The organism is Oceanococcus atlanticus (assembly GCF_002088235.1).
In the GTDB taxonomy this organism is placed as follows: domain Bacteria; phylum Pseudomonadota; class Gammaproteobacteria; order Nevskiales; family Oceanococcaceae; genus Oceanococcus; species Oceanococcus atlanticus.
The window spans coordinates 692,059-749,729 of the sequence record NZ_AQQV01000002.1; the positions used below are offsets into that span (position 1 = coordinate 692,059).

Here is a 57,671-nt window from a genome sequence, read left to right on the forward strand (position 1 = left end):
AAGCGTTTCCACTACCTGTCCGAAGGCATGCCGGCCGCGCGCCTGTCCACCGCCTTTGATTCGGTCACCTTGTATGGCGAAGACCCGGATCCGCGCCCCGACATCTACGGCAAGGTCGGCAACTCCGGGGTCTCCATTGCCACCCTGGACGACATGAAGGACCTGTACGCAGGGTTCGACCTGTGCGCACCGACCACCTCGGTATCGATGACCATCAATGGGCCAGCGCCGACCATCCTGGCGTTTTTCCTCAACACCGCCATCGATCAGCAGGTCGAGGCTTTTGTCGAAGCCGAAGGGCGCCAGCCGCGGCCGGACGAATACGAAAACATCAAGGCGCAAACCCTGCGCAGCGTGCGCGGCACGGTGCAGGCCGACATCCTGAAGGAAGACCAGGGCCAGAACACCTGCATCTTCTCCACCGAGTTCGCCCTCAAATGCATGGGCGATATTCAGGAGTATTTCATCGCCAACGAGGTGCGCAACTTCTACTCGGTGTCGATTTCGGGCTACCACATCGCCGAAGCGGGCGCCAACCCGATCAGCCAGTTGGCCTTCACCCTGTCCAACGGCTTCACCTTCGTCGAGAGCTACCTGGCGCGGGGCATGGACATCAACGATTTTGCCCCCAATCTGTCCTTCTTCTTCTCCAACGGCATGGATCCGGAGTACTCGGTGATGGGCCGGGTTGCCCGGCGCATCTGGGCCGTGGCCATGCGCGAGAAGTACGGCGCCAACGCGCGCAGCCAAATGCTGAAGTACCACATTCAGACCTCTGGCCGTTCGCTGCACGCCCAGGAAATCGATTTCAACGATATCCGCACCACCCTGCAGGCCCTGATCGCGCTGTACGACAACTGCAATTCGCTGCACACCAACGCCTACGATGAAGCGATCACCACGCCGACCGAGGAATCGGTCCGTCGTGCGCTGGCCATCCAGTTGATCATCAACAAGGAATGGGGCGTTAACAAGAACGAAAACCCCAACCAGGGCGCCTTCATCTTTGACCAGCTGACCGAGCTGGTAGAGGAAGCCGTGCTGGCCGAATTCGAGCGCATCTCCGAGCGCGGCGGCGTGCTCGGGGCCATGGAAACCGGCTACCAGCGTGGCAAGATTCAGGAAGAGTCGATGCACTACGAACACCTCAAACACTCCGGCGAGTTGCCGGTGGTTGGGGTGAACACCTTCCGCAATCCCAAGGATGACGACGGCCCGCAGGACACCACGCTGGAGCTGGCGCGCTCCACCGACGACGAGAAGGATGCCCAGATCGAACGTTTGCGGCAGTTCCACGGCCGGCACGCCGATCAAGCTCCCGAGGCCTTGGCTCGACTGCAGCAGGTGTGCATCGAACGTGGCAACATCTTTGCCGAGCTGATGAACGCGGCGCGGGTCTGTTCCCTGGGGCAGATCACCAACGCCTTGTTTGAAGTCGGCGGCCAGTACCGGCGCAACATGTAAGGAGACCATCCGGTGCACGATACTGATGTCATCATCATCGGCGCCGGACACAACGGCCTGACCGCGGCAGCCTACCTGGCCGCCGCCGGTCGCCGGGTCACGGTACTGGAGCGTCGCGCTGTGGTCGGCGGCGCCTGTGTCAGCGAGGAGCTGGCGCCGGGCTACAAGGCCTCGACCTGCAGCTATCTGGTCAGCCTGCTGGCGCCCGACATCATCCGCGACCTGGATCTGGCCCGCTACGGCTATCGCATGATCCCACGCGATCCGGCCTCGTTCACCCCGCTGGATGACGGGCGCTACCTGATGCTCGGCCGTGACAGCGCAACCAACCAGCGTGAGATCAGCAAGTTCTCGCGGCGTGACGCCGAAGCCTACCCGCGCTACGAAGCCTTTCTGACCCGCGTGGCCGAAGCCCTGGAGCCGATCCTCGACAACCCGGTGCCGGCACTGTTGCCACTGCCACAAAGCTGGCGTCGCCAGCCCCTCGGCCGGCGTATCAGCGATTTGCTCGGTACGCTGCGCCTGCGCCGCGCGCTGGCCAAGCTGGGCGCGGATCAGCCCGCAGCCATGCGCCTGCTGCTGGACTCTGCCCAGCAGGTGCTGGATCGCTGGTTTGAGTCGGATGTGCTCAAAGCCACCCTGGCCACCGACGGTGTGATCGGCGCCATGGCTGCGCCGTCCACCCCCGGCACCGGCTACGTCCTGCTCCATCATGTGATGGGCCATGCCGGTGGCACCCGCGGCGTGTGGGGCTATGCCGCTGGCGGCATGGGTGCGATCAGCCAGGCGCTGGCCGCCAGTGCAGCACAGCGCGGGGTGGAGATTCACACCCAGACCAGCGTGGCACAGATCGAACACCAGGCGGGCCGGGTCACAGGCGTAAGGCTTGCCGACGGGCGCGTGCTTAAGGCCCCGATCGTGATGTCCAATGCCACGCCTCAAGTGACCTTCGGCCAACTGCTTACACCCAACGCCCTGCCGGATGGCTTCAATCAGGCCGTGGCCGCCATCGATTACAGCAGCGCCAGCGCCAAAATCAATCTGGCGGTGTCACGTCTGCCTGATTTCAGCGCCTGCCCCGGCAGCGACCAACCCGGCCCGCAACATCGCGGCACCATCCACATCGGCCCCAGCATGGACGCGCTGGAGCGAGCTTATGATGCGGCCAAATACGGCCAGTTCAGCCCGCATCCACTGATCGAGATGACCATCCCCAGCGCACTGGACGACAGTCTCGCCCCGGCCGGTCACCACATCGTTCAGTTATTTGTGCAGTACGCACCCTACAGCCTGCGTGATGCGGACTGGAGCAGCCAGCGCGACCGCTTTGCCGATACCTGCCTGGCCGAGATCGACCGCTACGCACCGGGTTTTTCGCAGCATGTGCTGCACCGCCAGGTGCTCACCCCGTTGGATCTTGAACGCGAATTCGCGCTGACCGGGGGCAATATTTTTCACGGCGCGATGACGCCCTCACAGCTGCTGAGCCTGCGCCCGGTGCCCGGCTGGGCCGATCACCGCAGCCCGCTTCAGGGCCTGTACCTGTGTGGCGCCGGCGCGCATCCCGGCGGGGGAGTCAGCGGCTTGCCCGGGCGCAATGCGGCGCGGGCGGTTATGCGCGACGCCTAGTCGCCCATCATCCCGGCAAAATCCAGCTGCACACGCAAACCACCTGACTGGCGGTTTTCGAAGTGCAGCTTGAGGTCATACAAGGTAGCGATGTCGGTCACGATAGATAACCCCAAGCCGCCGCCCGGCTCGTGCTCATCCAGTTGCACGCCACGTTCACGAACCTGTGTGAGGCGCGCCTCAGGAATCCCAGGGCCATCGTCTTCAATCACCAGTACCCAACCATCCGGCCCATGCGCGCTGCGTAGCTCAACGCGGTGGCGTGCCCATTTGGCGGCATTGTCGAGCAGGTTACCGACCAGCTCCTGTAAGTCACCGGCATCCATACGCCACACCGCTTCAGCATCAAGCGCAACCACAAAATTGAGGTCGCGTTCGCGGTACATGCCCTGGACTGCCGACAGCACCGGTTCAAGTGCAACCTGCAACGCGGTTTGGCGCGAAGCCACAGCACGCCCTGCCGCACTGGCCCGCGATAGATGATGTTCAACCAGCTCATCAACGCGCTTCAAGTCAGCACGCATGGCCACACGATCGGGTGGTTCACGTTCCAGATCCAGCCGCAGATTGGCCAATGGCGTTTTCAGCGCGTGGGCCAGATTGCCAGCAGACGCGCGTGCACGCTCAATCAGAGCCTGATGGTGGTCTAGCACCTCATTCATGGTCGCCGCGACCTCATACAGGTCCTTCGGCAATGCAGTGCCGAGCCTTTGCGTACGCCCCTGTCGTACGGCGTGCAGGTCCCGCGTAATACCACGCAGCGGTGCCAGCCCCCAACGGATCTGAAGAATAAAACCAACCACCAGCAAAAAACCGAGCACACTTAAAGCAGCCACTAGCAAACGCTGAAACTGCGCCGTCTCGCGCTGCACATCTTCCAACGGACCAGCGACCAACAGGCGTATCTCGCCATCCATGCCGGGCATTTTCATGCTCAATGCATGCCCACGCAGGGCTTCGTCTCGGGGGCCGTTCAATGTCACGCTGAAACGGCTGCTGGCACCAGTGGGCCGCGACCATGGCAATCGCGTGTCCCACAGCGAGCGCGATGTCGCCACCAGCTCATCAGCGTGGCCAATCTGCCAGTACCAGCCAGAGAACACTTTGCCGAAGCGCAATTCCTCGGGGCGCTGCTGAACCTCCAACTGCCCCTGTTCGTCGATCTCCACGCGCGCTGCAAGGGCGTCCACATAAGCACTCAGACGCAGATCGAAGTTACTCAGCACCGACTGCCGGAAAGCATCCGCCAGCGTCCAGCCTGCCAATGGCATCAACAACAGCATCATGAGCACAGCAACCAGCGTAAGCCGACTACTGACGCGCGCTCTCATGGAACCGCATCCCCTGATTGCACGCGAAAGCCGCGGCCGCGAACCGTCTCGATCAGCTCACTGCCCAGGCGTTTGCGGACCCGGCTGAGCAGCACGTCAATCACGTTGGAATCCGGATCGCGGTCGCGCTCATAAACGTGTTCCACCAGTTCGCTGCGCGACACCACCCGCCCACGCGCCAGAAACAGATAGGCAATAAGCTTGTACTCCTGCGCGGTCAGACTGACCGGAACACCGTGCATCAGCAATTGGCCGGAATGCGTATCCAAACTGGCCGCGCCCACTTCGATCACCGGGCTGGACTGCCCCTGACTGCGGCGAATCAAAGCCTGTATGCGCACGACCACTTCCATGGGTTCAAATGGTTTAGTGACATAGTCGTCGGCGCCGGCCGAAAACGCTGCTGCTTTGTCTGGCCAGCGACTGCGAGCCGTCAGAATCAGTACCGGAGTGTCCAGACCTACGTCGCGCCAGTCGCGCAACACACTCAGCCCGTCGCGCACCGGCAGCCCAAGATCAAGCACTATCGCGTCGTAGCGTTCGGTGCGGGCCAGGAAGTCCGCCTGCTCACCATCGTGAGCCAGATCCACGCCCAGAGTGGCATCACGCAGAAGCGCGGCCAGGCGCTCGGCCAGTGCCACATCGTCCTCGACCACCAACACCTTCATTCGCGATCCCGCGTATCGCTCAGGCCTCGTCCGCTCAGGGACATCAGCGCACCACTGCGGGCGTTGAATTCGAACTCGATCTTGTTGCCCTTGGGCGTCAGCATCTCCACTTCGTAGATCAGCATGTCATCGTCATCGTCGATCTCGACCTCGATGATACGACCCTCGTAGCGAGCCTCAATCCAGTCGAACAAGCTCCGCAGCGACACCAGTTCATTGCGCTCCACTGCACGACGCAAGTCTTCGTGATCCACATCATCGCCTCGCACAGCGCTGGCACCAAGGGCCAGAGCCGCCAGAACCGCTATCGTCAGTCCGCTACGCATAGGCGCCATTATGCGGCCTGCGTATATGAACGAATCATGAACGACCCGTTCACAGTTCTGGCAATCCACCTCTCCACAATGGCGGCGAACCTCAACAACACAGGAGTCTCCATGAGAATTTCAAACAATGTGATGGCCGCCGCCCTGATCACTGCCGGCATCCTTCCGACAACCAGCCAGGCCAGCCCCCAAGCGTTGCGCGACACCCTGAACGCGCTGAACCAATATGACGTAACCCACATTGAAGAGCTGGAAATCAACCGCCGTGGCCACATCGAGATCGAAGGTTTCGACAGCAACGGTGCTGAGCGCAAGCTGAGCTTTGACCGACAAGGCAGCGTCCTGCGTGATCACAGCGGCGATGCCGACGAAGACCGCGAGGAGAGCATCGACATCGCCACCGCTCAGCGTGTGGTCAACTGGCTGGAGCAGCAAGGACATCGCGATATCGATCAAATCTCCGCGGATGATGGACTGATTGAAATCGAGATGCGCGACGAAAACGGTCGCGAGGTCGAGATGGCACTCGACCCAGCCACGCTTGAGGTGGTCGAAATGGAGAGCAACGGCGATTTGCGAGAAGTTCTGCGCTGATCCGCCATGTCCGGGTTTGGCCGATGGATGCGTATCTGATCAGCAAGGGCATCTCGCCCGATTTCGTCAGACCAAGGAGATCATCATGTTCCCACGTATCAAATTCGCCGCCCTGAGCCTCGCTACCCTCATCGCCGCACCGGCCTTTGCCGGCCCGGTCAACATCAACACCGCTGACGCCACCACACTGGATCAGGAACTGCACGGGGTTGGCCCGGCCATCGCCCAGCGCATCGTCGAATTTCGCGATGACCACGGCGCATTCAAGTCCGCTGATCAGCTGACGCTGGTCAAAGGCATTGGCGACAAAACATTGAGTCGCAATGCAGAGTTCATTCTGCTCAAGTAACCCATGCGAAAAACTTACAGCGGGCTTCGGCCCGCTTTTTTTTGGCCAACCTGAAGGGCGTCTATACTGCGTCATACAGGTACAACAAGAACGCGGTATAAGCCGCGCCACGCTCAAAACCAGAACGAGGACCCACGATGTCTAGGACGCCCAACCCGATACTTGACGAGATTGCCCAGCAAGGCCTGCCGCGCCGCTTGTTCCTGCGTAACATGCTGTTTGCCGCTGGCAGCGTGCCGCTGGCCAGCTGGCTGACCGCATGCAACTCCAACGGTGGCCTGAACACGGGTGGCGGCCGTAACCCCAATTTCCGCAGCCCGTTCGAGAACATCGGCCCGCTACTGGAGCCGGATGAAAACGGCGTCCAACTGCCGGCCGGTTTCACCTCGCGCGTGGTGGCCGAACATGGCCAACCGCCGATCGCGTCGCAGCCGGACTTTCTGTGGCACTCCGACCCTGATGGCGGCGGCATGTTTCGTACCGATGATGGTGGCTGGATCTACCTGTCCAATTCGGAAGCCCGCGATGCCACCACCCTGTTCGGCTTCCTGCCCGACATACCAGTGCTATCGGAGCTGACCACTCGTGAAACGGTGGAAGCCCTGGGCAACGTGCTCGGCCCGGTTTCCGGGCTGCTGCCTCCTCTGGGCGAAATCCCCCTGGTGCTGCCGTTTTCCGGGGGCGTCAGTGCGCTGCGCTTTGACAAAGATGGCAATCTGGTTGACGCCTATCCGGTTCAGCGCAACACGACGACCAATTGCTCTGGCGGCGCGACCCCGTGGGGCACCTGGATCAACGGCGAAGAGATCGCCGACGGCTATATGTTCGAATGCAGCCCGCTACGCGACGGCGGCGAACCACGCCGACTCGATCGTTTCGGGCGTAAAGCCCATGAAATGGTTGCCATTGATGAGGCCGGACGCGCGATCTACCACACCGAGGACATCTCCGGATCCGACCGCTTTTACCGCACCGTATTCAGCGCCGATGCCTGGCCCGCAGGCGGCCGCCCCGACATGGACCAGGGTAAGCTGCAGGCCCTGGCCGTGGATGCCGGCCTGGATGCCGCCCGCGCCGGCCCCACACCGATTCGCTGGGTCGATGCCATTGATGACGGCACCCCCCAACCGCAGGTCTATCAGGACGAAACCACCGTTTTGGCTGGCAACGAAGGTGTCTGGTACCTCAACGGCTTCATCTTCTTCTCGACCAAAGGTGACGACAACATCTGGGCTATCGATACGCAGGGCGGCACCATTGAAAGCATCTACAATCCCGACGACGGGCCGATCGGCTCGCCGGTCGATCCGGACGAGCCGCCCATGGCCGGGGTCGACAACATCTCCATGACGCTGGACGGCGAGATGGTGGTGGTTGAGGACGGCGGCGATATGCGCGCCATGGTCCTGCTGCCGGACGGTCGCACCATTCCGCTGCTGCGCTTGCCCGGCCCGGCCGACGGTGCCAACGCCACTGAAGTGACTGGCCCTGCGTTCTCGCCGGATGGGCGTCGCCTGTATGTCTCAAACCAACGTGCGCTGCGCGACGGCACCGGCGTGAGCTTTGGTATGGGTGGCGTGGTGTACGAAATCACCATGCCGTTCGCGGTACGGGTCAACCCGCCGCTGGCCCAGGCCATGCCGCCAGAAGCCTGATCAACCAGGCATAAAAAAACCCCGCACTTGGCGGGGTTTTTTGTTTGGAGCACGGATTCTTGCGAACCCGGGCGGCTTTACATCATGCCGCCCATGCCGCCCATGCCGCCCATGTCGCCACCCGGCATCGCCGGCGCTTCTTCCTTCGGCACTTCAGCCACCATCGCTTCGGTGGTGATCATCAGGCCGGAGATCGAAGCCGCGTGCTGCAGCGCGCTGCGGGTCACTTTGGTCGGGTCCAGAATGCCCAGTTCGATCATGTCGCCGAACTCACCGGTGGCTGCGTTGTAGCCAGCATTACCGGACTGCTTGGACACTTCAGAAACCACAACCGACGCTTCCGCACCGGAGTTGGTCACGATCTGACGCAGCGGCTCTTCGATGGCACGACGCAGAATGGCGATACCGGCATCCTGATCAGCGTTGTCGCCCTTTAGGTCAACCAGCGCCGGCAGGCAACGGATCAGAGCGGTACCACCGCCCGGCACCACGCCTTCTTCAACGGCAGCACGGGTTGCGTGCAGCGCGTCTTCAACGCGGGCTTTCTTCTCTTTCATTTCCACTTCGGTGGCTGCGCCAACCTTGATCACGGCAACACCGCCGGCCAGCTTGGCCACGCGCTCCTGCAGTTTCTCACGGTCGTAATCCGAGCTGGACTCTTCGATCTGAGCACGGATGCTGGCGATACGGCCCTGAATGCCTTCCGAGGAACCGGCGCCATCGACGATGGTGGTGTTTTCCTTGGTGACCTGAATCTTCTTGGCCTGGCCCAGCTGATCCAGCGTAGCCTTTTCCAGCTGCATGCCCATTTCTTCGGAAATGACGGTACCACCGGTCAGGATGGCGATGTCTTCCAGCATGGCTTTGCGACGATCGCCGAAGCCCGGTGCCTTGACCGCGCAGACCTTGACGATGCCACGCATGTTGTTGACCACCAGCGTAGCCAGAGCTTCGCCTTCAACGTCTTCAGCCACGATCAGCAGCGGACGGCTGGACTTGGCAGCGCCTTCCAGCAGCGGCAGCAGATCACGGATGTTGGAGATCTTCTTGTCGTGCAGCAGGATCAGTGGGTTTTCCAGCTCAACCTGCATGGCCTGCTGGTCGGTCACGAAATACGGCGACAGGTAGCCGCGGTCGAACTGCATGCCTTCCACAACGTCCAGCTCGTCTTCCAGACCCGAGCCTTCCTCAACGGTGATCACGCCTTCTTTGCCGACCTTGTCCATGGCTTCAGCAATCTTCTTGCCAATGCCTTCGTCGGAGTTGGCCGAAATGGTGCCGACCTGAGCGATGGCTTTGGAGTCATCACACGGCTTGGACAGCTTGTGCAGCTCAGCAACCGAAGCCGCAACGGCCTTGTCGATGCCGCGCTTCAGGTCCATCGGGTTCATGCCAGCGGAAACCGCTTTCACACCTTCGCGCAGGATGGCCTGGGCCAGCACAGTTGCGGTGGTGGTGCCGTCACCGGCGATATCAGAGGTCTTGGAAGCCACTTCCTTAACCAACTGTGCACCCATGTTTTCGAACTTGTCTTCCAGTTCGATTTCCTTGGCCACGGACACACCGTCCTTGGTCACGGTCGGGGCGCCGAAGGACTTGTCCAGCACCACATTGCGGCCCTTCGGACCCAGCGTCACCTTGACCGCATTGGCCAGGGTGTTCACGCCCTTCAGCATTTTCTGCCGGGCGCCATCGGAGAATTTGACTTCTTTAGCAGCCATTTTCGTTTCCTTTCAATATCTTTGAATTCGGTTATCGACCTGGAGGCTCCGAGCGACGTGGACGCGCGACTGATGCACAGGGAAAAGTCGTCGATCCAAGGCGGGGAGCGCAGGCCATAGCAGCGCTATGGTCAAGTTTCCCAACGCAGGAGCGGCGGCTTTTCACCAGCAGCAGCGCGTGGACGCGTCGGGAGGAGACTCTTACTCAACCACCGCCATGATGTCGTCTTCGCGCATGACGAGCAGTTCTTCGCCGTCAACTTTGACTTCGGTGCCCGAGTACTTGCCGAACAGAACCTTGTCGCCGACTTTAACGTCGAGCGCACGGACTTCACCGCTGTCCTGGACCTTGCCGTTGCCGACAGCCACGATTTCACCGCGCGAAGGTTTTTCGGTTGCGGTATCCGGAATCACGATGCCGCCCGGCGACGTGGTTTCTTCTTCCAGGCGCTTGACGATCACGCGATCGTGCAGAGGACGCAAACTCATGTGTTCGATCTCCTAACGAAGAACAAAAATTAATAAAAACAGCCGCATAGGCTGCCGTACACCAAAATAGGGTTTTTAGCACTCTCCCCAGGTGAGTGCCAAGGTGGGGTTGCAATAACGTGTTTCAAGGGCGCGGAAGGAAAATTTTCCTCATGTTTTTCATCCCCCTCCATACGCCGCCGTATGTTTTTCTTGATTCGCCTTTGCAAATCCCGTAGGGTTTGCGCACATTTGTGCACTGCAGCGCAAAGCTCTCACTGGAGTACACCTCTATGACATCCGTTCGCAAAGTCGCCATTGTTGGCGGCGCCCGTATCCCCTTCTGCCGTTCCAACACGGCTTACGCCAAACTGTCCAACCATCAGATGCTGACCGCTGCGCTGAACGCGCTGGTCGATAAATACGATCTGGCCGGCAAGGTTGTTGGCGAAGTCGCTGGCGGCACGGTGCTCAAGCTCAACCCGCAGGACACCATGACCCGCGAAGCGGTTCTGGAATCCAAGCTGGCCAATGAAACCCCCGCCTACGATGTGGGTCAGTACTGTGGCACCTCGCTGGAAACGGTGATGCTGGTGGCCAACAAGATCGCCCTGGGCCAGATCGAATGCGGCATCGCTGCTGGCACCGACACCACCTCGGATGCTCCGGTCGGCGTGAACGAAGGTCTGCGTAAGATTTTCATGCAAGTCAACCAGGCCAAAACCGGGGCCGAGCGGGCCAAGGCACTGGCCAAGATTCGTCCCAAGCATGTGGTGCCGAACATTCCGCAGAACGCGGAAGCACGTACCGGCAAATCCATGGGCCAAAGCTGCGAAGACATGGCCCAGGCCTGGGGCATCGCGCGCGAGGATCAGGATCAATTGGCCTATGAAAGCCATAAGAAAGCAGCCGCTGCCTACGATTCCGGCTTTTTCGACGATCTGGTTTTCCCGTGCAACGGCGTGCAACGCGACAACAACCTGCGCCCTGACTCCACCCTGGAAAAACTGGCCACACTCAAGCCGGTCTTCAGCAAGAGCGATGCCGCAACCCTGACCGCAGCCAATTCCACCCCGCTGACCGACGGCGCTGCCGCCGTGTTCCTGTGCTCGGAAGATTACGCCAAGAAGAACAAGCTGCCGGTGCTGGCCTACTTCGTGACCGGCCAGACCGCCGCTGTGGACTTCGTTAAAGGCAACGAAAGCCGTGACAACTTCGTGCGTGGTGCCGAAGGCTTGCTGATGGCTCCGGCCCAGGCCGTGCCGAACATGCTCGATCGTATGGGGCTGAGCTTCGACGATATCGATTTCTTTGAAATCCATGAAGCTTTTGCTGCGCAGGTGCTGTGCACGCTGAAGGCCTGGGAAGATCCGCGCTTCTGCAAAGAGTACCTGGGCAAAGACAAGCCCATGGGCGCGGTCCCGCGCGAGAAGCTCAACGTCAAGGGCAGCTCCCTGGCGGTAGGCCACCCGTTCGGCGCCACCGGCGCGCGCATCGTTGCCAACCTGGCCAAGATTCTCGAAGAGAACAAAGGTGGTCGTGGCTTGATCTCGATCTGTACCGCCGGCGGCATGGGCGTCGCAGCGATCATCGAACGCCCGTAAGCGACGAGGTCGTGCTCAGCGCACGACTTCTGCACCGGTCACAAACCCCGCTCAGGCATGCCTGAGCGGGGTTTTTTCTTTGTAAACAACCGTTTTGCGGCGATGCAACATTTGTGTCATGTGGACAACTTAGGATGAGCCTCCCTTCGACCAAGTGCAGTGCACCGCCATGGCTCAACCTGAAGCTACCAAACGCGCAGAAGCCGTCACCCGCCTGTGGGAACTCAAGCGTTTGTCCGACAAACACACCGCGCAGGGCATGCCCTTTGTGCACTTCAGCATGCTGCTCAGCGATCAGGTTTATCGCGACGGCATTCTGGCCAAGGCGGAACGGGCGAATGACCCGGCCTTGCGCGATATGGCCAGTGAACTCAAAGCACTGAATTTACAGGGGCGGCTACGTGAAGCCGCGCCCACCAACGGGGCGGCACGCGCCTCTGCAGCCATCTCGGCTGACGGCATATCGCTGGGTGCTGGTGGCAGCGGTGGCTCTGGCGCCAAACCGAAAAACAGTTCGCGCGGCCTGCCCTTGCTGGGCCTGGCTGTACTCGCAGTGGCACTGATCGGCGGCGGCGTCTGGTTCATGACGTCGTCATCCGGTCCCAAAACCATCGCGGTAGACGACAACATCCTGCAGAACACCGTGTGGAAAAGTGGCAACACCTATGTGCTGTCCAAACTCACCTTTGTGGAATCGAACGCACGCCTGACCATCGAACCGGGGGTGACGGTTCGCGGCAAGAATGGCTCGGCCCTGATCGTGACCCGCGATGCCAGCGTTCACGCTCGCGGCCGGGTTGATCAGCCGATCGTGTTCACCAGCGCCAAGGCGCTGGGCAATCGCCAAGCTGGCGACTGGGGCGGCCTGGTTCTTCTCGGCAATGCGCCGGTCAACCGAGATGCTCACATTGAGGGCATCGACCGCAGCGACAGCCGCGGTGACTTTGGCGGCAGCGACAGCAACAGCAGCTGCGGTGTTCTCGACTTCGTGCGCATCGAATTTGCCGGCTTCGAAATCTCCAAGGACAACGAACTCAACGGCTTGACCCTGGGCGGCTGTGGCGATGGCACCATCGTGCGCAACGTGCAGGTTCACATGGGACTGGACGATGGGGTTGAAGTCTTTGGAGGCACCGTGGACCTCAAGAACATTGTGGTCACCGGTGCCGATGATGATGCCTTCGACTGGGACATGGGCTGGACCGGTCGCGTGCAGAACCTGATCATCCAGATGCACCCAGACCGCGGCGACAACGGCTTTGAAGGCGACAATTACAAAGCCGACATGGACGCGCAGCCACGCTCACAGCCGCAGTTCTATAACGTGACCATGATTTCCGATCCTCAGGGCCAGAAGCGTCACCGCGCCATGACCGTGCGACGCGGCAGCGGCGGACATTTTCACAACGTCTTGATTGATGGCTTCACCACCGAACTGATCGACCTGCGTGATGAACCGGTCACGCGTCTGGTCAATGACAGCACGCTGTCATTTGCCAGCCTGATCGTGGCCGGCACCACGCCAGAACAAGCCTTCCCGCAGGAAGCCGGTGAAAAAGATGATGATGGGGGCTTTGTCGAAGCCGCCTATCTTGATGAACGACGCTTGGAGTTTGTCGCCTCAACCGGCTTAAGCGAGCAGGCCCGCGACGTTCACGAACCGCGTTTCAGTCCGGCACGCATCAATTACTCGGTCAAGCCGGTGCCGGTGCCGCAGGGCGAGTTCTGGGACGAGAGCGCGGATTACTTCGGCGCGGTTCGCCCGGGCGACCGCCGCGACTGGAGCCGCGAGTGGACGGCTTTTCCGGCCAATTGATCAAACCGGGCGGTTGTGCCCGACGCATGACCACCTGATGTCGACGCCGCGTGCCGTAAGACAGACCGGGCAGCCATTCCGAAGCGCCCAGAAAAATCAGGCTCATGGCCAAAAAGCTGGCCTGTACGCCGCTCTGCCCCTCGCCACCGGCAAAAAGAAAGAGCAGAAAACCCAACCCACCCAGCACGCGCAAATGTGGCGCCAGTGCGGCACCGTCGTGCATTAACAACACACTCAATCGATTCATCGGATCACTCTCCTGCTGGTGGGTTGGTGACCACTATCCGCGCTCCCAGGCTCAATCCATGAGCCTGCCGGCAAAATGTCCGCAACAAGCAATCAGGCACGCCTATTGCTAATAGACCGGGTGTTTTAGCTATCCTTGAGACTTGGGGACATTAGGCGGATTACATGCAATCTCGCGAAAATTGGGGCAGCCGATTCGGCTTTGTCATGGCCGCGGCGGGCTCCGCCGTGGGCCTGGGGAATATCTGGAAGTTTCCGTACGTTACCGGGGAGAACGGTGGCGGCGCCTTTCTGATTCTTTATCTCGCTTTCATACTGATATTTGGTCTGTCGCTGGTCATTGCCGAAATGGCGATCGGGCGCATGACTCAGAAAAATCCGGTGGGGGCATTCCGAACACTGGCCGGAGGTGCCTGGCCGCTGATCGGTTACCTCGGCGTAGCGACGGGCTTCATCATCCTGTCGTTTTACATCGTGATTGCCGGCTGGACCGTGGCTTACATGGTGTTCATGCTCAGCGGGCATCTGGCCTCGACCGACAGCGCACAGATTGCCGAAGTCTTCACCGGCTACATCGGCAATGGTGCCTGGTCGGTCACCACTGCCGTTTTGTTCATGCTGGCCTGCTGTGCGGTGGTGGTTGGCGGCATTGGTCGCGGCATCGAACGTGCCTCGCGACTGCTCATGCCAACCCTGTTCGTCATGCTGCTGATTCTGGTCGTACGCGCAGTAACCCTGGAGGGTGCCGGCGAGGGCCTGGCTTTTTACCTCAAACCGGATTTTTCCAAGGTCACCGGCGCCACCTTCACCGCAGCCATAGGCCAGGCCTTCTTCTCCCTTTCACTGGGCATGGGGGCCTTGATCACTTACGGCTCGTATCTGTCACGCAGTGAACGCTTGCCCGGCGCCGCATTCATGGTTGTAGGCCTGGACACGCTGGTTGCGGTGCTCGCCGGCTTCATGATTTTGCCCGCCGTCTTCGCCTACGCGCTGGACCCGGCCGCGGGGCCCGGGCTGACCTTCATCACCTTGCCGGTGGTGTTTGCCCAAATGCCCGCCGGCACGCTCTTCGGCTTCGTATTTTTCGCCTTATTGTTCGTCGCCGCGCTGACCTCGGCGGTATCACTGCTCGAGGTTGTCGTGGCCTATCTGGTGGACGAAAAGCAGTTGTCCAGGGCACGCGCAGTGACCTGGTCGGCGATGATCTGCCTGGCACTCGGCATTCCGTCAGCGTTGTCACAGGGCGCCGTAGACAGCCTGGTGTTCGGCGGCCAGTCCTTTCTTGACTGGGCTGCGCAGCTGACCGACATCCTGCTGCCGCTGGGCGGTCTGCTCACGGCCCTGTTTGTAGGTTGGGTCATGGGCCCCCGGCTGGTCCGGGAAATCACCAACGATGGTGACGTGGCATTTCCGCTGGCCGGCGTCTGGCTGTTTGTTTGTCGATTCATTGCACCCCTGGGCATCGCCTGGGTTCTGATCGCGGGGCTGATCTGATGCAGACTTTCATGGATACACTCAACGTCATCAACGGCGTGATGCTCTCCGTTCCGGTGCTGCTCGCGCTGCTCGGCGTGGGGGTACTGTTCACCTTCTGGAGCGGCTTCTGCCAATACCGCTCTCTGACTCATGGTGTGGGCTTGATCAGCGGTCGCTGGGACAGCAAGAAAGGCCCCGGCGCCATCTCCCATTTCCAGGCGTTGTCGGCGGCTCTTTCCGCCACAGTGGGGCTGGGTAACATCGCTGGTGTTGCCATTGCAGTGGAGTTGGGCGGCCCTGGCGCGGTGTTCTGGATGTGGATGGTGGGGCTGGCCGGGATGGCGTTGAAAACCACCGAGGTCACGCTGTCCATGCTGTATCGCAACACCGACAACCCCAGCAATCCAAACGGCGGACCTATGTGGGTGGCTCGCAGCGGATTGCGCGAAGCGTTTCCCGGCATAGGCAAACTTGCCAGTCTGATCGGCGCCCTGTTCTGTCTACCGCTGATCCTGTTCGCACTGACCGGTGGCAACATGTTCCAGGCCTGGAGCGTCGCCGAGACCACACGCAGCTATTTCGGCGTGCCCACTTGGGTATCCGGTCTGGTCATGGCGGTACTGGTTGGCCTGGTCATACTGGGCGGCATCAAACGCATCGGTCGCTTTGCCGGCACGCTGGTGCCGCTGATGTGCGGCATCTATGTGCTCTGCGGTCTGTTCGTGATCGGCAAGAACGCGGACATGTTGCCGGATATCGTTCGGCTGATTTTCACTAGCGCGTTCAGCCCGGCTGAAGCGTCAGGTGCATTTGTCGGGGCCGGCGTTGGCACTGCCTTCATCTTCGGCATGAAGCGCGCCCTGTTCTCTTCGGAAGCGGGCCTGGGCAGCGCCCCGATCGCCCACTCCGCGGTCAAAACCAAAGAACCGGTGACCGAAGGTGTGGTGGGCGGCCTGGAACCGTTTATCGACACGCTGGTGGTCTGCACCCTGACCGCGTTCGTGATTCTTTCCAGCGGTGTCTGGCAACGTGGCCCGGCCGGCGAATGGCCAGCCACACCCAGCACAGTGCAATCTGACAAAGGCTGGGCGCCCGCGATCGATAGCGCGCCGCCGGGGCCGTGGAGTGATGGCGACACCGTGTTTGTGGTGGCTACGCTCACGCAAGACGACGGCAGCACAGCTCGCCATCGCCTGTTCGGCCAAATCGAGGGCGACAGTGGCAACCTGAGCATTCGCTGGAAGCCGCTCAGCAGCGCCGCACAGCCACAACTGGTCGATGCCGGTCTTTACGAAAACCTGCCCGCATCCACCTTGACTGCGCGCGCCTTTGACAGCGGCTTCGATGGCCTGGGGCGCTGGATGGTCACGATCACGATCTGGCTGTTCGCCATTTCAACCATGATCACCTGGAGCTACTACGGCGAGCAGGGCATGATTTACCTGTCCGGCCAGCGCTTGATTGTGCCGTTCAGGGTGGTCTGGTGCGGGCTGATTGTGGTGACCTGCCTCGGCTTCATCCGCACAGCGGCAGAGATCGATACCATATCGACCGTCGCCATCGGATTTATGCTGGCGATCAACGTTCCGGTCATGGTCGTACTCGGCAGTAAAGCCATGCGTGCCTACAAAGACTATTTCCGACGACTCGACAGTGGTGACATCAAAGAGGTCTAAACATGGCGGCAAATCCTGGTGTGCTGGTGGTCAATCTGGGCACACCCCAGGCGCCTACGGCGGCAGCCGTACGTACCTACCTGGCGGAGTTCCTGAGCGACACGCGCGTGGTCGAGATTCCTGCCCTGCTGTGGCGTCCCTTGCTGTTCGGCTTGATCCTGCCCCTGCGCAGCCGGCGGGTGGCTCATAACTACGCCACCATCTGGATGGACGAAGGCTCGCCACTGGCCGTCTACACCCAGCGTATAGCCGATGGTTTGCGCCAACAGCTGCGCTGCCCGGTGGAGACAGCCTACCGCTATGGTACGCCGTCGCTGGAGCAAGGCCTGGATCGGCTCAGTGCACTCGGCTGCGATGAAATCATCGTGCTGCCGTTGTACCCGCAGTTCTCTGCCACCACCAGCGCCACCGTTTTCGATCGTATTGCACAGATTTATCGACAGCGCCGGGCCATGCCGGCACTGCAATGGATCGCCGATTACGCCACCGACCCGGGCTATATCTCCGCCCTTGCACAATCCGTGCAGCAGCATTGGGCCGAGCACGGCCGCAATGAACGTTTGCTGATGAGCTTTCACGGCCTGCCACAACGCAATGTGAGCTTGGGCGATCCTTATCAGGCGCAGTGTGAAGCCACCGCACGGGCCCTGGCCGATGCGCTGGAACTGAGCCCCGATGAGTGGGCCTTGAGCTATCAGAGTCGCTTCGGCAAGCAGGTCTGGTTGCAACCCTACACAGAGCCCACTCTGGCCGAATGGGCCGAGGGCGGATTGCGCAGCGTCGACATCATCTGCCCAGGTTTTCCCGCGGATTGCCTTGAAACGCTGGAAGAAATCCGCATACAGGCAGCAGAAACCTTTTGCGAGGCGGGCGGCGAAACGCTGACGTACATCCCCGCGCTCAATGACAACCCGCAACACATCCAGGCGCTTGCCGCCCTGCTCTCGCCCCGTCTTGGGCAGGCGTGAGCGCCTGAATCCCCACCGGATACCCCATGACTGAATTTCTCGTCGAGTACGGCCTTTTCCTGGCCAAGGCCGTAACGCTCGTTGCCGCCATCATTTTTGTTGTTGGCACCGTGCTGACCCTGGTTCGGCAAATGCGCGAACAGATGAGCGAGCAGCTCGAGATCAAAAACATCAATCGTCGCTACGAGACGATGACCGATATCCTGAATCAGGAATTGCTCAGCGACGACGAAGCCAAAGCTCAGAAAAAACAGAAAAAGAAAGATCAGAAAGCCGAAGCCAAAGCTGCCAAGCAAGGCAACAAGCCAAGCCCGCACCCGAAACTTTTTGTACTGGATTTCGACGGTGATTTGCGTGCCAGCGCGGTCGACAACCTGCGTGAGGAAATCAGCGCAATTCTGCAGGTGGCCAAAGCGGAAGACGAAGTGCTGGTCAAAATCGAATCCGGCGGCGGTCTGGTTCACAGCTACGGCCTGGCGGCTTCGCAGCTCCGCCGCCTGCGTGATCGCGATGTGCGCCTGGTGGTGGCGATCGACCGCGTTGCGGCCAGTGGCGGCTACATGATGGCCGGCGTGGCTGATCACATCATTGCTGCCCCGTTTGCCATCGTTGGTTCAATTGGCGTCATCGCACAGATCCCCAACTTCCATCGACTGCTTAAAAAGAACGACATCGATTTCGAGATGGTTACCGCAGGCGAGTACAAGCGAACCCTGACCATGTTTGGCGAAAACGATGACAAGGCACGGGAGAAATTCCGCGAGGAGATCCAGGACACCCACGAGTTGTTCAAGGAGTTCCTGCTCGACACCCGGCCTAAGCTGGAGCTCGACAAGGTCGCCACGGGCGAACACTGGTATGGGCGACGCGCGCTTGATTTGGGCCTGATCGACGAAATCAAAACCAGTGACGACTACCTGCTGGAATGCCTCAAAACCCGCGACATCTACAGCGTGGAGTACAAATCACGCCAACCGCTGGCGGAAAAAATCTCGCAAGCGGTGCAAGTATTCCGCAAACCACTCAATGTGGAGCGCCACGACTATCTGAGACTGCAAAGCGAGTAAGGAGCCTGCCATGCAACTGAACAGCAACAGCCTGCGTCACAACCAAGCGATCGACGGTGAGTTCGCCTTCTGCACCCCGCATCCCACGCAGCATGTGCAGATGGCAGCGAATCGCAACCCGCATCTGAGCTGGGACGATGCCCCAGCAGGCACCCAGTCCTACGTGGTCTGCTGCATCGACAGTGACGTACCAACCAAACCCGATGACGTGAACCAGGAGGGCCGCAGTGTGCCTGCCGATTTACCGCGCACCGAGTTTGTGCACTGGCTGGTCAGCGACATCACACCCGACATCACCAGTATTGCCGCTGGCAGCTGCTGTGACGGGATCACCCCACGGGGCAAAACCGAGCCACCAGGGCCGGCCGGCAGCGTGCAAGGCGTCAATGACTACACCGGTTGGTTTGCCGGCGATCCGGACATGGAAGGCACCTACCTGGGTTACGACGGCCCCTGCCCGCCCTGGAATGACAGCCTGGTGCACCACTATCACTTCACCGTGTACGCGCTCGACACACCCAGCCTCGGGCTCAAGCCCGGCTTCGACCTGGCGGCTTTACGCCAGGCACTCGAAGGCCACGTTCTGGCTGAAGCCACCCTGGTTGGCACCTACAGTCTGAATCCCGACGTGCCTGCCTGATCGGTTCCTACGGGGAACCGTTGCCACGCACAACAGTCACAGCAACGCTTCCCCAAACAACACATTCGAATTCCATGCGCAAAACCTTACTGCTTGCTCTGAGTCTCTTGATCATGCCTGCGGCTCACGCAGCACTGCCCCAGGCCGTCGCCGATGAACCTCTGCCGAGCTTGGCGCCCATGCTCAAGCAGGTCACTCCGGCGGTGGTCAACGTCCTGGTCAAGGGCAAAGGCCAGGTCCAGCATCCGTTTTTCAATGATCCGAATTTTCGCCAGTTCTTCGGCGACCGGGTGCCTGAACGTGAAGTGCGAGGTCTGGGTTCCGGCGTGATCGTGAACGCCAAACAGGGCCTGGTTCTGACCAACCACCACGTCATTGCCCAAGCGGATGAAATCAAGGTTCGTCTGGCCGACGACCGCGAACTGGAAGCCGAACTGGTGGGCTCAGACCCGGACAGTGACGTCGCTGTGCTGCGTATCCCGTCCAAAGACCTGACCGCGGTGGACATCGGTGATTCGGACAAGCTTGAAGTCGGCGACTTTGTTGTTGCAATCGGTAATCCGTTCGGTCTGCGCCAAACCGTAACCTCGGGCATTGTCAGCGCCAAAGGCCGCTCCGGGCTGGGCAATCGCTACGAAAATTTCATTCAGACCGACGCCTCAATCAACCGCGGCAATTCCGGCGGCGCCCTGGTCGATCTGCGTGGTCGTCTGGTCGGTATCAACACCGCAATCATCTCAACCAGCGGCGGCAGTGTCGGGATTGGCTTTGCCATTCCGATCAAGTTGGCCATGTCGGTAATGGACCAGATTGTTGAGCACGGCAGCGTCAAGCGCGGCATGCTCGGCGTCATCGGTCAGGATCTGACCCCGGAACTGGCCAAGGCTTTCGGCCTGGATGCCGCGCGCGGCGCGGTTGTAGCGCGGGTGCTGGAAGACTCAGCAGCTGAGGCTGCCGGTCTGAAATCTGGTGACATCATCACCAAGGTGGATGGCCAGGAGATCCGCAATTTCGATGCCCTGCGCAATGCCATTGGTTTGTACCGAGAGGGCGACAAGGTCAAGATCGATTATCTGCGCGATGGCGAGCGCATGAGCGTCAAACTGGCCCTGGGCAAGAGCACCCTGCCGGGCGCCGCCAGCCTTGATCACCCGCGCCTGAACGGCGCCACGCTGCGTGACCTGCCGGAAGACCATCCGCTGGCCGATCAGTTGGACGGTGGTGTGCTGGTCGAAGACGTAGAACGCAGCAGCCCGGCTGCGGAAGCAGGCCTGCGTCCTGGCGATGTGATCACCTCAGTCAATCGCAATGCCGTCAACTCGCTCAGCGCCCTGGGTGAAGTGCTGGAAAACACGGAAGACGATGCACAGCTCCTGCTGCACCTGAACCGCGGTCAGGGCGCCCTGTTCCTGCTGCTGCGCTAATCCGGCTTCCCGGCCCGGGCAGAACGCTCGGGCCGGGCTGCTTGTCATGCGCCTGTCACGAACCTCGGCGGATGTGTTTGTTATAGTGCCAAGACATCCCCACGGGGCTGCGTAATGCGTATTGTTGATCGTTACCCGGCCGTACGCGCCTGCTCCGAGGCGTTGATTGCGCCACTAAGCGCTGAAGATTGCGCCATCCAGAGCATGGATGATGCCAGCCCGGCCAAATGGCATCTGGCCCACACCACCTGGTTTTTCGAAACGGTTGTTTTGCAGGAGTTGGTCGCCGACTACAACCTGTTCAACAGCGACTATCCCTATCTCTTCAATTCTTACTACAACGCGCTTGGCGAACGCCATGCGCGCCCGCAACGCGGCCTGCTGAGCCGCCCTAGCCTGGACGAAGTTCTGGCCTACCGCGCAGCCGTGGATCAGGCCATGCTTGCCCAACTGCCCAACGCCAGCAACGCATTTCTGCGACTGACCGAGATTGGCCTGAATCACGAGCAGCAGCATCAAGAGCTTCTGCTCACCGACATCCAGCACGCCTTCTTCTGCAACCCGCTGCACCCCGGCTATTGCGACAACGCGCCGATGGTGGATCAAAACCCGTCATCGCGGCGCTGGCTGGATATGGCTGCAGACCTGTATCAGATCGGCCACCAGGGTGATGCGTTCTGTTACGACAACGAAACGCCACCTCATCAGGTTTGGCTAAACGCTTTCCAGATGGCCTCAACATTGGTTACCAATGGCGAGTTTCAAGCGTTTATTGACGCCGGTGGCTACCGTAACCCGACCTACTGGCTGTCCGACGGATGGGATTGGGTGCAAAGAGAACAGCTCGAACACCCGCTGTACTGGCACCCCAAAGCAACCCAGGCTTTCAGTCTGCGCGGTGATCAGCCGCGCGCCGCAGACGCCCCGGTGTGCCACCTGAGTTTTTACGAAGCCGATGCCTATGCGCGCTGGGCCGGCGCCCGCCTGCCGCTGGAGGCGGAGTGGGAAGTTGCCGCCAGGCTTTTCCCCGACGAAAACAACTGGATGGGCCAAGTCTGGCAATGGACAGCAAGCCCTTATCAGGCCTATCCCGGCTACCGCCCCCCGGCGGGGCCTCTCGGCGAGTACAACGCCAAGTTCATGTGCAACCAGATGATCTTGCGCGGCAGTTCAGCGTACACGCCGACCGACCATAGTCGTATCAGCTACCGCAATTTCTTTCACCCGCACTGTCGCTGGCAACTCAGCGGCCTGCGTCTGGCGCGAGACTTATGACTGCAGCGAAACATCAGCCCTTGCCGCTCACGCCCATGCAGACCGAGGTGTTGGGCGGCCTGTCGCGCGGCGACAAGCATTTGCCCTCCAAGTATTTCTACGACGCCGCTGGCGCACGCTTGTTCGAGCGCATCTGCGAGCTTCCGGAGTACTACCCAACGCGCACCGAACTGGCCATTTTGCGCACTCATCTACCCACCATATCGAAACAACTGGGACCGATGCGCTGGCTGGTTGAGCCGGGAAGTGGCAGCGGACTCAAAACCCGCCTGCTGCTTGAGGCACTGGATCAACCCGCCGGTTACGTGCCGATCGACATCAGCGATGCACAACTGAAAGCCTATGCGCAGGACCTGCGACAGGGTTTCCCGCACCTCAACGTGCGGCCGTTGAGCGCTGACTTTACCGCCGACTTGCAGCTACCAGAAGGCGTCAAGAAACCGGTGATCTGGTTCCCTGGTTCTACCTTGGGCAATTTCCGCCCAGCTGATGCCCAGGCCTTTCTACGCCGACTCAGCCGCTGGGGCGGCGGTGCCGGCGAGTTGCTGCTCGGCGTTGATCTGGTCAAACCGGTCGAGGTGCTGGAAGCGGCCTACAACGACACAGCCGGCGTAACAGCCCGCTTCAACCTCAATCTGCTACGTCACCTCAACCACGCCGCAGGCTGTGATTTCGATCTCAGCCAGTTTCGCCACGAAGCCCGCTGGAATCCGCAGATCGGTGCCATACAGATGTTTCTGATCAGCCTGGGCGAACAAACCGTTCACGTGGCCGGGCATGCGTTTGCATTGGCCTCTCAGGAAGCCATCTGCACCGAGTATTCACACAAATACACGCCCACTCAGGTCGAGCAATTGGCGCACGCCTCAGGCTGGTCATTGCGCAACATGTACAGCGACCCGAAAAACTGGTTCGGCGTGTTTCACCTGGAATGCATCTAGGCACCAGTCGGGCCTGTTAAACTCTGGGTTTTCGTGCACGGTACGCCACGATGACCGAACAACAATGGCTCAAGCTTGAGCGCCGTATTGATGCGCTGCTCGACTCGCATGCCGCGCTGCGCGAAAGCAATCGCAAGCTGCGCATCGAACGTCAGGATTTGTATGAACGCAACGCCGAATTGCGCCAACGGCTGGAGAATGTCATTGAGCGTATCAAGCGTCTGGAACTGGAGAGTGATGCATGAAACCCCATGACTCGGTGCCGCTGACAGTCAAAATCATGGGCCGCGAATATCAGGTGGCCTGCCCCAAGGAAGAACGTGATTTGCTGCTCGCATCAGCGCGTTATCTTGACGACCGCATGATCGCTATCCGCAAGCGCTCAGCCGGTTTGGGCATCGAGCGCATCGCGGTGATGGCGGCTTTGAATATGGCCCGCGAGATGCACCAGGCCGGGCAGTCTAGCGAAGCAGACCTCAGCCAAAGCGTCGATTTTGCGCTGGATGGCAACCTGGATGATGGCGACGATGACCGCGCGCATCAGATGCAACTGCGTATCGACTCAGAACTTGAAGCCGATTGAATCATCCCCACGTATAATCCCTGACCCGGTTCTACTGCGGTGCTCGATAGCGTGTCGGGAACCCCTTGAGCCAATTTTGTCACCCCGGGAGCGGGGCTTGCGCTTGTGTGCAAGTCCGCCACGTAGCGGAAAGCCTGATGGCGTGGAGTGTCGCACCCACTTGAGACCTCGTCTCAAGGTCAATGACATGCGTCGGCACAGGCGGTGAACCGGGCCCTTATTCCACCGACGCAGGCAGCTTCTGACAGGCGCGACCTGCGCCGCGAGTTACGTGCCCGGCGGCGCGCCTTAAGCCCACGCGAGCAACGACTCGCGGCTACGGCGCTGGCGCGAAGATTGCTCCAGCTGCCCCGCGTGAGCCATGCATCTCGAATGGGCGCGTATACCGCAGCGGGCAGCGAGTTGTCGCTGCAGTGTTTTCTTGAGCACTGCGCCATCGAACGCGTGGCCCTGCCCCAGGTTGTCGGCACACATATGCGTTTCCTGCCCGCCAGCGCCCCCAAACGGCGTCACCATCTGGGCTTTGAGGAACCCTACGGACGCCGCCCTTGGGCCATCTGGTCCATGAGCGTGATCCTCGTCCCTTTGCTGGGCTTTGATGCGGCTGGCAACCGCATGGGCCAGGGCGGCGGCCACTATGACCGAGCCCTAGCGCGTTTGCGCCCTCGCCGCCCGTGGTTGCTGGGCATCGCGCATGATGTGCAGGAACTGGAGCATGTACCCACACAGACCTGGGATATTCCGTTGGATGGCATCATCACCCCAACGCGAACCATTTTGATACAAGGAACTTGAGCACATGGCCTACTGGCTGATGAAATCCGAACCTGACGAATTCAGCTTCGACGATCTCAAAAACCGCCCTGAGCAAACAGAACCCTGGGACGGCGTGCGCAACTATCAGGCGCGCAATTTCATGCGCGACGCCATGCAGGACGGCGATGAGGTGTTCTTCTATCACTCCAATTGCGACATCCCTGGCATTGTCGGCATCGCACGCGTGCGCGGAGAAACCCGGCCGGACCACACCGCATTCGACCCGGACGACAAACACTTCGACCCGAAAAGCGATCCCGACAAACCTCGCTGGTATCTGCGTGACATCCAGTATGTGCGGCCGCTGGCGCGCACCATCAGCTTGAAAGAGCTCAAGGACCACGCTGAGGCATTGCAGGATTTCGCCCTGGTGCGACGTGGCAATCGTCTGTCGGTCATGCCGGTCGATGCACAACACTGGGATTACATCCTGGGCTTGGAATAACGCATGAGCAGGGGTGGCTCGCTCGACGCACTGCTTCAGCAAGTCCGCGCCTGCCAATTGTGTGCGGACAGCCTCGAACATGCGCCGCGACCCGTGCTGCAGGCCAGCCGCAGCGCTCAGATACTGATCGCCGGCCAGGCCCCGGGACGCCGGGTGCACGTCAGTGGCGTGCCTTTTGATGATCCCAGTGGCGATCGTCTGCGCAACTGGCTTGGGGTGGATGCCGCAACGTTCTACGACCCGGCGAAGATAGCCATACTGCCCATGGGGTTCTGCTACCCAGGGCATGGCAAAAGCGGCGACCTGCCGCCACGCAAAGAGTGCGCCCCCGCGTGGCGCGAGATGCTACTCGACAAACTGCCGCATATTCAGCTCACGCTGGTTTTGGGTCAGTACGCACTGGATTATCACCTCGACGGGGGCGAAGGCTCACTCACCGCGACCGTCGCCAACTGGCGGGCCTATTGGCCTGAGTTTCTGCCACTGCCGCACCCCAGTCCGCGCAACAACATCTGGTTGCGTCGCAACCCGTGGTTTGAGCAGGATGTAATCCCGCATCTTCAACAACGGATTGCGACGCTGCTTGACTGATCAGTCGACGTAGCGCTGCGGTTCGTGATCAACCCAACGGTTGCCAGGAATCACCGATTCAGCCCACTCCAGCGGCAACAGCCCGCTGACCAGTTGCCCCACAGGGTTGAGCAACGCGTTCAGGATATCGGTCACCGTAAGCAACAGATTCTGTGGCGCTGCCGCCACCGGATCCTGGGCATAGGTCTCGGCCTGCGCTGTATCCCAATCGTAGCCGCGGCTCCAGATGTAAGCCCGTGACCAGATGTAGGCACGGCTCCAGATGTACGCACGTGACCAGATGTAAGCACGGCTCCAGATGTAGGCCCGTGACCAGATGTAGGCACGACTCCAGATGTAGGCATCGCCATTCAATTCCGTGGCGTTGCCGTTCTCATCACGAATGACGAAATTGCCATCCTCGTCTTCCTGCACCGGCCCGGCATAGTGTTCCTCACCTGACAGATCTTTGGCCACATCCAAGCCCTGGTTGGCACACGCTGAATTGTCGCTGGCCACGGCATCGACCGCATGGACAAGACCTGCCCCCTGCTGAAACACGGAATACATGGCCCCGTCGCCATTCATGGCGGCGTATGCCGTGCTGGCCAGGCGGCATTTGACGTCATCCGGCGACAAACTCGGGTCAGCCTGCAGCATCAAGGCGACAACGCCACTGACCACAGCCGCAGACTGCGAGGTGCCGGACATACGGAAGTGCCGATTGTCCTCAAGCAGATACGACTCGTGCCCTTGAACGATTTTGGCTTGCGACGGCATGATGCCCATCAGATGACCGCCGGGGGCCAGCACATCGGGCTTAACAAAGCCCTCGTAGGTCGGCCCGACCGACGAAAATGTAGACAGAAAGTTGTCGCTGTCATCACCCGGCGTGTAGTTGTCATCCGCCGACCCAACGGTGATGACATACGGCACATTGCCGGGCACCCCAACCGTCATCGGCTCCGGGCCGTCATTGCCTGCAGAGGCCACCACCACGATGCCGGCCTGCCAAGCCGCCATCACCGCCTGATTTAACGGATCCTCCCAGTAGAACGACTGGGGCGGCGCACTGAATGACATGTTCAGCACCCGGATGTTGTAGGTCTCGCGGTTGTTTACAACCCATTCGATACCCTCGATCACGTCCAGATATGTGGACGCACCGTTCTCATCAAATGCTTTGACATCAACCAGATTGGCATCCGGCGCGATGCCCTGATAACGGCCGCTGGGGGTCTGGAAGCTGCTGGCTGCAACCGTTGATATGTGCGTGCCATGCCCACTTGGGTCACCGCTCTCATTGTCCAGGACATTGACCCGCGCAACGATTCGCGGCGTGCGCAGATTGATACCCAGCTCAAGGCCGTGATGCTGCCAGATACCGGTATCCAGCACGGCAATGGCCACGCCCTGCCCGGTCACACCCTGATCATGCAACTGATCGGCGCCAACCCAGGTTGTGAAATGAGATTCTTTGGGCTGCCACAGAATCAGGCCTTCCTCATCATCCAGCTCAACGTTCTGAACCAGACCGCCGACCGCGCCGCCCAATCCACCGAGCAGTCCGGAGACCTTGACCGGATGATTGGCATGGACGCGCAGGCCAGGCGGGTCGGTACGCAACTGCTCGGCCTGAGCCGGGCTCAGAACTGCACCGACAGCGCGAATCACCGACAGCTCGGATTCAACCGTGCCGCCGATACGCTCGACCCATCCTCGGGCCTGGTGAACAGTTTCAGCCTGAACGATATAACGCGCGCTGAGGTCAGTGTTTTGCGCCTGAGCCGAGGTCACGAAAGCCGCAAAAACCAGTGATGCGGCGACGGAATATTGGCGAAGAGTCGAAGTCATGTTGCCCCCCTCTGGGATCGTGACGACAACCCTGCAAGCTCTGTACCGCGACGCCTGGTCAGAGCAGACGGAGAGCGTCTCGCAGGTGTGGCGTAGACTTTGCAAACACCCGTGCAAACGAAACGTGAACCCCGGCATGCTCCAGCGTCATCAATCAGCGAGTCAGTCCCTGTCCATGGCGGCGGCGATAGCTCTTTTGCTGTGCGCGCTATTCAGCCCCCCGGCACTGGCCACGCCGGTGATGGTGTTTCAATCCCTCAGTCAAAGCGATGGGCTGTCTCAGAACACGGTCAACGACATCTTCCAGGACAGCTTCGGCTTTATCTGGCTGGCCACCGAGAGCGGCTTGAACCGCTACGACGGCACCGCGTTTACGCGCCATCAGCGTGACCATCGCAATCCTCGCAGTCTGCCGGCGGATTTTATTTGGGATATTGCCGAAGACCGCAGCGCTGATCTGTGGCTGGCCACTCGCGGCAGTGGCCTGGTACGTATGAATCGCAATAACGGTGCGTTTAGCGCCGTGTTGGATATTGGCGACCCCCGCTATGCCGACAGCCGCAATGGTCGCAGTCTGCTTATCGACACCCAGGGCGACATCTGGTTGGGCACGCGCGATGCCGGCGTGATTCAGTTTTCGCCCAAAGGCGTGCTGAAGCACTGGTACCGCGGCACCGAAAATCAGCCTGGCGGCGTCTACGACCTGCTTGAACATCCGGACGGGCGCCTGCTGCTGGCCACCGACAAAGGCCTGTGGCAGCTAGACCCGGGCAGCGGCGGCATGCGCCCATTGGGCGGGCTGAATCAACCGGCATCGTCGTTGATGCTGGACACCTCAGGCCGCATCTGGATCGGTTACTTCGAGCACGGCCTGGAATGCATCAGCAGCGACGGTGCGCAACGTAACAGCTTTCGTCATCAACCTGATGCCGCTGACAGCCTCAGCGACGATCGCATCCGCGACATCCTGCAAGACAGCAACGGCCAGCTGTGGATCGCAACCCAGAACGGGCTCAACCTCAAACACCCGGAGACCGCATCATTCCAGCGCTTTCAGCAGGACGCTGCCAATCCCTTCAGCCTGAGCGACGACCGTTTGATGTCCCTGGCCCAAGATCACAATGGACTGATCTGGATCGGCACCCGGGTCGGCGGAGTCAACCGCTGGAATCCACGCAGCTGGCTGCTCGGAGGCTATGAGCCCCCCGAACTCAGCGGCGCAGTGGTTCTGGCCTTCGCCGACGCCGATGCTGAGGCCCAACAGACCTGGGTTGGCAGCTTTGGGGCACCGCTGTTACGGGTCGATCAAACAGGCCAGGTCAGTGCCCGCTTTGGCCCTCAAGACGGCTTCCCGGAGCGCGGCCAATCGCCGGTCACCGCACTGCTGCGCGACCGTGACGGACAACTCTGGATCGGCACATTCGATGGCGGACTGCAACGTTACCGCCCGCAGGATGGCCGCCTGACAACATTTCGGCACCAGCCCGACGAAGTGGCAAGCCTGGGCGCCGATGGCATTATGAGCCTGCATCAGGACCGCCGCGGCCACCTGTGGATCGGCACGTTCGGCGCCGGCATCTCACGCCTGCACGCCACCACCGGACACATCGAACGGCTGCCCGCAGATCCAAGCTCGGCATTGCACAAAACCCGGCCCACGGCCATCGTGGAAGACGGCTTTGGGCATATCTGGGTTGGCACGGACGGCGACGGGCTGTTCAAGCTCAATGATCAAGGGAAGGTCGAACACAACTTCCGCCACCGCCCTGGTGAGGCCGGCAATCTGGGGGCCGATACCATTTACGGCCTGCACGTCGACGCACAGGGCCGCCTGTGGATCGGCACAGCAGACGCCGGCCTGGCTCACCTTGACCCCGACCAACTGCGCAGTGAACGGCCCACTTTCGAGCACCTGAGCGCCGCCCAGGGTTTGCCAAGCAATGTGATCAACGGCCTACGCAGCGACGCAGCGGGACATTTGTGGATCAGCACCAACCGTGGCTTGGTGCGCTACAAGCCGGAGCAAGCCGAGTTGCGTCAGTTTCATCAAGCTCAGGGACTGCAAAGTGAAGAACTCAACTTCGGCGCCATCCATCGCGGCGCCGACGGCCGCCTGTTCTTCGGCGGTCATGGCGGTTACAACAGCTTCCAACCCCAGGCAATCACACCGGCCAGCCAGCCGCCGCGCATCGTCATCACCGCGTTGGAAAGCGTCAACAAGCCGCTGCCCAGCAAGCAACCGTATTCGGCCCTCACCGCCATCCGTCTTGGTCATCGCGACAGTGTGCTGAGTATTGAGTACGCAGCACTGGACTACACGGCACCGGAGCTGAACCGTTACAGCGTCATGCTGGAAGGCTTCGACAGCGATTGGTCACCCCCCAGTGCACGCACACGCAGCACCTACACCAATCTGGATCCGGGCCATTATCTGTTCAAAATCAAGGCTGCCAACAGCGACGGCCTGTGGACCCCGCAAGCACACACCCTGACCATCACCGTCGAACCGGCACCGTGGGCCACACTGTGGGCGCAAGCCTTGTATCTGATTGCCGCCAGCATCTTGCTGTGGATGTTCATACGCTGGCGTCTGCGTAACCTGCAACGTGAAGCGCAAATCAATCAGCTGGCCTATTACGACCGCATCACCGGCCTGCCCAACCGCGACCTGCTGGAGCAACGCGGGGCTAGCATGATCGAGCACAATCAAGGCCTGCAGCGTTCGGCCGCCTTCATAGTCGTGCAGCTGGGCCCATTCAAACATCTGCAGGACAGCCTCGGCTTTCGCTCGACCGACGACATCATGCGCACCATCAGTCGCCGCTTGTCGCAGGTGCTGTTTGGCGATGGCGAAAGCAGTGCCTCACGCGAGCTGGCCCGGCTGGGCGAGGAGTCATTTATCGCCGTGATGCAGATGGAAGCGGCAGAAATGCAGGCCATGCGCTGGGCCCGCGCGCTCAGCGAAGCCGCGTCCGTGCCGGTGGAGTTTGGCGCCCACAAAGTCAGTGTGCAGGTTCGCGTTGGCATTGCGTGCTATCCCAAGCATGCCCAGGATGTGCTCACCCTGATCAAGTACGCGGACACTGCGGCACATGACGCGGCCCGTGAAGGCCAATCCGGGATTGTTTTCTACGACAGCGGCATGACCGCGCGCGCACTTGATCGCCTGACCCTGGAAAGTGACCTGCGCGAGGCCATCCACGCTGATGCGCTGGAGTTGCACGTGCAGGGCAAATTCGATGGCCAACGTCGCATTGTTGGCACCGAAGCGCTGGTCCGCTGGCAGCATCCACAGCGCGGCCCCATCTCGCCGGCAATGTTTGTCCCGCTGGCCGAAGAATCCGATCTCATACTTGATCTTGATCAGTGGGTCATCGGTCAGGCCTGCGCCACCCTGGCGCACTGGAAACGAAGCGGCTACGGCACCAGCATCGCGGTTAACGTCTCTGCTGAAACGTTCATCAGCGGGCGAATTTTCACGGCGCTGAAACGCAACCGGCAGCGCTATGACTTCGATCCCGCGCAGCTGGAAATCGAAATCACCGAATCGGTACTGGCCAGCGACATGGTGCTGATCACCGAATCACTCAACCGCATCAAAGCACTGGGCCATACGCTTTCGCTGGATGATTTCGGCACCGGCTATTCATCACTCACCTATTTGCAGCGCTTTCCCATCGACAAGCTGAAGATCGACCAGGCATTCGTGCGCGATCTGGAACATCGCGCCGACCAACGCGCCTTGTGTACCGCGATTGTGGCGCTGGCTCGCAGCCTCGACATGACCACCGTGGCGGAGGGCGTCGAGAACCCGTTCCAGCTTGATTTCCTGCTGTCCCTGGGTTGCGATCAACTGCAGGGTTTCGTGCTGCACAAACCCCAACTCGTGAGCGACTTCGAGCTGGCCTGGCTGAAGCCGGATCAGGTCCCCAAAAACAGCTCGTAAGCCGGGTTTCCGGTTTCCTCGAAATAGGCATAGGACAGGCTGTCCAGCGTATCGCGGCAAGCCTTATGCTCATCCGCCGGCACCTGGATGCCGACCAGCACGCGCCCATAGGCCGCGCCATGATTGCGGTAATGGAACAGGGAAATGTTCCAGCGTGTGCCGATGCGCTGCAGAAAACCCAGCAAGGCGCCAGGGCGTTCGGGAAACTCGAAGCGGAACAGCAGCTCGTTTTTCAGCCCGGGCACCCGTCCGCCCACCATGTAACGCACATGAACCTTGGCCATTTCGCTCTCGCTGAGATCGGTGACCTCAAACCCGGCACCGGCGAAATCAGCAACCAGCGCGGCTCGCTCGCTGGCTTTGCCCAGCTTCACCCCGACAAACACATGGGCATCGCTGCTGTCGGCGTACCGGTAGTTGAACTCGGTCACGGCGCGCCGGCCCAGCCGCTCGCAGAAATCCAGGAAACTGCCCGGGCGTTCCGGAATGGTGACGGCGAACAAGGCTTCGCGGTGCTCGCCCAGCTCAGCCCGTTCGGCGATATGGCGCAAGCGGTCGAAGTTGACGTTGGCGCCGCTTTCGATCGCCACCAGCACGTCGTTATCACCTGCGACCTGACTTTCGGCGTATTTTTTCAGCCCGGCCACAGCCAGGGCCCCGGCCGGCTCGGGCAAGGAACGGTTGTCCTCGAAGATATCGCGCACCGCCGCACAGATTTCGTCCACGCTGCAGGTGACCACATCATCGACCAGTTCACGGCACACATCGAAGGTGTGTTGGCCGATCTGACGCACGGCCACGCCATCGGCGAACAAGCCAACCTGGGCCAGTACGCCGCGCTCGCCGCTGTCCATGGCCAGTTTGAGACAGGCCGCATCATCCGGCTCCACGCCGATGATACGAATCGACGGGTCGGCGGCCTTGACCGCCAGGGCCACACCGGCGATCAAACCGCCACCGCCAACCGGCACGAAGATCACATCCGGCTTTTCGCTGTATTGGCTGAGAATCTCCAGCCCCACCGTGGCCTGCCCGGCAATCACATCCGGATCATCATAGGGATGCACGTAGGTCAGGTTGTGCTCACGCGCCAGCGCCTGGGCATGCTCGCTGGCCACATCGAAGATGTCTCCGTGCAGCACCACCTCACCGCCATGGGCGCGTACCGCGTCGACCTTGATGCTCGGGGTGGTGCTGGGCATGACGATGACCGCACGCAGCCCCATACGGGTTGCGGCCAGTGCCAGACCCTGGGCGTGATTGCCTGCCGAAGCGGCGATCACACCGAGCTGGCGCTCCTCTTCACTGAGGCAGCGCAGTTTGTTGTAGGCGCCACGCAGCTTGAACGAGAATACCGGTTGCAGATCCTCACGCTTGAGCCACACGCGATGGCCGAGTCGCTCGCTCAGTTTTCGGGCAAACTCCAGCGGGGTCTGAATCGCAACCTCATAGACGTCGGCACGGGCAAGACGTGAGGCATATTGCTCAAGGATTGGGAGAGACATCAAACCGCTGAATCGGGGACAATGGGCGGGCAGAATACCCAATGGCGCACGCGCGGTAAAAGCGCGACGCCCCGGCTCATCAAGGATTTCGGATATGCACAGCAAAACCATCGGCTTCATCGGCGGGGGCAATATGGCCACCAGCCTGATCGGCGGACTGGTCGCGACCAGCCACGACCCGGACCGCATCCTGGTCACCGAACCGGATGAGCAGCGCCGCGATCTGCTGGTCTCCGATCACGGTGTGGTTGCCCTGCAGGACAATGCGGTGCTGGCCGCCCAGGCCGATGTCATCGTGCTTGCGGTCAAACCCAACATCATGGCCAGCGTGCTGGAGGAAATCCGTCAGCCTGTGCAGGTGCGCAAACCGCTGATCATCAGCATTGCTGCAGGTATTCCGCTGCAACGCTACCGTGATCTGCTTGGCCCGGGTATGCCGATCGTGCGCTCCATGCCCAACACGCCGGCGCTGGTGCGCGCCGGCATGACTGGCGCCATCATGGATGCCGAACAGCCCGGCGAAGTGCGCAAACTGGCCACCGCCGTGCTCGCCGCAGCCGGTGAAGTGCGCTGGTTCGAAACCGATCACGATCTGGATTGTCTGACTGCGGTATCAGGCAGTGGGCCGGCCTACTTCTTCCATCTGATGGAATGCATGCAGGCCGGCGCCGAGCGGCTGGGCCTGAGCCCCGAGGTGGCGCGTGATCTGGTCTTGCACACTGCCTACGGTGCCGCCAAGCTGGCCCTGCATGACAGCGCCAGCCCGGCTGAATTGCGCCAACGCGTGACCTCACCCGGCGGCACCACGGCGAAAGCGCTGGACGCGTTCGCTGCGGGTGATTTCCCCCGCGTCGTGGACAACGCCATGCAGGCGGTGGTCCAGCGCGCAGCCGAGATGTCGCGTGAAAATTGATCACGCGCCCCCATACATCCACCGTTAGCATCACGAACGCGACACCCGCATGACTTCCAATATCGACAGCGCCGGGCTGTTTCTGGTCAATACCTTGTTCAGCCTGTACGCCTACACGCTGATCCTGCGCATCCTGCTGCAATGGGTGCGTGCGGACTTCTACAACCCGATGGCCCAGTTCGTGTGGAAAGTCACCAATCCACCGACCCAGCTTCTGCGTCAGGTGGTACCGCGCTATCGCCAGCTGGATATCCCGGCACTGGTGGTGCTGCTGGCGGTGGTTTTCCTCAACATCCTGGTCGACCTGCTCATCATCGGGCGCGGCGCCGGTGTGGTCACGATCCTGTGGATCAGTCTGCTCAAGGTGCTGACCCTGACCATCAACCTGATGACCATCACCATCCTGGTGCAGGCGGTGATGAGCTGGTTCGGCGCATCCATGCACAGCCCGGCGTCCAGTCTGCTGTTTTCCGTCAATGAGCCCATGCTGCGCCCAGTGCGCCGCGTGCTGCCGCCGATCGGAGGCCTGGATCTTTCACCGCTGGTGGTGATCCTGGTGCTGCAGGTGCTGATCCGTCTGATTCCTCTGCCGTACATCTTTCGATGAGTGAATCATCTTCGCCACCATGGTCGAGCGATTCGGTCGGCCTGGTCAGCCCGCGCACCCTGCACTTCGATCAGCCGCTGGAGCTGGATTGCGGCCGCAGTCTGGATGCCTTCGACCTGATTATCGAAACCTACGGCGAACTCAACGCCGCGCGCAGCAACGCGGTGCTGATCTGCCATGCCTTGTCCGGCGACCATCACGCGGCCGGCTACCACAGCGCCACGGACCGCAAACCCGGCTGGTGGGAATCCTGCGTCGGACCGGGTAAGCCGATCGACACCAACCGCTTTTTCGTGGTGTGTCTGAACAATCTGGGCGGCTGTTGCGGTTCGACCGGCCCCAACCAGTTGCGTGCCGACAACGGCAAACCGTGGGGACCAGACTTCCCCATCGTCACCGTGCGCGACTGGGTGCGTTCCCAGCAGCGCCTGATGCAGGCCCTCGAGCTGCCACGCTGGGCTGCGGTGATCGGCGGCAGTCTGGGTGGCATGCAGGCCCTGCAGTGGAGCGTGGATTTTCCTGATCTGACCCGCCACGTGGTGGCTATTGCCGCGGCGCCGCGCCTGTCAACGCAGAACATCGCCTTTAACGAGGTGGCCCGCCAGGCCATCCTCACCGACCCTGATTTCCATGACGGCCGCTATGCCGAGCACGCCACCGTGCCCAGCCGCGGACTGATGCTGGCACGCATGCTCGGCCACATCACCTACCTGTCGGATAACGCCATGGCCGACAAGTTCGGGCGCGATCTGATCAGTGGCAACCCGCAGTTTTCCTTCGAGGCCGAATTCCAGGTCGAGAGCTATCTGCGCTATCAGGGCCGCAGCTTTATCGACCGGTTCGACGCCAACACCTATCTGCTGATGACCAAGGCGTTGGATTACTTCGACCCGGCGCGCGAGTTCGGTGGCGATCTGGCCAGCGCCTTTGAGCGCACCGAGGCCGGCTTCCTGCTGGTCGCCTTCACCCGCGACTGGCGCTTCTCGCCAGAGCGTTCGCGCGAGCTGATGCGCGCCCTGCTGCAGGCTGGCAAATCGGTCAGCTACGCCTGTATCGACTCGCCGCTGGGCCACGATGATTTCCTGGTCCCGGTGCCGGACTATCTCAAGGTGTTCGGCCAGTACATGCACAAGGTGGCCAAGGAGGCAGGCGCATGAAGCCGGAATTCTCGATTATCAGCGAGTGGATCGAACCGGGCAGCCGGGTGCTGGATCTGGGCTGCGGTGACGGCACCTTGCTGTCGATGCTGCAGCGCGAGCGCCAGGTGACCGGCTATGGCCTGGATCTGGACGTGGGCAACATCGCGGCCTGCATCGCCAAAGGTGTGGATGCCATCCACACCGATGTCGACAATGGGCTGAGCGAATTCAACGATCAGCGCTTCGATTACGTGGTCATGACCCAGGCCCTGCAGGTGATGCAGCAGCCTGATCAGGTGCTGCTCGACATGCTGCGGGTGGGACGCCGTGGGGTGGTCACCTTCCCCAACTTTGCCCACTGGTCGCTACGCTTGCAGCTGATGATGTCCGGCCGAATGCCGCGCACCCGCGCCCTGCCCGCCACCTGGTACAACACCCAGAACATCCACCTGTGCACGCTCAAGGACTTCGAGGCGCTGTGCCAGGAACTCAATATCCGTATCCTCGAAAGGCGTGTCTCGGACGATCAGCACCGCAATGGTCGTTCGCGCCGCTGGTTGCCCAATCTGTCAGGCCAGGTCGGCCTGTATCTGCTGGACAAACCCCGATGAGAATTGTGCTTGCGCTCATCACCAGCCTGCTGAGCCTTGCTGCCTGGGCCGAGCAGGTCATCGAATCCGGCCCTTATCGTCTGCATTACATGGCCATGGTCACCTACGACCTGCCGCCCGAGGTGGCACAGGCCTACGGCATCACGCGCAGCCGCAAGCAGGGCGTGGCGGTGCTCAACCTGCAGCATGTCGATGCGCCGCAGGTCAGCGTGGCGTCCAGCGTCAGCGGGCGTATCCGCAATCTGATCGGCCAGGAACGCCTCGATGATCTGCGTGAGGTGCGCGAACAAGACGCCATCTACTGGATTGCGACCTTTGATTTCTCGCATCTGGAAACCATGCGCTTCGATTTCCAGATTGATCCGCAGGGACCGCACGGGCCGTTCCCCGTGCACTTTTCACAGCAGTTCTACCGCCCGCCCCGCTAGGCCCAGATTTATTCGCCGGTGATCTTGAGCTTGGCCTGAATGAACTCGGCGTGGGACAGGAACAGCAGATCAGCGATGCGCCGCATCATGTGCTCTTCCTGGGCGTCCAGGCGACCATCCGCCCAGGCCACCGCCCACAAGGCTTCCAGCAAGTGCAGCTTCTGCTCGCGTGAGCAGTGCTGGTTGACCGCACTGACATAGGGCTGCATGGAAATGCAGTGGGCCTGTTCCTGCTCAGCGCGGGCGATCAGTTCCAGCGCGGCGGACGCCTCCAGCGCAAACACCGTCTGCATACCCTGGGCCAACATGCGACGCTCGCTGTCGGCCAGGTCCTGATCGGCCTGGGCAATCTCGACCAGCAGTACCGCAGCGGCGAGCTGCGCGTCCACATCCGCATCACGTTCCGACGAGGCGCTGACAAACGCGCGCTCGAACAGTTTTTTCAGACTCATTCAGTCTCCGCTATCGGCGAGCCGGGCCGTGAGCCAGGTTTCGACCCGGCTGCGCAACTGGGTCAGCTCGCCATGGAAAAAATGTCCGACACCAGCAATGGTGTGAAATTCCGGCGGCTGGGCCATGGCCCGGGCACGCTCCAGGGTGTCATCGTGGGCGACCACATCATCGGCATCGCCATGAATCACCAACCACGGGCAATGCGGCTGCGGCACCGCCGCATCGCCGGCGTACATCAGCGGCGGCGCAATCGCGATCAGCCCGGCCACATCGTCGTTCTCGGCAGCCACTTTCAGCGCCATGTACGCGCCAAACGAAAAGCCCATTAGAAAGGCCGGAACCTGCGGCCAGATGCGGCGCAGTTCGCCCAGCATGAAAGCGGTGTCCAGCGCCTCACCGACGCCCTTGTCATGTGGCCCATCGCTCGACCCGACACCGCGAAACTGGAAGCGCAAAGCCGCCAGCCCGCAACTCTGTGCACTGCGCGCCAGTGAGTACACCACCTTGTTGTCCATGGTGCCGCTAAACAGCGGATGCGGATGACAGATCACCGCCACCGCCTGCGGCTCGCTGTCCGACATGTCGAGACGATATTCCAGCGCCCCGGCTGGGCCCTGAATCAGTCCACGACGACTTTCCCCGGGCTCAAGCCTCGGCAGGTACTGGTCCATCACTGCTCGACTCCTTGTCCGCTTTGGGCGTTTTCTTGGGCACCGGCGGTTTGATCGGTTTGCTCTCAGGCGGCGCGTAGTACACCACGGTATCGCCCGGCTGCGGGCGAATGGGGTTGAGCGGCGCGTGGAAGATCATGCGTCGACCGTCCTTGACCACGCCGATGGGAATGGACTCGCCACTCACATCGGCGAGGAAATTCTCCCAGTCGTAGGTGCTGGTGATGCGCGTCTTGCTAAAGCTCCAGCCCTGGAAATGGCGCCGCCACAACTCCTCGTACTGGGAATCTTCGGAAAAGGCCATGACACCGGTTAGCGGCTTGGCCACCTTGCGCCGCTTGTGCGACTCCTCGGCAGCATACATGGGCAGCTGGAACACCCGATCGGGCCCTAGCTCCTGGGAGAAATGCCGGCACACCAGGGCGTTGTAGGCATCATTGCTGGTCGCCGCCAGCAGGCAGTTGACGCTGCCCAGCTCCAGCCCCTGCTGCAGTTCTTCGGAGAGAATCTCACCGTATTGCACCGGAATGCCGTTAAGCCGCGCCTCGCGCAGACGGTGCCAGGAACTGTCGACCAGGATGATGTTGCTGCCCAGATCGTTCTTGATGGTCTGTGCCAACGCGGTGGTCCACGGCGAGGCGCCCACGATTAAAACCGTGTTGGGGGTTACGGTCAGGTCCAGGCGCCGCGCCAACCAACCGATGGAAAAGCCATGGCTGATGACCGTGGCGAAAACCAGGGCAAACATCAGTGGCGCCAGCAGAGCACCGTCCTCGTAACCGGCCGCCACCAGATCGGGGCCAAACACGCCGGCCACCGCTGTCGCGACAATCCCACGCGGTGCGATCCAGGCCACCAGAATGCGCTCGGACCAGCGCATGTCAGTCCAGATCGTGGCGATCAGCACGGCCGCCGGACGCACGATGAACATCAGGGCCAGAATCAGGGCCACCGCATGCCAGTCGAGGATGTTGAGGATATCGCGGTCGATGTCGGCGCTGAGCATGACGAACACCGACGAGACCAACATCAGGGTGATGTACTCCTTGAAGCGGCGCATCTCGCCCATGCTCGGCAAATCCATATTGCCCATCCACAGGCCCATCACCGTGACCGCGAGCAAACCGGCCTCGTGCTGCATGTGATTGGACAGGGTGTAGACCACCAGCACCGTAGCCAGGGTGCAAGGCGCTTTCAGGTACTCGGGGATCGTACCGTTGTTGAAGGCCCGCCCCAGCAGCCAGGCTGCACCACCGCCCAGACCAATGCCCGAACCCAGGGCAATCAGCAGGCCGGACAGCAAACCGCCGTGACCAGACTGATCGCTAAGCACGAACACCTGGAAAATCAGTACGGCGGCCAGCGCACCGATGGGGTCGTTGATGATCCCTTCCCACTTGAGATACGACGCGGTGCGCCGGTTCAGATGCGACTGCCGCAGCAGCGGCATGATCACGGTCGGCCCGGTCACCACAATGATCGCGCCGAACACCATCGCCACAGGCAGTTCTAGCCCGCCAACCCAGTGCGCCGCGATCGACCCCAGAGCGAAACTCAGCACCGCCGCCACCGTCACCAGCCGCTTGACCCCGGAGGCCGAACTGGACAGCTCGTGCCAGTGAAGATTAAGTCCGCCCTCGAACAGAATCACCGCCACACACAGCGAAACCACCGGACGAAACACATCGCCCAGCACCAGCGACGGGTTCACCACCCCGGCAATCGGGCCGATGATCAGGCCGACGGCGGCAAACAGCACGATGGCGGGAATATGAGCGCGCCAGGCCAGCCACTGGGCGAGCACGCCCAGCGAGAAGATCAGCACGATGACTTCTGCAATATCCATGGGCGTTGTTTACCAGTTGCTGGTGCGGCGCGGACGCAGCAAGGGCACGATCAGGCCAAGCAGAATGCCGGCCAACAGAATGCCCGCGCCGAGCAGCATATTGGAGCGCCGCGACTCGCGTGCACTGAGTTCGCCCTGCAAGGCCTGGCCCTGCGCCTCGGCGTCCGCCAGCGTTTGCTGCAAGTCCTTGTTGCGCGCCCGAATCTCCAGCGTGCTGGCCGCGGCGCTGGAGATCTCCTGTAATTCCTGACGCAAGTTCACGGCCTCGGCCTGAAGCTGCTCGTGGGCCGCGCTCAGCGCGGCATGCTCAGCCTCAAGGGTCTGCAAGGCCTGCTGTGCAGCCTCGGCTGCGGCCACCGCTTTATCACGCTCGGTCTGCGCCGCATCGAGGCGCGCGCGCGCGACCGGCTCCTTCTGCACGAAACGGGCGAGCACCCAGCCTTCTTTGCCGCGCGGGGTGCGCACCTTGTAGTAGCCCGGCTCCTGTCCGAGCACTTCAAGGCGTTCGCCGCTGTGGGCCGCGCCGATGATCGCGTGCCCAGTGCCAACGCCGGAGCGCACATTGATGGGCAATTGATCCGAAACCACCACGGTTTCGGATGCTGCCGCACACAGCGGCAGAATGAGCAGCAACACTAAAGGCTTGAGTGACTTCATAAATCCTTTGGACAGGCGTGACGATCACGCCAGCCGGCACTACACTGCCGCACCAACGCATCCGGCGGCCCCAGCCGCTCACCGCTCACTACTTTACTGCTTTCGAATCCACGTGTCCGCTGCTCCGCTCGACCTGACCGACATCGGTGCCAACCTGCACCACGACAGTTTTGACCCCGACCGCGACGTGGTGCTGCAGCGCGCTGCGGCCGCCGGGGTCAGCACCATTGTGGTCACCGGCAGCTGTCTGGACAGCGCCATTGGCGCCGCCGAGATGAGCGGCACCCGGCACGGTGTGGAGCTGTACGCCACCGCCGGCCTGCACCCGCACCATGCCAGCGACTGGAACACCGAAATGGCCGCGTGCTTTCGCGATCTGAGCCAGCACCCGCGGGTGGTTTCGCTGGGTGAATGCGGTCTCGACTATCACCGCAATTTCTCACCGGTTACAGCGCAAAAGCAGGCTTTCGCAGCCCAGCTGGACCTGGCCATCGAGACCCAAATGCCGGTCTTTCTGCATCAGCGCGATGCGCATGAGGATTTTCTCGAAATCCTCAAACCACGCCTCGATGAACTCGCCGGGGTGGTGGTGCACTGCTTTACCGGCACGGCCGAGGAACTGGCCGACTATGTGGCGCTTAACGTGTATGTCGGCATCACCGGCTGGATCTGTGATGAGCGGCGCGGCGCTCACCTGCTCGATTGCGTGAGCCTGATTCCCGATGAGCGCCTGCTGATCGAGACCGACGCGCCCTACCTGCTGCCGCGCACGATACGGCCGCGACCCAAATCACGCCGCAACGAGCCGGTCCATCTGCCTGCCGTGGCCCAGTGCGTGGCCGATGCACGCCAGCAAAGCCTTAAACATGTTGCCGTGATCACCCGCGCCAACGCCGCCGCGCTGTTCGGACTGCACGCATGAAAATGTTGATGATCCTGCTGAGCAGCCTGTTGCTTGGCACCTCAGCCGGCATCGCCCAGGCTCAGATGGATCATTCGCACATGCCACTTGAGGTGCCGGAGGATGTCCAAGTGCCGGCCCTGGACCTGCGCCTGCGCAGCGATGTGATGAGCGGCTACAACCTGCATCTTGAGACCCGCCACTTCGTACTCGAGCCGCCACCGGCGCAGATGAATATGCGCCAGATGATGAGCGCATCACGTGATCCGCGCAGCGGCGTGCTCAGTGGCCACGCCCATCTGTACGTCAACGGGCGCAAGGTCCAGCGCCTCTATGCCGCCGACGTGCATCTGCCGGCCAGCCTGTTCAAGACCGGTGTCAACCAGATCACCGTGACCCTGAACAACCACGGCCACATGGATCTGGTTCACCAGGGTCGTCAGATTCTGGCCAGCCTGTTTGTCGATCCGGCGGCCACCCCGGCCATCGTGCACCGCTTTGCCGCGCAGTCGCCGAGCGACTGATCAGCTCAGGCTGTAGCCGAACTCGTCAGCAAAGCGTGCGGCAAAACTCTCGGCCGAGAATTGATGATTCTGGGTCCCGGCCTGCTCGATCTTGATCGACCCGCACAAGGCCGCAACACGTGCCGTGGTTTCCCAGTCCATGCCCTGCTGCAAGCCATACAGCAAACCGCCTCGGTAGGCGTCGCCGCAACCGGTCGGATCACTCAAACGGGCCGCCTTGACCACCGGAATCTCGAGCACCTTGCCGGCGCTGTAGATGCGTGAGCCTTCGGCGCCGCGGGTCACGATCAATGCCTCCACGCGCTGGGCCACCTGTTCCGGACTCAGACCGGTGCGCTCACACAACATGCCGCACTCGTAATCGTTCAGCGCCACATAGGTGGCCTGCTCGATGAAGGTGTTGAGATCCTGGCCATCAAACATCGGCATGCCCTGCCCCGGATCGAAGATGAACGGAATGCCGGCCTCGGCAAACTGGGTGGCGTGCTCGATCATGCCGTCGCGCCCATCGGGCGAAACCAGGCCCAGGGTTACGCCCTGATCGGTTGGCACGCGCTGCTGATGCGCCTCGCTCATCGCACCGGGATGGAACGCGGTGATCTGATTGTCATCAAGATCGGTGACGATATAGGCCTGTGCCGTGAAGCTGCCCTCCACGCTTTTCACATAGCGATCATCAATGCCTAGATTGTTCAGACGCTTGCGATAGGGCGCGAAATCCTCGCCCACCGTCCCCATGGGCAGGGCCGCTCCCCCAAGCATGTCCAGGGTATAAGCGATATTGCCGGCGCAACCGCCAAATTCCTTGCGCAGCTGCGGCACCAGAAACGACACATTCAGGATGTGCACCTTGTCGGGCAGGATTTCATCGGCGAATCGCCCCTGAAAAACCATGATGTTGTCGTAGGCGAAGGATCCACAAATCAGTGCAGTCATGCGTAGGCTTTGTTGTTGTCGGTGAAGGACGCCGCCACGGCGGCAAGCCATCCCATCATAAGCGATCGTCGGACGCGCGGTCGGCTGGACCTTGCCGGCAAAAACAGCGACGCTCAGTGTCCACCTCCGAGATCACCGCATGAGCATTCATCTGAGCAAAGCCCCGCAGGGCACCTACCGCCAGCAGATCCGTATCGACCAGCACACGCTGCTCAGCGATGTTGCGCCGGCCTTTGGTGGCGAAGGCTCAGCGCCGGATCCGCACGACCTGTTTGATGCCTCACTGGCCGCCTGCAAAGCCATCACCGTGATGATGGTGGCACGACGCCGCAAGCTGGCGCTGGACAGCATCGACCTGGTGGTCAGCCGGGACGCCAGCGCAGAGGCCAAAGGACATTACGCCCTGGATGTGGCGATGACTTTCAACGGCGATCTGGACGAGACCGCGCACAGCAAACTGCTGGAGATCGCCGATAAGTGTCCGATCCATAAACTCATGACCCAGGCGCAGATCAGCATCAACACCCACCTGGGCTGACGTCCTACCAGTACGGCGGTGGTGCTTCCAGCGGATCACCACAGGCCGAACACACGGGATTGCGTTTGTAGGCGTTGTTTTTCTTGCCGCAGGTGGTGCAGGCAATCATCACCGGCTTGGCCCGAACCAGCTGATACACACGCGAATGGGTGCCGTAGGCAAAACCTTCCTTCATGAAGCGATGCACAACCTGCTTGTGGTCTTCGTTGGGCAGCAGGTTTTCTTCCAGGGCTTCGATCGACTCCCAGGCCGACAGCGTGAAACCGGATGAATTGCCGTGCTCATCGGGCGGTCGGGCGCCGATAATGCCGGTCACGAAGCCCGGCTTGTCGGCAAAGCTCTCGAGCACCTTGTTGGTCACGTCAGCCGCCGCATCGAACGGCTCCTGACCGCCGCGCACCAGCAACCAGGTGATGCCGATGGCCTCGGGCGGTGCACGGTTGCCACGGTTGAGGCGGTAATAGGCGCCAAACTGGTAATCACCCTGCTCGCGCGGCATCAGCAAAGCCAGAAAGCCGAGCTGCTCGGCGAGGGTATCGAGCGCGAAATGATTGTCGACACAGACCTGACCCTGGGCATCGAAACGCAGACTCATGGTCGCTTCCAGCGCGAGCTCACGCCCGGTCGGGTCAACCGCATCAATGCCCAGACCACCGGGCAGCGGCCCGTCATGCCTGCCACTCAAACGATAGCCGGCAACAAGATTGCGATCACCAATCGAAATGGGACCGGTCAGCTCAAAACTCAGATTGGGAAACGCGGTGATCAGCGCTTGCGCATGCGCACGAAACGCCTCGCCGGACAGCGCGCCCTGGCTGAGCGGATCGCGGTAGCTGCTGCCCTGCGCCATCAGGGTCATGATGGCGTCGATATCATGCTTGTTCCAGGCACCCAGAAAGCGCTGAGCAAAGCCGAGCATGCGCGGTGATTGAACAAACAGCCCCTTGAACAGGCCGGCGAGAATTTTGATCGGACTCATGCTTGGGCCTCCAGACGAGTATTACGCGCACCGCGCCACAGCAGCCAAGCCTGAGCAAAAGCTGTTGGGACGGCGATCAGGAACAGTAGGTAATTGAGGGTATTGGTCAGCGAACCGCCGAAGGCCAGCCCGCGGACACCGAAAAGAGCGCCGACCAGAAAACCCAGGCTGTTGGACCAGCCCGTTACGCACACGCAGATGATGTACCAGCGTCGCGCCCCCTGAGTCAGGCGGATGCTGGCGCCCGCCGCGGCGAAGGCGATCATTGCGATGGCATTGATCAGCAGGCCCAAATGGGTCCGCCGCCAAGCCGCCTCGGTGCCTGGCATCTGGATGTCCAGCGCCGGCAGCAAGGGCCATGCGGCGACATGACCAATCGCCTCGAAGGTGAAAACCAGACCGATCACCAGACCCAGGCCAAACAGCCCGGCGGCAGGCGCCAGAATACGGGATCGCTCCGCCGCGCTCAGATTTTCAGGCCTCATCGCCACTCCTCTTGTTGTTGTGTTTGATCATTCGCCTGACCGGCAGCCACAAAGATTGACACCGTCAATTTAACACTGTCAAATAAATCCATGGCACGACAAAGCTTGAGCGACACGCAGGTGGAACAGCGGCGCGAGGAAATTCTCGAAGCCGCCATGCAACTGTTCGAAGACGGCGGCCTGGAGTCGGTCAGCCTGCGCAAGATCGCCGCGCGCCTGCAATGCAGCTATTCAACGCCGTACCGTTATTTCGCCAGCAAGGATGCGCTGCTCACCTCGATGCGCGCCCAGGCCTTTCGCTGGATGGAGCAGAGCATGCTGCGCGCGGTCGACACCCACCAGTCGCCGCTGCAGCGTCTCAACCTGCTGGCTGAAGCATTCATTCGCGCCGGCGTCGAACGACCGGGCCGCTATGCGCTGATGTTCTTTCGTCTGCCGGAGCCGGAAACCGGCCCTCACCTGGAAGAACTGACGGCAGCCAAGCACGCTGCGCTGGATGTGTGCACGCGCACCGTCACCGCCGCCCACGACAGCGGTGCCTTGCACCTCCGCACTGATCCGCTGACCGCCAGCCATCTGTTCTGGGCCGGCGCGCACGGCCTGGTATCACTGGAGATTTCCGGCCAGTTCGTGATGGGGCGCCAGCTCGATGACCTGCTGCCAGCCATGATTCAGACCCTGGTTCAGGGGCTGGAGAATGCCAGCGCCAGCATGCAAACCAGCAACGCATCGTGAGATGTGACGGCTGGATCAGCCAAACCAACAGAATAACAGCCGGTGACATACAAAGGAGACCTGCATGACCGCCGATCTTGAAGACACCAAACGCCTACTCGTCGGCCACGGCGCACTGCTGATTTTCATCGGTGGGGTGCTGGGTTTCGGCTTCCTGTTTTTCCTCATGGAACGCGTCGCGTTGTGGCCGTTTCCCTTCAGCATCGATGTACAGCTACCCGGCACCTATGACGCCTGGCGTATGGCCCACATGGAAGGCATCGTCAACGGCTTTGGCCTGTGGATTGCCGCGGCCGTGCTGCCGGTGTTTCCGTTTGGCGTGAAAGCGCTCAAACGTATCGCCTGGGGTCTGATCTCGGTGGGCTGGACCATCGTCATCGCCTCCGCCCTGGATCCGCTGTTTCCGGACAGCCGAGGCCTGGAATTTGGTGGCTCGGCAACCAACCAGCTCGCCTTCTTCCTGTTCTACTGGGGCGTGGTGCTGGTGATGATCATCATGGGCGTGATTGCGTGGCGCTGCCTGCGCCCGCATAAACAGCCGGACTAGCCCCCACCCAAAATGCCACAGATGTTCCCAAGCACCGCGCGGACGGGCACAATACGCTCGCGGATGGCGATAGATTTTTAGCCAAACACGCACTCGACGAGCCGATACCTACGATTACACACAAACGGCCGCGGGGGTGCACTGAGGAGACACAATATGGTGATTGGGCGACGCGCAGCAGCGCTGGTGGTGCTGTGGGCAGGCGCAATGCTTGCAGGATGCGGGCAAGGTGGTCGCGATGCGGCCACAGCGACAAACAGGGACGATGCGGCGGCGCCGATCATCGAAATTCTTTCCAACCGTGCCGACATGATCAGTGGCGACGACGCCCTGATCGGGATTCGTGCGCACGATGGTGCGCCACTCAATGCCATTCACGTCAGTCTGAATGGCAGCGACGTAAGCGCACTTTTCCATCCCATGCCCGACGGCTCGCTGATGGGCCGTATTGAAGGGCTCAAGCTCGGCGAGAACACGCTCAGCGCCCGTGCCGGTGGCGCACAGGCCCAAAGCCAGATCTACAACTATCCGAATCAGGGCCCAATCTTTTCGCGTCCGGAAATCAAACGGTACCGCTGCCAGGACAGCGCCACCGACATTCACTGCAACCAACCGGCCGAATACACCTATCTGTACCGCCCCAACGCATTGGTCGACGTCCTGGATGTGGTCACCGACATCGTGCCGATCGCCGAGTTGGGCACCGAGTTGCTGCCCTACGATCCGCAGAATCCGCCCAACAACGTGGCCATGACGACCACGCAAAATGGCCAGACCGTGCCCTTCATCGTGCGTTTAGAGCGCGGCTATCAGGATCGCGACGAATACAAGATTCTGACGCTGTTCAACCCCGATGAGGCCTGGGAGCCCTGGGCCCCGCAGCCGCAATGGAACGGCAAAATGCTGATCACCCACGGCGGCAACTGCGGCGCAAAGTACCGCCCGGGCAGCGCCCCTTTGGATGACTATTCCGGCACCTTTGGCGACCTGCCCCTGCTCGAACCCAGCTATATCTACGCGCTGGGTCAGGGCTATGCCGTGCTCTCGACCGCACTGGCCAACACCGGACACAACTGCGACGTAGCACTCAACGCCGAATCAATCATGATGGCCAAAGAGCGCTTCGTGGAGCAGTACGGCCCACTGCGCTACACCATCGGCACCGGTTGTTCGGGCGGCTCGATTGCCCAGCTGACCATCGCCAACGCCTATCCGGGTCTCTACCAGGGCTTGCTGGTTATGTGCGCCTATCCCGACTCGTTGTCGGCAGGCCTGCAGTTCGCCGATCTGCATCTCATGCGCAAGTACTTTGAGGCGCCCGCGCGCTGGGCACCCGGCGTGATCTGGAACCCGCTGCTGTGGGGGCCGGTTGAAGGCCATCTGACCCACCTCAACGCCATCGTCGCTGACGAAGGTCTGTTCAAAGCTGCCACCCAAACCACCGGTGATTGCTTTGCCGAAAATACCTACGATCCCGAAACCAACCCCACCGGGCAACGTTGCGGCATTCTCGAGTGGATTCCGCACATCCTCGGACAACGCTCTCCCGAGGTCTGGTCGGATATCGAAAAGCAGGTCGGCTACGGTTTCACCGGCATTCCGCTGGGCAACACCGGTGTTCAGTACGGTCTCAAAGCACTGCGAGCGGGTTTGATCACACCGGCCATGTTTGTCGATCTGAACGTCAAGATCGGCGGTCTCGACATCGATATGCAACCGCAGGAAGCGCGCACGCGTGCCGACAACCCGGCCGTAGGCAATGCCTATCGCAGTGGCATGATCAACATGACCAACAATCTGGATACCGTGCCGATCCTGAATTTTGTCGGCCCGGACCCCGGCATTGCGCACGACGCCCTGCACGCCTGGTGGATACGCTGGCGCATTGAGCGCGAGCACGGCAGCGCACGCAATCATGTGATGTGGGCCGGCCCGGTGCCGCTGCTGGGCGATCTGTCCTATGTGTACAAAGGCCTGGATGCGATGGATCGCTGGCTGTCCAATATCGAAGCCGATCTGAGCGACACGCCGCTGCCAGACAAAATCTCCCGCAACCGGCCTGGTGATATTCAGGACCAGTGCGCCGTGGTTGCCGGGCAACCGATCCTCGGCGAGGTTTGCGTCGATTTACTGCGCCCGCTATACGCTTATGGCACCCCACGCACCGTAGCCGGCGATACGCAAACGGCGGACAACTTTGATTGTCAGCTCAAACCCATGGATCGCAATGACGACTATGGGCTTGTGCCGTTCACCGACGCGCAGTGGGAGCAATTGCAGAGTGCTTTCCCTGATGGTGTGTGCGACTACCGCGCGCCGGGCAAGAACAAGCAGAAGACGGTGTCGTGGCTGACCTACGTGGACAACAGCGGTCGCATGATCGTGGGTGGCGAACCGCTACCGCCAGCGCCGGCCCGGTCCGCCACAGGCACCCAGGCCGCAGCCTTCGTCTACCCGATCCGCGACCGTTGAAATCCGGGGCCGCGCTGCCGACGCAGCGCGGCCCTAACCCAGCATCAGGTGCCAGGCCGGCACGCTGAGCAGGGACAGCAATATGCCGAAGGCCAGCACCGCGTTGGCCAACGGCGGGTCCAGATGATGCTGATCGGCCAGAATGGCGGCTGAAATCATCGGTGCCATGGCCGCCTCCAGGACCCCGACATGCAGGGTCTGGCCGGACGAGCCGGCCACCACGCCCAGCGCCAGCGCGAGCAAAGGCGCCAGCAACAACTTCCACGACAGCCCCAGTACCACCGGCAATGCCTGATCCCGGCTGATGCGCGGTCGAAAACGCAGCCCGACCGAGAACAGGGCCAAAGGCGTCAAGGTCTGACCGATCGGCTGCAACACCCCGTTGACCGGCGCCGGCCAGCCACCCAGCAAACCCACCACCAGCGCCGCCAGCAGGGCCAAAAATGGCGGAAAGCGCAGCACTCGCCTGCCAATCTCGCTCGCATTGGCCGGCTTGCCGGAATACATCGCGGCAACCACCGCGCCACCCACCGCCAAGGCCACAAAGCAGCCCAGCTGATCGGCGATCACCGCCAGAGCCAGCGCATCCTGACCGCGCAGGGCATCGATCATCGGATAACCCATGAACGAGGTGTTGCCCAGGCCACACACCAGCACCAGCGCACCAATGCGTGCCCGACTCCAGTTCAGGCGTCGTCCCAGCCCTTCAAACAGCAGCCAGGCGCCGCCAAACACCAGCCACTGCGAGGCCACCAGGAACCACAGACTGGGGTCGAGGTGAATGCGCGGGACCAGATAAAGCACCAGCGCCGGCAGGGCGATGTTGATGACCCACCAGTTGAGCATCTGGGCCAGACCGATGGGCGGCTGCGCCCAACGCGCGACCGCAGCGCCGAGTGCCAGACAGGTCAGTAACAGCCAGAATGCATCCATGAACGGGCAGCGTGTGAAATAAAGCCGACTATGATGACGCGTCGGCCCGAGCACTCACAAGCGCGGCTCAGTCGGCCCGCGGCAGGGCATCACGCTGCTCGCGGGCAAAACGCAGCAAGGCGTGGCTGCCGCGCAGGCCGAGCTTGCGCAAGATATGTGCCCGGTGATTGTCCACCGTGCGGATGCTGATATTGAGCAGGTCCGCGATCTCGCGGCTGCTGTGGTAATCCGCAACCAGATCCAGAACTCTGCGCTCGGCGGCGGTCAAGCCTGCCAGCGGACTCTGGGCTCGCGGATCGCCGAGTTCATCCAGGGTCCAGCGAATGTCGTGCCCGACATAACGCTGCCCGCTCATCACCGCGCGCAGGCAGCGCTCCAGTTCCTCTTCCGCCTGCTCCTTGAGCAGATAACCACGTGCGCCCAGTCTGAAGGCGCGATTGAAGTAGGCGCGTTCATCATGCATGGTCAGAACCACGCAGTCCGGCGCATCCGGCCAACGTTGAACCTGTTCCAGCACACTCAGCCCGTCCATCTGCGGCATGCTCACATCAAGCAGTGCCAGACGCGGCTGGTGCTCACGAATCAGTCGCACGGCCTGCTCGCCATCGCCCGCTTCAGCAACCACGGCAAAGTCCGCGGTGAGACCAAGAATCTCGCGCAGTCCACGGCGGAATATCGGATGGTCATCGGCGATGAGCACGCTGATGTTCATGTCAGTGGCGCCTCGAGCGTGACCTGGGTGCCACCCTGTGGCCTGGTCTGCACAGTCAAACAAGCATTCAGGCGCATCGCACGGTCGTGCATACCCGGTATGCCCTGCCCGCACCGGGCGGCGTGCTCGGCAAAGCCGTGGCCATCATCCTCAATCCGCAGCCGATAGTGATCCTGATCCGCCTGCAAGGCCAGATGCACGTGCCGGGCCTGCGCGTGACGCAAAGCATTGCTGATCGCTTCCTGGGCAATACGGTAGACCTGCAAAGCATCGCGCCGACTCAGCGGCACATCGTGCAGATCGTGGGTACAGCGCAAGCGGGCGCTGTCACAGGCCGTTTCCAGCATCGCCTGCAGGGCCTCAACCAGGCCCAGACGATCGAGCTGCGAGGGGTACAGATTGGCTGAGACACGCCGCGTTTCACGGATCGTTTCACGCACCTCGTGCTGTAACGCGCGGACCTCCGGTGCGGCCATGCCACGCAAGCTCATCAAGATGGTCAGCAGGCGCTGGCCAATACCGTCGTGAAGTTCCTGGGCGATGCGTCTGCGCTCGGCGTCCTGCACGTCCAACAAGGCCTGGGCACCGCGCTCACGTTGCTGGGCCAGCGCGTGGGTGGCGCGCTCCTTTTCCACATTGAGCAGATTGATCCGATCGGCCAAGGCAAATGACAGCAGCATGGCCTCGGCCATGGTCCCGATCTGATAGGCATGCTCGCTCAGCCAACTGGCCGGCAGAAACCCGGCCGTGCGCAAGGACAGCAAGGCCGCCCCCGGCATGAAGGCGCAGTAGCCCAGCAGCAGAAAACGCGCCTGACGCTCACCGGCACGCAAGGCCTGCACCAGGGTCAGCGGAAACACCACGCTGCACACGGCCACACTCAGCAACAGCATCAGCATGGCCGTACGGTAGGTCAGCGGGGTCAGCAGCGCCGCCACGACCGCCACCAGCATCAAGCCGCAAAGCATCTTGTGCAGTGTCGGCGCCCAGCGCCGCGCGCGCGCCATGTCGGACACGAAGGCCGCACCAAAGCCCAGTGTGGCGGCCAGCCCGAGCAGGGTTGCAAGATGTGCAAACAAGCCTGCATGTGGCCATAGCAACCAGTGGCCGTGACCACTGTAGGCGACCTGAAACAGCAGCAGGCCCAGCAGATACAGCACATAGTTCAGATAGGCACGATCACGAAAGGCCAGCCACAAAAACGCGTTGTAGATCGCCAGCGCAAACAGCACGGCGTAGTAAAACCCGTACGCCAGCTGGTTACGCCCATCCTGGCGCCAGAACGCCCGCTCATCCCACAGCTGCAGTGGCACATTGACCGCGCCGCTTGATGCCACCCGCAGATACAAGGGTCCGGCGAAATCTGGTTCGATCGCAAAGATCGGCTGCGGATGGGCAATCTCGCGACTGGACATCGGTGTGAAATCGCCCGCTGAGGCCGTTTGCCAGCGGCCTTGCAGGTTCCGCCGAAAGACCTCGAGCTGGTCGTTCTGCGAATACGGCACGACCAGCAGCCGCGCATTGGCCGCAGCCGCAAGATCAATGCGCATCCACCAAACCGAGTCACTCAGCCCGGCATTCAGACCGCGCTGCGCATCCGTCGAGGCGTGGGCAAGGCCGTCCAGCTGCGCCGCAGCCTGCTCAATCGACATGCGCCCGGCCTCATCCTCGAGCACGGCAAAGTCCGGCGTAAGCCACGCTGCTGCAAGCATGCCGAGCCCCACCCCGAATACCGCAAAGTCCACGCCACCCCCGTTTGCGCTGCGACACGCCAAACCGCATCCATCGCGCCCACCTTCTTGTGCCCGATGATGACCCAGCCGGCCGTCAAGTTCATCTCGGCCTGACGGCGGGCCTAATGCAGCAGCTCTATGCTCAAGGCGGACGAGGCATTGCACAGCGGCACATCCGCTTCGAAGTCGCCGTCGCTGTCGTTCTCGAAGAGGTCGAAGTTCGACACCACCTCGCACAATCCGCTGCCGCTCAATCGGTAGCGGATGCGCTGCGCGCTGATGATGTCGGCCTCAACCGAAACATCCAGCAGCTGCATGGTGATCTCGCGATCGTCACCATCGCGGTGCGTCACCTGCATCGCATGAGCAGTCTTGCAGGTTTGCGGATCGACCTGAACCACAATCGCACCTTGTGACTCGCCACCGCCGTTCTGGTTACTGAAAGCAAACCCAAAGGCCTGATTATTTTGCTCACTGCCCAGATCCTGCCGCGGACACGGCACGCTGCCAAAGCCCGGATAGCTGTGGTCATCATTCACCGCACGCACCTGCGTGAACGCGTCGGCCCCGCTCGCATCCGGGTAGAACATGCCCTGTGCATTGACGCTCAGAGTGAAGCGCGCACGATTCACAGCGGAAAAATCGAAATCACCGGGTGCTGGCTGCGTGTCCGGTTCCCCCTCAAACACCACGCTGCGTTTCTGCGTGACCGACTGCGCCGTTGCCATGTTGCTCGCCGACACCGTCAGAACATCCACCGTGTCGGCCTGGGTCGCGGCCGCAACCTGAACGGAGATGCTGCGTCGATTGCTGGAACTGGTCACCGCATTCGCAGCAACCGTGCCACCTCCCCGCTCGGCAGTGAGCGCAATATCGGCATCCTGCACGCAGGAGAGTGTGGCGCTGGCGGTATACGCTTGATTGAGTTGCGGTGTGGCCGGCGAGGTCACGAAACGATCCACACTGGGGCTGAGATCGTTGATCGCCAACGTAGGGAAAGGCCCGGCCGCGTTGGCGCTGCGCTGCTCGGAAGCCACGATACCGCGGGGCTGTGAACCCGGTGCGGAGATCGATGCCCCGGCCTGAAAATCGGCGATGGCCTGCAAGGACACCTGATCCAGGCCAACAGCCGAATCAACCGCATTCAATGCCCCTTCCACGTCGCACAAGCGATCCAGAATGCTCGGGGTGTCCGGCGAGGCGCTGAAACTCTGCCCCAGTGTGTTGCAGGCAAATGTACCCCCCGCCAGCGTGGCCAGGCACAAAGCCCCGGCGGCGCTGCCGGTGATCGGAGCAGCCGGGGTGGCCGAGGCCAGAACGGCGACCTGGGCACAGAATCCGGCCTGGAACGTCGGATCGCCGACCAGTTGACTGCCCGCAGGCGAAGCGGCCGGGTTGAACACCAGACAGGCTTGATTGAGCAGACCGGAGAAGCCGGTGCACACGGCTTCCAGCTGATCCGGCACGTCTATCGGCTGGCGCACCGGTACGCGCGCCACGTAACGCCCCGTCTGACCTGTCGGCCAGGCGGGGTAACGACCACTTGAGGCCACACTCAAGCTGGCGAAATTGACCACCACACCGCCGCTGGGATTTACCGGCGTATCGCACTTGGCCACATCCACGGTGACGTTGCCGACCGGTTCAGCAGCCTGCAACTGAGCCAGGGCCTCGTCCAGATCGACAATGACCGGACTGTCCAGACTGAGCACGCCACCAATCGAACGCGCCTCATCATCATCGTTGCTGATGATGTCGATACCGATGCTGCTGACACTGCGGGTCGCATCCGCGGCATCCGCTTTCAGGCTTTTCTGGATCGCTTGCCCCTCAGCATCCAGGTAGGTCAAGCGGATGACGTTGCCGCTCTCATCCGCGCCGCGGACCGGCAAGCCAAATTCATCCACACCGATTTCGAAGGCCTGGCCGTGCGCGTCCTGGTAGGACAAATGCGTGATCGCAGTGGGCAGGCCGTCAGCGTCGCGCTGGCCGAAGAATGTCACCTGCTCGCCATTGTCCGCATCCAGTTTGTACACCGCGCTGTCATCCGGATTGACGTAAACGGTGCGCTCGGAAATTGACGCCGCGCCGCCACCACCGCCGCCTCCGCAAGCCATCAGGGTCAGGGCCAGGCTGCCCAAAACCATGCCACGTCGCTGAATATCCATGCCCCGCTCCAATGCGTATTGTCGTTGCACCAACGCTAGGCCAGCCGGGATCACAGCACCATGAGCAGTTCTACTCATTTTGTCGCACCCGATGTAGTCCTTGCTGAGTAGGCGCACGCGCCCACGCGGTGGCAGCGTTGAGTCTTCCCAGGGCCAACGGGCGAATTGATGACACAGCACAAGCACACCTTCTGCCGCATCTGCGAAGCCGGCTGTGGGCTGCAAGCCGAGCTTGAGCACGGCCGTATCGTTGAGCTGCGCCCCAATCGTGAGCACATCGGCACCGATGGGTTCGCCTGCATGAAAGGGCTCAACCAGCACAAGATGTATGACTCACCCGATCGCCTGCGTTATCCGCTGAAACGGGTCGGCGAGCACTTCGAGCGCATCAGCTGGCGCCAGGCCTATGCCGAAATCGGCGCCAAGGTGAAAAAACTGCGCCGGCGCAGCCCGCGCGCCTTGTCGATGTACGTGGGCACCGCCGCCGGCTTCAGCATCCTGCATCCGATATTTGCCGAGGGCTTCATGCAGGGGCTGGGTTCGCCCAACATCTTCTCCTCATCAACCCAGGACTGTGCCAACCGCTTCGCCACCTCCAGCGAAATGTACGGCTTTCCGTTCTGCCTGCCGTTTGTCGATCTGGACCATGTGAAATTCATGCTCATCGTCGGCACCAATCCGGTGGTTTCGAAATGGACCTTCCTGCAGGTGGCCCACCCGGTCAAACGCCTCAAGCAGGTGCGCGAACGCGGCGCCCAGATCGTGGTGGTCGATCCGCGCCATACCGAAACCGCCAAGGTGGCCAGCGACCATCAGTTCATCCGTCCCAACACGGATGTGTTCTTCTTCCTGTCTTTTCTGCACGAACTGTTCCTGCAGAACGGCGTGGATCAGGCCCGCGCACAAGCCCATATGTGCGGTAGTCAGACGCTCGAAAAGCTGGCGGCCGACTGGCCGGCCGAACGCACTGCCGAGCTGACCGGCATCAGCGCGCCACGCCTGAAACAACTGGTCGCCGATTACATCACCGCCGGTGCATCAGCCATCGTGACCGGGACCGGCCTGGGCATGGGGCGCCACGGCACGCTGGCCCAGTGGCTGGCCGAGGCGATCAATGCCCTGAGCGGCAATCTCGACCGCAAGGGTGGCACCCTGGTCGGCCAGGGCATGTTCGATTTCGCGGCCTACGCCAAAAAGGAAAAGCTGTTCGAACGCCACGCGCGCTCCCGCGTCGGCGGCTTCTTCGAACTCAACGGCGGCTTCCCCGGCGGCATCCTGGCCGATGAAATTCTCGAGCCGGGCGACGACCAGATTCGAGGTCTGTTCGTGACCGGTGGCAACCCGCTGATGACCATGCCCAACTCGGCCCGGCTGCGCGATGCACTGAGCACGCTGGACCTGCTGGTGGTGACCGACATCTACCTCAACGAAACCGCCAGCCTGGCCGATTACGTGCTGCCGGCCACCTCTCCGCTGGAGCGACCTGACCTGCCCTTCGTGTTCCCGCTGTTCCTCGGCATGCAATCCAAGCCTTATGTGGCCGCGACCGACGCCATCGTCGAAGCCGATGCCGAGCAAAAAGACGAGGCCACGATCTACACCGAACTGGCCCGCGCCTGCGGCGTCAGCCTGTTCAAGTCACGCCCATTGCAATGGATACTGCAGGGGCTGGTGGCGGCCAATACGCCATGGCGGCGGGGCAAGCCCCGCGCCTTGCCGCTGCGTCTGATCCTCGACCTGATCCTGAGACTGAGCAAAACCGGGCGTTTTCGCGACCTGGCGGCGCAACCCAATGGCATGCGCTGGCGTGGCGGAGCCCGTCCGGACAGCTATCTGGGCCAGCGTGTCGTCACCGATGACGGCAAGGTTCAGCTGGCGCCAGCCCGCCTGATGGCCGAGACCTCACGCCTGGACGCAATCTTCCGCAGCGAGATGGCGAGCTACCAACGCGGCGAACTGCGCCTGATCAGCAAACGCATGCACAGCACCCACAACTCGTGGACCCAGAACATCGCCGAACTCACCAATGGCCGCATGGGCCAGACCAACTACCTGTACATGCATCCGGACGATGCTGCCGCCCACGGTCTGAGTGAAACGGATGCGGCGGACATTTCCTCACAGACCGCAACCATCCGATTGCCGGTCAAACTGCTCGACACGCTACTGCCGGGCACCGTGGCGGTGCCGCATGGCTGGGGGCACCAGCACGCCCGTGGCCTGAGCGTGGCCGCCCGTCTGGGCGGTGCCAACGTCAATCTGCTGGCCGCCGATGGTGCGGACGCGGTCGAGCCGGTGTCCGGCATGGCTCATCTCAGCGGCATCCCGGTGCGCATTGGCAAAGCCGCAGGTCCGATCGACCGCGGCAGCTGGTCCGGCATCGCGCCGGAGCACGCAACGGCCTGAGGGCCTCAGGCGCCGCTGGTGAACACCGGCCAGGTGTCGACGATGGCACCCTGATCGTAGACCGCGATATCACCGAACTGCAGGAACACGAATTCGGACTGCCGCGGACGCAAGAACACGTTGTCACCCACACCCAGCTCCACCTCACGTGAACCGTTCAGCAGATCCTGGTTGGTCGAATGCCCCCAGATCGGATTGCGTTGCAGGCCGGGCGGCGACACGCTGTCGGCCAGCCAGTAACCACCATAGGTAAAGAAGGCCTGCGCGGTATTGGGATCCCAGGCACGCAGAACACCGCTCATGGATTCAAGGCCGGGCAATTCGGTGCGGTCCAAAGCTTTGAGCACCGGCGTGGCGATGAAGCTAGCGTGTTGGTGATCGGACAGGGCCGGCACATCGAAATCCGAAGGCATGACCAGACCGGAGCCCATCGCCAGCTCATTGCACGGCGCGCTGTTGTCGTACAGCGCAAAAGTCGAGCTACCGCCCGCATTGAGTGTGAGCGCCTCGGCGTCAAAGCCACCGCCCTGCTGTTCACGCAGCACCTGCAACGCTGCGCTGTAGCGCTGCATGGCCAGCTCCAGGGCTTTGCGCGGACCGCCAAGAAAGCCCGGCATTTTCGAAGCATGGGCTTCATAACCCATGAAACCGGAAAGGCGCAGGGCCGGCTCCTCATCGATCAGTTTCAGCACCTCCGCCACTGCCGCTGCATCGCGCAGACCGCCACGATGCAAGCCGACATCAAGCTCCAGGTTGACCTTGAGCGGGCCCATGCCCTCGGCCTGTCTGGCCCGCGCCAGCTCGGCGTATTCACGCAGGCGCACAGGGGTATCAATCAACCACTCGATCTGCTGGGCCGGATCAAACGCGCCGCCGCCGTAATGCGTGAAGAAGCGCTGCGCCGCACCCACCGGCATGGGCTTGCCCAGCAGCACCTGCGCATCGCCCATCTGCTGTGCAACCAGATTCAGGAAGGGCTGATGAAAGACCATCAGGCGCTGACTGCCGGTGGCCTGACGCACGTAGTCGATCAGCGCCAGGCTGGGCAGCGACTTGGCCACGATACGGTAGGCCATGCGTGACGGCAGATGGGCCTTGAGTCGCGCGATGTTGTGATCCAGCCGGGCCTTGTCGATGACCAGCGTGGGCCGGAACAGCCCGGCATCGGCCAGGGCCTGCTGCAATGACAGAAAATACTCATCATGCCGCCCGCCGCGCGT

At 61.6% G+C, this 57,671-nt stretch carries 52 protein-coding genes and 1 other RNA gene (2 of these 53 only partly in view); 34 read left to right on the forward strand and 19 right to left on the reverse strand.

From position 1 onward, the window contains the following. Together icmF and ATO7_RS10315 are read left to right on the forward strand one after the other, a co-directional pair. Positions 1-1,464, forward strand: partial view of a fused isobutyryl-CoA mutase/GTPase IcmF gene (gene icmF / locus ATO7_RS10310; protein ID WP_083561643.1) — the 3' portion only. Its footprint begins 1,815 nt before the window's first position; only the last 1,464 of its 3,279 coding nucleotides appear in the window; its start codon lies beyond the left edge, outside the window; it ends in the stop codon at positions 1,462-1,464. Positions 1,465-1,476: 12 nt separating this feature from the next. Beyond that, positions 1,477-3,093, forward strand: a complete 1,617-nt coding sequence (locus ATO7_RS10315; RefSeq protein WP_083561644.1) for a phytoene desaturase family protein — start codon at positions 1,477-1,479, stop codon at positions 3,091-3,093. Here the strand turns inward: ATO7_RS10315 and ATO7_RS10320 are convergent. Genes ATO7_RS10320 through ATO7_RS10330 form a run of 3 tightly spaced genes read right to left on the reverse strand, consistent with a single transcriptional unit; the run spans position 3,090 to position 5,418 of the window. Further along, positions 3,090-4,424 carry a sensor histidine kinase gene (locus ATO7_RS10320; protein WP_083561645.1) on the reverse strand — a complete coding sequence of 445 codons (1,335 nt, stop codon included), beginning with the start codon at positions 4,422-4,424 and terminating at the stop codon, positions 3,090-3,092. The genes ATO7_RS10315 and ATO7_RS10320 overlap by 4 nt on opposite strands. After that, complete coding sequence (locus ATO7_RS10325) at positions 4,421-5,092, reverse strand: response regulator transcription factor (protein ID WP_083561646.1); 672 nt, start codon at positions 5,090-5,092, stop codon at positions 4,421-4,423. Before ATO7_RS10325 ends, ATO7_RS10320 begins: the two co-directional genes overlap by 4 nt. Beyond that, positions 5,089-5,418 carry a PepSY domain-containing protein gene (locus tag ATO7_RS10330; RefSeq protein WP_158523157.1) on the reverse strand — a complete coding sequence of 110 codons (330 nt, stop codon included), beginning with the start codon at positions 5,416-5,418 and terminating at the stop codon, positions 5,089-5,091. Before ATO7_RS10330 ends, ATO7_RS10325 begins: the two co-directional genes overlap by 4 nt. Positions 5,419-5,529: 111 nt before the next feature. Here ATO7_RS10330 and ATO7_RS17025 point away from each other — a divergent pair, with 111 nt between their 5' ends. The 3 genes from ATO7_RS17025 to ATO7_RS10345 all read left to right on the forward strand — a co-directional run bounded on the left by ATO7_RS17025 (position 5,530) and on the right by ATO7_RS10345 (position 8,016). After that, a complete protein-coding gene (locus tag ATO7_RS17025; protein ID WP_206044880.1) occupies positions 5,530-6,012 on the forward strand; it encodes a PepSY domain-containing protein in 483 nt (160 codons plus the stop codon). A gap of 85 nt (positions 6,013-6,097) precedes the next feature. Beyond that, positions 6,098-6,361, forward strand: coding sequence for a ComEA family DNA-binding protein (locus tag ATO7_RS10340; RefSeq protein WP_083561831.1), 264 nt, complete (start codon positions 6,098-6,100; stop codon positions 6,359-6,361). 137 nt (positions 6,362-6,498) lie between these two features. Continuing rightward, positions 6,499-8,016, forward strand: coding sequence for an alkaline phosphatase PhoX (locus ATO7_RS10345; RefSeq protein ID WP_083561649.1), 1,518 nt, complete (start codon positions 6,499-6,501; stop codon positions 8,014-8,016). Between the two features lie 77 nt (positions 8,017-8,093). Here ATO7_RS10345 and groL read toward each other — a convergent pair whose 3' ends face one another. Further along, complete coding sequence (gene groL, locus ATO7_RS10350; RefSeq protein ID WP_083561650.1) at positions 8,094-9,737, reverse strand: chaperonin GroEL; 1,644 nt, start codon at positions 9,735-9,737, stop codon at positions 8,094-8,096. A gap of 201 nt (positions 9,738-9,938) precedes the next feature. After that, the gene (gene groES / locus ATO7_RS10355) at positions 9,939-10,226 is read right to left on the reverse strand and encodes a co-chaperone GroES (protein WP_083561651.1); all 288 of its coding nucleotides are present in this window, start codon (positions 10,224-10,226) and stop codon (positions 9,939-9,941) included. Between the two features lie 272 nt (positions 10,227-10,498). Between groES and ATO7_RS10360 the strand changes: the two genes are divergently transcribed. From ATO7_RS10360 to ATO7_RS10440, 16 genes are all read left to right on the forward strand, one after another. Next, positions 10,499-11,809 (forward strand): acetyl-CoA C-acetyltransferase, encoded by a 1,311-nt coding sequence (locus ATO7_RS10360; protein ID WP_083561652.1) that lies wholly within the window; start codon positions 10,499-10,501, stop codon positions 11,807-11,809. A gap of 169 nt (positions 11,810-11,978) precedes the next feature. Further along, entirely contained in the window at positions 11,979-13,625 is a 1,647-nt protein-coding gene (locus tag ATO7_RS10365) for a hypothetical protein (protein WP_083561653.1), read from the forward strand. Positions 13,626-14,036: 411 nt separating this feature from the next. Next, entirely contained in the window at positions 14,037-15,365 is a 1,329-nt protein-coding gene (locus tag ATO7_RS10375; protein ID WP_083561655.1) for a sodium-dependent transporter, read from the forward strand. Positions 15,366-15,376: 11 nt separating this feature from the next. Continuing rightward, the gene (locus ATO7_RS10380) at positions 15,377-17,023 is read left to right on the forward strand and encodes an alanine/glycine:cation symporter family protein (protein WP_158523158.1); all 1,647 of its coding nucleotides are present in this window, start codon (positions 15,377-15,379) and stop codon (positions 17,021-17,023) included. A 2-nt stretch (positions 17,024-17,025) separates the two neighbouring features. Next, on the forward strand, positions 17,026-17,991 hold the full coding sequence (hemH, locus tag ATO7_RS10385; RefSeq protein ID WP_083561657.1) for a ferrochelatase: 966 nt from the start codon (positions 17,026-17,028) through the stop codon (positions 17,989-17,991). 26 nt (positions 17,992-18,017) lie between these two features. Beyond that, positions 18,018-19,058, forward strand: coding sequence for a protease SohB (gene sohB / locus ATO7_RS10390; protein ID WP_083561658.1), 1,041 nt, complete (start codon positions 18,018-18,020; stop codon positions 19,056-19,058). 10 nt (positions 19,059-19,068) lie between these two features. Next, the gene (locus ATO7_RS10395) at positions 19,069-19,698 is read left to right on the forward strand and encodes a YbhB/YbcL family Raf kinase inhibitor-like protein (RefSeq protein ID WP_083561659.1); all 630 of its coding nucleotides are present in this window, start codon (positions 19,069-19,071) and stop codon (positions 19,696-19,698) included. A gap of 74 nt (positions 19,699-19,772) precedes the next feature. Next, positions 19,773-21,122 (forward strand): DegQ family serine endoprotease, encoded by a 1,350-nt coding sequence (locus ATO7_RS10400; protein ID WP_083561660.1) that lies wholly within the window; start codon positions 19,773-19,775, stop codon positions 21,120-21,122. A gap of 114 nt (positions 21,123-21,236) precedes the next feature. Continuing rightward, a complete protein-coding gene (gene egtB / locus ATO7_RS10405; protein ID WP_083561661.1) occupies positions 21,237-22,397 on the forward strand; it encodes an ergothioneine biosynthesis protein EgtB in 1,161 nt (386 codons plus the stop codon). Beyond that, positions 22,394-23,338 carry an L-histidine N(alpha)-methyltransferase gene (gene egtD, locus ATO7_RS10410; RefSeq protein ID WP_083561662.1) on the forward strand — a complete coding sequence of 315 codons (945 nt, stop codon included), beginning with the start codon at positions 22,394-22,396 and terminating at the stop codon, positions 23,336-23,338. The genes egtB and egtD overlap by 4 nt, the downstream gene beginning before the upstream one ends. Positions 23,339-23,388: 50 nt before the next feature. Beyond that, positions 23,389-23,583: a hypothetical protein gene (locus ATO7_RS10415; RefSeq protein WP_083561663.1), complete on the forward strand. Its 195-nt coding sequence runs from the start codon at positions 23,389-23,391 to the stop codon at positions 23,581-23,583. Next, positions 23,580-23,921 carry a cell division protein ZapA gene (locus ATO7_RS10420; RefSeq protein WP_083561664.1) on the forward strand — a complete coding sequence of 114 codons (342 nt, stop codon included), beginning with the start codon at positions 23,580-23,582 and terminating at the stop codon, positions 23,919-23,921. The genes ATO7_RS10415 and ATO7_RS10420 overlap by 4 nt, the downstream gene beginning before the upstream one ends. A gap of 28 nt (positions 23,922-23,949) precedes the next feature. Beyond that, positions 23,950-24,133, forward strand: a non-coding RNA gene (gene ssrS, locus ATO7_RS10425) — 6S RNA. Continuing rightward, complete coding sequence (locus ATO7_RS10430) at positions 24,126-24,716, forward strand: 5-formyltetrahydrofolate cyclo-ligase (protein WP_083561832.1); 591 nt, start codon at positions 24,126-24,128, stop codon at positions 24,714-24,716. The genes ssrS and ATO7_RS10430 overlap by 8 nt, the downstream gene beginning before the upstream one ends. A 4-nt stretch (positions 24,717-24,720) precedes the next feature. Next, on the forward strand, positions 24,721-25,182 hold the full coding sequence (locus ATO7_RS10435; RefSeq protein WP_083561665.1) for an EVE domain-containing protein: 462 nt from the start codon (positions 24,721-24,723) through the stop codon (positions 25,180-25,182). Between the two features lie 3 nt (positions 25,183-25,185). Beyond that, complete coding sequence (locus ATO7_RS10440) at positions 25,186-25,773, forward strand: uracil-DNA glycosylase family protein (protein WP_083561666.1); 588 nt, start codon at positions 25,186-25,188, stop codon at positions 25,771-25,773. Here the strand turns inward: ATO7_RS10440 and ATO7_RS10445 are convergent, their stop codons facing one another. Continuing rightward, positions 25,774-27,606, reverse strand: a complete 1,833-nt coding sequence (locus ATO7_RS10445; protein ID WP_158523159.1) for a S8 family peptidase — start codon at positions 27,604-27,606, stop codon at positions 25,774-25,776. 136 nt (positions 27,607-27,742) lie between these two features. Between ATO7_RS10445 and ATO7_RS10450 the strand changes: the two genes are divergently transcribed. Then, the gene (locus ATO7_RS10450) at positions 27,743-31,552 is read left to right on the forward strand and encodes an EAL domain-containing protein (RefSeq protein WP_158523160.1); all 3,810 of its coding nucleotides are present in this window, start codon (positions 27,743-27,745) and stop codon (positions 31,550-31,552) included. Here ATO7_RS10450 and ilvA read toward each other — a convergent pair. Then, positions 31,528-33,057, reverse strand: coding sequence for a threonine ammonia-lyase, biosynthetic (ilvA, locus tag ATO7_RS10455; protein WP_146680279.1), 1,530 nt, complete (start codon positions 33,055-33,057; stop codon positions 31,528-31,530). The genes ATO7_RS10450 and ilvA overlap by 25 nt on opposite strands. 94 nt (positions 33,058-33,151) lie before the next feature. Here ilvA and proC point away from each other — a divergent pair, with 94 nt between their 5' ends. The 5 genes from proC to ATO7_RS10480 are packed head-to-tail and all read left to right on the forward strand — an operon-like array spanning position 33,152 to position 36,755. Continuing rightward, positions 33,152-33,970: a pyrroline-5-carboxylate reductase gene (gene proC, locus ATO7_RS10460; protein ID WP_083561668.1), complete on the forward strand. Its 819-nt coding sequence runs from the start codon at positions 33,152-33,154 to the stop codon at positions 33,968-33,970. Positions 33,971-34,019: 49 nt separating this feature from the next. Then, positions 34,020-34,577: a YggT family protein gene (locus ATO7_RS10465; RefSeq protein ID WP_083561669.1), complete on the forward strand. Its 558-nt coding sequence runs from the start codon at positions 34,020-34,022 to the stop codon at positions 34,575-34,577. Further along, positions 34,574-35,734 (forward strand): homoserine O-succinyltransferase MetX, encoded by a 1,161-nt coding sequence (gene metX / locus ATO7_RS10470; protein ID WP_083561670.1) that lies wholly within the window; start codon positions 34,574-34,576, stop codon positions 35,732-35,734. Before ATO7_RS10465 ends, metX begins: the two co-directional genes overlap by 4 nt. Then, positions 35,731-36,327, forward strand: coding sequence for a methionine biosynthesis protein MetW (gene metW, locus ATO7_RS10475; RefSeq protein WP_083561671.1), 597 nt, complete (start codon positions 35,731-35,733; stop codon positions 36,325-36,327). The genes metX and metW overlap by 4 nt, the downstream gene beginning before the upstream one ends. Beyond that, positions 36,324-36,755, forward strand: coding sequence for a DUF4426 domain-containing protein (locus ATO7_RS10480; protein ID WP_083561672.1), 432 nt, complete (start codon positions 36,324-36,326; stop codon positions 36,753-36,755). The genes metW and ATO7_RS10480 overlap by 4 nt, the downstream gene beginning before the upstream one ends. 8 nt (positions 36,756-36,763) lie before the next feature. Here the strand turns inward: ATO7_RS10480 and ATO7_RS10485 are convergent, their stop codons facing one another. From ATO7_RS10485 to ATO7_RS10500, 4 genes are read right to left on the reverse strand one after another with little or no spacing between them, the layout of a single operon-like run. Continuing rightward, positions 36,764-37,207, reverse strand: coding sequence for a tellurite resistance TerB family protein (locus ATO7_RS10485; protein ID WP_083561673.1), 444 nt, complete (start codon positions 37,205-37,207; stop codon positions 36,764-36,766). Next, entirely contained in the window at positions 37,208-37,879 is a 672-nt protein-coding gene (locus tag ATO7_RS10490; RefSeq protein WP_083561674.1) for an alpha/beta hydrolase, read from the reverse strand. Continuing rightward, on the reverse strand, positions 37,854-39,725 hold the full coding sequence (locus ATO7_RS10495) for a cation:proton antiporter (protein ID WP_083561675.1): 1,872 nt from the start codon (positions 39,723-39,725) through the stop codon (positions 37,854-37,856). Before ATO7_RS10495 ends, ATO7_RS10490 begins: the two co-directional genes overlap by 26 nt. Before the next feature lie 9 nt (positions 39,726-39,734). Continuing rightward, positions 39,735-40,382 (reverse strand): TIGR04211 family SH3 domain-containing protein, encoded by a 648-nt coding sequence (locus tag ATO7_RS10500; RefSeq protein WP_083561676.1) that lies wholly within the window; start codon positions 40,380-40,382, stop codon positions 39,735-39,737. Positions 40,383-40,494: 112 nt separating this feature from the next. On the opposite strand from ATO7_RS10500, the gene ATO7_RS10505 reads away from it, so the two are divergent. Continuing rightward, positions 40,495-41,304 carry a TatD family hydrolase gene (locus ATO7_RS10505; protein ID WP_240499459.1) on the forward strand — a complete coding sequence of 270 codons (810 nt, stop codon included), beginning with the start codon at positions 40,495-40,497 and terminating at the stop codon, positions 41,302-41,304. After that, the gene (locus tag ATO7_RS10510) at positions 41,301-41,807 is read left to right on the forward strand and encodes a hypothetical protein (RefSeq protein WP_083561677.1); all 507 of its coding nucleotides are present in this window, start codon (positions 41,301-41,303) and stop codon (positions 41,805-41,807) included. The genes ATO7_RS10505 and ATO7_RS10510 overlap by 4 nt, the downstream gene beginning before the upstream one ends. Here ATO7_RS10510 and ATO7_RS10515 read toward each other — a convergent pair whose 3' ends face one another. Further along, complete coding sequence (locus ATO7_RS10515) at positions 41,808-42,743, reverse strand: carbohydrate kinase family protein (protein WP_083561678.1); 936 nt, start codon at positions 42,741-42,743, stop codon at positions 41,808-41,810. It abuts the gene before it with no gap. Between the two features lie 139 nt (positions 42,744-42,882). On the opposite strand from ATO7_RS10515, the gene ATO7_RS10520 reads away from it, so the two are divergent. Further along, complete coding sequence (locus ATO7_RS10520; RefSeq protein ID WP_083561679.1) at positions 42,883-43,281, forward strand: OsmC family protein; 399 nt, start codon at positions 42,883-42,885, stop codon at positions 43,279-43,281. Positions 43,282-43,285: 4 nt separating this feature from the next. Here ATO7_RS10520 and ATO7_RS10525 read toward each other — a convergent pair whose 3' ends face one another. Further along, positions 43,286-44,260, reverse strand: a complete 975-nt coding sequence (locus tag ATO7_RS10525; protein ID WP_083561680.1) for an ester cyclase — start codon at positions 44,258-44,260, stop codon at positions 43,286-43,288. Continuing rightward, positions 44,257-44,745, reverse strand: a complete 489-nt coding sequence (locus ATO7_RS10530) for a hypothetical protein (protein ID WP_083561681.1) — start codon at positions 44,743-44,745, stop codon at positions 44,257-44,259. The genes ATO7_RS10525 and ATO7_RS10530 overlap by 4 nt, the downstream gene beginning before the upstream one ends. Positions 44,746-44,835: 90 nt before the next feature. Between ATO7_RS10530 and ATO7_RS10535 the strand changes: the two genes are divergently transcribed. From ATO7_RS10535 to ATO7_RS10545, 3 genes are all read left to right on the forward strand, one after another. Beyond that, positions 44,836-45,480, forward strand: a complete 645-nt coding sequence (locus tag ATO7_RS10535) for a TetR/AcrR family transcriptional regulator (RefSeq protein ID WP_083561682.1) — start codon at positions 44,836-44,838, stop codon at positions 45,478-45,480. Positions 45,481-45,544: 64 nt separating this feature from the next. Next, positions 45,545-46,027, forward strand: coding sequence for a hypothetical protein (locus tag ATO7_RS10540; protein WP_083561683.1), 483 nt, complete (start codon positions 45,545-45,547; stop codon positions 46,025-46,027). A 156-nt stretch (positions 46,028-46,183) separates the two neighbouring features. After that, positions 46,184-48,499: a DUF6351 family protein gene (locus tag ATO7_RS10545; protein ID WP_083561684.1), complete on the forward strand. Its 2,316-nt coding sequence runs from the start codon at positions 46,184-46,186 to the stop codon at positions 48,497-48,499. Between the two features lie 33 nt (positions 48,500-48,532). Here the strand turns inward: ATO7_RS10545 and ATO7_RS10550 are convergent, their stop codons facing one another. The 4 genes from ATO7_RS10550 to ATO7_RS10565 form a co-directional block, all read right to left on the reverse strand. Then, positions 48,533-49,432, reverse strand: coding sequence for an AEC family transporter (locus tag ATO7_RS10550; RefSeq protein ID WP_083561685.1), 900 nt, complete (start codon positions 49,430-49,432; stop codon positions 48,533-48,535). Positions 49,433-49,499: 67 nt separating this feature from the next. Beyond that, positions 49,500-50,144, reverse strand: coding sequence for a response regulator (locus tag ATO7_RS10555; RefSeq protein ID WP_083561686.1), 645 nt, complete (start codon positions 50,142-50,144; stop codon positions 49,500-49,502). Beyond that, positions 50,141-51,889, reverse strand: a complete 1,749-nt coding sequence (locus ATO7_RS10560; protein WP_083561687.1) for a sensor histidine kinase — start codon at positions 51,887-51,889, stop codon at positions 50,141-50,143. The genes ATO7_RS10555 and ATO7_RS10560 overlap by 4 nt, the downstream gene beginning before the upstream one ends. A 110-nt stretch (positions 51,890-51,999) precedes the next feature. Continuing rightward, the gene (locus ATO7_RS10565; RefSeq protein ID WP_083561688.1) at positions 52,000-54,045 is read right to left on the reverse strand and encodes a hypothetical protein; all 2,046 of its coding nucleotides are present in this window, start codon (positions 54,043-54,045) and stop codon (positions 52,000-52,002) included. Between the two features lie 168 nt (positions 54,046-54,213). Here ATO7_RS10565 and ATO7_RS10570 point away from each other — a divergent pair, with 168 nt between their 5' ends. Beyond that, on the forward strand, positions 54,214-56,451 hold the full coding sequence (locus ATO7_RS10570) for a molybdopterin-containing oxidoreductase family protein (protein WP_083561689.1): 2,238 nt from the start codon (positions 54,214-54,216) through the stop codon (positions 56,449-56,451). 5 nt (positions 56,452-56,456) lie between these two features. Here the strand turns inward: ATO7_RS10570 and ATO7_RS10575 are convergent, their stop codons facing one another. Further along, a protein-coding gene (locus ATO7_RS10575) for a DSD1 family PLP-dependent enzyme (protein WP_083561690.1) crosses the window boundary here: on the reverse strand, positions 56,457-57,671 show its 3' portion. It continues 69 nt past the right edge of the window; the window shows 1,215 of its 1,284 coding nt (coding positions 70-1,284); its start codon lies off the right edge, out of view; its stop codon occupies positions 56,457-56,459.

Excerpts from the sequence above, each read along its gene's own strand:
- metX (WP_083561670.1), top strand. The coding sequence starts at position 34,574 with ATGAGTGAATCATCTTCGCCACCATGGTCGAGCGATTCGGTCGGCCTG.
- ATO7_RS10380 (WP_158523158.1), top strand. The coding sequence starts at position 15,377 with ATGGATACACTCAACGTCATCAACGGCGTGATGCTCTCCGTTCCGGTG.
- ATO7_RS10480 (WP_083561672.1), top strand. The coding sequence starts at position 36,324 with ATGAGAATTGTGCTTGCGCTCATCACCAGCCTGCTGAGCCTTGCTGCC.
- ATO7_RS17025 (WP_206044880.1), top strand. The coding sequence starts at position 5,530 with ATGAGAATTTCAAACAATGTGATGGCCGCCGCCCTGATCACTGCCGGC.
- metW (WP_083561671.1), top strand. The coding sequence starts at position 35,731 with ATGAAGCCGGAATTCTCGATTATCAGCGAGTGGATCGAACCGGGCAGC.
- groL (WP_083561650.1), bottom strand. The coding sequence starts at position 9,737 with ATGGCTGCTAAAGAAGTCAAATTCTCCGATGGCGCCCGGCAGAAAATG.
- ATO7_RS10340 (WP_083561831.1), top strand. The coding sequence starts at position 6,098 with ATGTTCCCACGTATCAAATTCGCCGCCCTGAGCCTCGCTACCCTCATC.
- ATO7_RS10395 (WP_083561659.1), top strand. The coding sequence starts at position 19,069 with ATGCAACTGAACAGCAACAGCCTGCGTCACAACCAAGCGATCGACGGT.
- ATO7_RS10330 (WP_158523157.1), bottom strand. The coding sequence starts at position 5,418 with ATGCGTAGCGGACTGACGATAGCGGTTCTGGCGGCTCTGGCCCTTGGT.
- egtB (WP_083561661.1), top strand. The coding sequence starts at position 21,237 with ATGCGTATTGTTGATCGTTACCCGGCCGTACGCGCCTGCTCCGAGGCG.
- ATO7_RS10375 (WP_083561655.1), top strand. The coding sequence starts at position 14,037 with ATGCAATCTCGCGAAAATTGGGGCAGCCGATTCGGCTTTGTCATGGCC.
- egtD (WP_083561662.1), top strand. The coding sequence starts at position 22,394 with ATGACTGCAGCGAAACATCAGCCCTTGCCGCTCACGCCCATGCAGACC.
- groES (WP_083561651.1), bottom strand. The coding sequence starts at position 10,226 with ATGAGTTTGCGTCCTCTGCACGATCGCGTGATCGTCAAGCGCCTGGAA.
- ATO7_RS10435 (WP_083561665.1), top strand. The coding sequence starts at position 24,721 with ATGGCCTACTGGCTGATGAAATCCGAACCTGACGAATTCAGCTTCGAC.
- ATO7_RS10500 (WP_083561676.1), bottom strand. The coding sequence starts at position 40,382 with ATGAAGTCACTCAAGCCTTTAGTGTTGCTGCTCATTCTGCCGCTGTGT.
- ATO7_RS10570 (WP_083561689.1), top strand. The coding sequence starts at position 54,214 with ATGACACAGCACAAGCACACCTTCTGCCGCATCTGCGAAGCCGGCTGT.
- ATO7_RS10515 (WP_083561678.1), bottom strand. The coding sequence starts at position 42,743 with ATGACTGCACTGATTTGTGGATCCTTCGCCTACGACAACATCATGGTT.
- sohB (WP_083561658.1), top strand. The coding sequence starts at position 18,018 with ATGACTGAATTTCTCGTCGAGTACGGCCTTTTCCTGGCCAAGGCCGTA.
- ATO7_RS10530 (WP_083561681.1), bottom strand. The coding sequence starts at position 44,745 with ATGAGGCCTGAAAATCTGAGCGCGGCGGAGCGATCCCGTATTCTGGCG.
- ATO7_RS10320 (WP_083561645.1), bottom strand. The coding sequence starts at position 4,424 with ATGAGAGCGCGCGTCAGTAGTCGGCTTACGCTGGTTGCTGTGCTCATG.
- ATO7_RS10565 (WP_083561688.1), bottom strand. The coding sequence starts at position 54,045 with ATGGATATTCAGCGACGTGGCATGGTTTTGGGCAGCCTGGCCCTGACC.
- ATO7_RS10525 (WP_083561680.1), bottom strand. The coding sequence starts at position 44,260 with ATGAGTCCGATCAAAATTCTCGCCGGCCTGTTCAAGGGGCTGTTTGTT.
- ATO7_RS10325 (WP_083561646.1), bottom strand. The coding sequence starts at position 5,092 with ATGAAGGTGTTGGTGGTCGAGGACGATGTGGCACTGGCCGAGCGCCTG.
- ATO7_RS10365 (WP_083561653.1), top strand. The coding sequence starts at position 11,979 with ATGGCTCAACCTGAAGCTACCAAACGCGCAGAAGCCGTCACCCGCCTG.
- ATO7_RS10415 (WP_083561663.1), top strand. The coding sequence starts at position 23,389 with ATGACCGAACAACAATGGCTCAAGCTTGAGCGCCGTATTGATGCGCTG.
- ATO7_RS10465 (WP_083561669.1), top strand. The coding sequence starts at position 34,020 with ATGACTTCCAATATCGACAGCGCCGGGCTGTTTCTGGTCAATACCTTG.
- ATO7_RS10445 (WP_158523159.1), bottom strand. The coding sequence starts at position 27,606 with ATGACTTCGACTCTTCGCCAATATTCCGTCGCCGCATCACTGGTTTTT.
- ATO7_RS10400 (WP_083561660.1), top strand. The coding sequence starts at position 19,773 with ATGCGCAAAACCTTACTGCTTGCTCTGAGTCTCTTGATCATGCCTGCG.
- ATO7_RS10510 (WP_083561677.1), top strand. The coding sequence starts at position 41,301 with ATGAAAATGTTGATGATCCTGCTGAGCAGCCTGTTGCTTGGCACCTCA.
- ATO7_RS10550 (WP_083561685.1), bottom strand. The coding sequence starts at position 49,432 with ATGGATGCATTCTGGCTGTTACTGACCTGTCTGGCACTCGGCGCTGCG.
- ATO7_RS10490 (WP_083561674.1), bottom strand. The coding sequence starts at position 37,879 with ATGGACCAGTACCTGCCGAGGCTTGAGCCCGGGGAAAGTCGTCGTGGA.
- ATO7_RS10420 (WP_083561664.1), top strand. The coding sequence starts at position 23,580 with ATGAAACCCCATGACTCGGTGCCGCTGACAGTCAAAATCATGGGCCGC.
- proC (WP_083561668.1), top strand. The coding sequence starts at position 33,152 with ATGCACAGCAAAACCATCGGCTTCATCGGCGGGGGCAATATGGCCACC.
- ATO7_RS10555 (WP_083561686.1), bottom strand. The coding sequence starts at position 50,144 with ATGAACATCAGCGTGCTCATCGCCGATGACCATCCGATATTCCGCCGT.
- ATO7_RS10540 (WP_083561683.1), top strand. The coding sequence starts at position 45,545 with ATGACCGCCGATCTTGAAGACACCAAACGCCTACTCGTCGGCCACGGC.
- hemH (WP_083561657.1), top strand. The coding sequence starts at position 17,026 with ATGGCGGCAAATCCTGGTGTGCTGGTGGTCAATCTGGGCACACCCCAG.
- ilvA (WP_146680279.1), bottom strand. The coding sequence starts at position 33,057 with ATGTCTCTCCCAATCCTTGAGCAATATGCCTCACGTCTTGCCCGTGCC.
- ATO7_RS10360 (WP_083561652.1), top strand. The coding sequence starts at position 10,499 with ATGACATCCGTTCGCAAAGTCGCCATTGTTGGCGGCGCCCGTATCCCC.
- ATO7_RS10440 (WP_083561666.1), top strand. The coding sequence starts at position 25,186 with ATGAGCAGGGGTGGCTCGCTCGACGCACTGCTTCAGCAAGTCCGCGCC.
- ATO7_RS10450 (WP_158523160.1), top strand. The coding sequence starts at position 27,743 with ATGCTCCAGCGTCATCAATCAGCGAGTCAGTCCCTGTCCATGGCGGCG.
- ATO7_RS10345 (WP_083561649.1), top strand. The coding sequence starts at position 6,499 with ATGTCTAGGACGCCCAACCCGATACTTGACGAGATTGCCCAGCAAGGC.
- ATO7_RS10520 (WP_083561679.1), top strand. The coding sequence starts at position 42,883 with ATGAGCATTCATCTGAGCAAAGCCCCGCAGGGCACCTACCGCCAGCAG.
- ATO7_RS10485 (WP_083561673.1), bottom strand. The coding sequence starts at position 37,207 with ATGAGTCTGAAAAAACTGTTCGAGCGCGCGTTTGTCAGCGCCTCGTCG.
- ATO7_RS10535 (WP_083561682.1), top strand. The coding sequence starts at position 44,836 with ATGGCACGACAAAGCTTGAGCGACACGCAGGTGGAACAGCGGCGCGAG.
- ATO7_RS10495 (WP_083561675.1), bottom strand. The coding sequence starts at position 39,725 with ATGGATATTGCAGAAGTCATCGTGCTGATCTTCTCGCTGGGCGTGCTC.
- ATO7_RS10545 (WP_083561684.1), top strand. The coding sequence starts at position 46,184 with ATGGTGATTGGGCGACGCGCAGCAGCGCTGGTGGTGCTGTGGGCAGGC.